A 54,709-nucleotide genomic window follows, 5' to 3' on the forward strand; every position below is an offset into this window, starting at 1 on the left:
CAGCAGCATCGCGATGGTCGCGACCGGGCCGATACCCGGGAGCACGCCGATCAGCGTGCCCAGGATGCAGCCGATCAGGCAGTACAGCAGGTTGGTGAAGGTAAAGGCAACGCCAAAACCCATCGAGAGGTGTTCAACCAATTCCATGATGTGAGCAGCTTTCTTCTCAGCCGGTGATGAAGGTCGGCCAGACCTGGATCTGGAGCTTCAGCGCCCAGATGAATGCGACATAGCTGCCAATGGCCAGCACGGTGGCCAGGATCAGCACGCTGGGCAGCTTGAACTCATGGCCCGCAAGGCTGGAGATGATCACCAGCGCGTAGATGGCGATGATCATGCCCATGGCGGGGACGCCGATGCTCGGCAGGCCGCCGAGCAGGATGCCGAAGGCGAGGTTGGCGCCCAGGATGAACACCACCTGCTTCCAGGCCCACTTGCCGATCTTCTCGCCGTCGGTGGTTTCAACGGTGAGCCCGCTGAACATGATCCCGAGGCCGATGAGGGCCATCAGGATGCCGAGCATCAACGGGAAATAACCCGGACCCATGCGGGCTCCGCTGCCCACGGTGTAGGTGGTGGCGCCCCATGCGAACGCCACACCCACCACCGTGAACATCAGGCCCGAGAAAAAGTCTTTCTGACTCTTGATCTTCACGAACAGTCTCCTCGAACAAATTTCGATGCGGGATTGTCGAGTCAGCTTCCGGTCAGCCTGATGTGGATTCCACTAACAAAAGGCCTAGGGATAACCCGAAAGGACTCAGGGTCCTGGGGCGGAAGACTATTCCAGTGGCGGCGTGGCGCTCAGCACTTCCTCGATGGTGGTCACGCCCTCGGCCACGCGCAGCGCGCCGGCCAGCCGCAGCGGGCGCATGCCGTCGATCACGGCCTGGCGGCGCAGCCCGGCGAGGTTGGGCTCCTTGGTCACGTTGCCCTTGAACGCCTCGCTGATGCTCAGCAGTTCGTAGAGGCCCATGCGCCCCATGTAGCCGGTCATGCGGCAGTCGACGCAGCCCACGGGCTTGTACGCGCGCACCGAGCCCGTGATCTGCCACGGCTTGACGATGGTTTCGAGCTTCTCGCGCGTGACGGTGTCGTCGGGCTGCTTGCAGTTGAGGCACAGCGTGCGCACCAGCCGCTGCGCGAGCACGCCCAGCATCACCGCGTTGATGAGGTAGGAGGGCACGCCCAGCTCCATCAGCCGCGTGATGGCGCTCGGTGCATCGTTGGTGTGCAGCGTGCTGAACACGAGGTGGCCGGTGAGCGCGGCCTGCACCGCCATCTCGGCGGTGGCGAGGTCGCGGATTTCGCCGACCATGATGATGTCCGGGTCCTGCCGCATCAGCGCGCGCAGGCCTTCGGTGAAGCCGAAGTCGAGCTGCGGCTGCACCTGCGTCTGGTTGAACGAGGGCTCGATCATTTCGATCGGGTCTTCCACCGTGCTCACGTTGACCTCTTCGGTCGCCACGCGCTTGAGCGTGGAATACAGCGTGGTGGTCTTGCCCGAGCCCGTGGGCCCGGTCACCAGGATGATGCCGTTGGGCCGCGTGACGAGCTGCTCCCAGCGCTGGGCGTCGTGCTGCGCGAAGCCCAGTGCGTCGAGGTCCTTCACGGCGGTGTCGGGGTCGAAGATCCGCATCACCATCTTCTCGCCAAAGGCCGTCGGCAGGGTCGACAGGCGCATTTCGATTTCGTCGCCGCGCATGTTGCGGGTCTTGATGCGGCCATCGAGCGGGCGGCGCTTTTCCACCACGTCCATGCGGCCCAGCAGCTTGATGCGCGCGACCATCGCGTTCATCACGCCCATCGGCATCTGGTAGGCGGGGTGCAGGATGCCGTCGATGCGAAAGCGGATCACGCCCTGCTCGCGGCGCGGCTCCAGGTGGATGTCGCTCGCGCGCTGGTCGAAGGCGTACTGCCACAGCCAGTCGACCACCTGCACCACGCTCTGGTCGTTGGCGTCGAGCTGCTTGTTGCTCTTGCCGAGCTCCACCAGCTGCTCGAAGCTCGCGCCGCCGGTGTTGCCGCCGGCCTTCTGCGCGGCGCGCACCGACTTCGCGAGCGCGAAGAACTCGGCCGTGTAGCGCTGGATGTCGGCCGGGTTGGCGACCACGCGGCGCACCGCGCGGCGCGACTGGCGCTCGACCTCGGCGATCCAGTCGGTGAGAAAGGGCTCGGCCGTGGCCACCACCACCTCGTTGGGCAGCACCTGCACCGGCAGCACCTTGTGGCGCTCGGCATACGCAGCGCTCATGGTGTCGGCCACCTTGCCCACGTCGACCTTGAGCGGATCGATGCGCAGGTACGTGAGCCCGGCGCGGCCCGCGAGCCATTGCGTGAGCATTTCTAGATCGAGCGGCTTGCCGTCGCCCTCGCGCGTCATGGCCACGTTGGCCAGCCGCACCAGCGGCGCCTGCCGGCTTTCGGCCTGGGCGCAGCGCGCGATGGTGCGCTTGGCCTCCATGGGCGAGATCACGCCGTCGGTAGCCAGCCATTCGATCAGGCGGCGCAGGTCGAGCGGGCCTTCGTGGCGGGCGGCCAGTGGGGCGGGAGCAGAAACAGCGGGAACAACGCTCATGAGCCGGCAGGTCGGGTAAGTGAAATATTCAGGGGCTTGAAGACCCGCAGCCATTTCGGCGCGGGCAGGCTCCAGCGAGTCTGGATCGTTTGGGCGCGCTCGGCAAGCGCCTCGCGCTTCGGTCGGCTCGGCGTGCGCTGCGCGAGCACCACCGTGTTGCCTTCGCGCGTCGGCCTGAACGCCCAGACGGCATCGGCACCGAAGGCACCGGCGATTTTTTCGAGGCTGCGCTCATAGCTCGACGAGCGGCCGAAGAGGTTGACCGTCATGCAGCCGTCCTCGGTGAGCAGCGCGCGGCAGTCGGCATAGAAGTCTTCGCTGTCGAGCACGGGTGCAGCGGCCTCGTGGTCGTACAGGTCGACCTGCAGCGCATCGACCGTGCCGTGCCATTCGGGCTTGCGGATCTCGGCGGCCGCATCGGCGATCACCACGCGCAGCTTCGGGTCGTCCGGCGGCAGCTTGAACCAGCCGCGGCAGGCCGACACCACCTGCGGATTGAGCTCGATCGCGGTGGTGCGCATGCGCAGGATCTTGCGGCTGAACTTGGTGAGCGTGGCCGCGCCCAGGCCGAGCTGCATCGCGTGGCGGCTGGCCACGGTCTTGCTGTCGGCGAACAGCAGCCAGGCCATCATGCGCTGCACGTATTCGAGCTCGATCTCGAAGGGCGCGTCCAGCTTCATCGAGCCCTGGACCCATTCGGTGCCCAGGTGCAGGTAGCGGACGTCGCCCCAGTCGGAGAAATTGACTTCGGGAAGAACGGCGGGAATTTTGCTGGATGCCATCAGACGAGTTGGTGGGCGGCGAAGACCTCGCGCCAGGCCGCGAGCTTGCGCTCGAAGCTCCACGACGCGTTGGCGGGACTGGTGGAAGGCAGCGGATAGACCGGCACGCCAAGGGTGCGCGTGTGCCGTGCGTGCTTGAAGCTCTCGCCGCCGTTGTGCGCGATGGCCGCGAGCTTTGGCAGGTGCAGCCCGGCGATGTCGTTCGCCACGGGCGCGCGGATGGCCGAATCGAGGCTGCCCTCGCGCTCGCAGGCGCCGTACACGTCCCACACGCCCAGGCCGCGGTCGAGCAGCCACCGGCAGCGCTGCGCGTAGCTGTCTATGCCCGACGGCAAAGGGACTTCGGGCCAGACGGCTTGCAAGATCTTCCAGAACTGGTTTTGGGGGTGTGCATAGTACTGCTGCCGCTCGAGCGACTTGACCCCGGGGAAGCTGCCGAGGATCAGCACCACGGTGGCCGGCGACACGATGGGCGCGAGTCCCGTGAGCAACGTGCTCGCGGCGGTAGCGGATGCGGCGGGTGGATTCATGGGCGGCAATCGTGCCACCGTCCCGCGCGCACTTGCACCGCCCATGAAAAAACCCGCCGAAGCGGGTTTTTTCGCGAAGGCCGAAGCAGGCTTACTTCTTGGCGGCTTCGTTCTCTGCCGTGCCGGGGATCTTCTCGCCGATGGCCTTGCCGGTGCTGCGCATGCCGTCGGCCGCCTTGTGGCCGGCGTTCTCGACGGCTTCGCCGGTCTTGGCGGCTGCCTTCTTGGTGGCGTTGGTGGCCTTCTTGGTCGTGCGCTTGGTGGCCTTCCAGGCCTTCTTGGTGCCGCTCTCGGTGGCCGCGACAGCCTTCTTGGTCGTGCGCTTGGTGGCGTCGACGGCTTCCTTGCCGGTCTCTTTCATCTTCTCGGTGGTGGTGGGCTCGGCCGGGGCCACAGCGGGGGCCGGTGCGGCTGCAGGCGCGGTGGTCTGGGCCACGGCCGACACGCCGATGGAGGCGAGTGCCAGTGCGAGGACGACGGGCATGGTGCGAACGAAAGACGTGCTCATGTAAAGCTCCTTGTTGGATGAAGTTTTGAGTGACTGACTTGCCACTGAACCAGCAACGAACTGGTGGCGCTCGAGGATGACAGCAAATCCGCGGCATCTGCCTTCATGCAGGCAGGACGGGGCATTGGCCTACGCGGGGCGCGGTGGACGCGCCGACATGGCCATGAGATTTTCCAGACGCGGCAGCGCTTCGAGCGCATTCCGGGTGGTGGCTGCGGCCAGCTCGTCGAGGCCGATGCCGCGCAGGCCGGCCACCACTTCGGCGATGCGCGGCAGCTCGGCCGGCTCGTTGCGGCCCTGCGGCTCGCCGGCATCGCGCTGGGCCTGCGTGCGGTACAGCCAGTGCGGCTGGATGTCGGGCGCATCGGTCTCCATCACGATCGATCCAAGCGGCAAAGTGGCGGCCAGCCGCCGCAGCTGCAGCGCGCGTTCGAAGGTCACCGCGCCGCCGAAGCCGAGCTTCAACCCGAGCTCGATGCACGCTTGCGCCTGCTGCTCGCTGCCGTTGAAGGCATGCGCAATGCCCTGCCACGGCTTGCCGGCTGCCGTCTGCCGCAGGTGCTTGAGCACCTTGTCGACCGAGCGCCGCACATGGATCAGCACGGGTAACCCGTGCCTGCGTGCCAGTTGCAACTGAGTGTGAAAAAACCGCTCCTGCTTCTCGCCGTCGAGCCCCTCGACGAAGTAGTCGAGCCCGACCTCGCCGACCGCCACCAGCCGCGGGTCGCCGCGCTGCGCGGCCAGCTCGGCATCGAGGGTTTCGAGGTCTTCATCCTTCGCCTCGCCGGTGCACAGCGGGTGAATGCCCAGCGCGTAGGCATCGCCCTGCGCATGGGCCAGTTCACGCACAGCTGCGAAGTTGAAGGCGGCCACCGCCGGGATCACGCACATCGCCACGCCCCGCGCGGAGGCGCGGGCGCGCAGGACGGGCATCTCGGCACCGAATTCAGGCGCATCCAGGTGGCAGTGGGTATCGACGAAGGTAGCCATCGCGCGATGATGCCCGATGGGATGCGCAGGCGTGGAAAGCGTGCTACTGTGAACTCCTTCACGCGATTTTTTGCCGGAGGTGCTCCGATGCGCAGGCCAGGTGTCTACAGCCATTCGCCCCGCACGCTGCCACCGGCCGCAGACGAGGCGGCCGAACGGGCAGGGGCGCCAGCCTCGCCCGAAGCGGTCGGCGCGGGCCCTGCGCTGCAAGCCGCCCCCGCAAAGAAGACCGGCTGGCAACCCGGCCGCCGCAGCTTCGCGATGCTGGTCGTGCTGTCGGCCGCGCTGGTCACCGGCGCTGCGCTGTGGGTCCCGCGCCCGGGCGCCAAGGCCCTCACGCAGAAAGACATCGACGCGGCCGTGCTGCGCACGCTGCAGACCACCACCCTGCCCTCGCCCGCCGCCAAGGCCGCGGACATCATCCGGCCCTCGGTGGTGCGGGTCGTGAGCTACGGTGAAGAAAAGAACACGCCCGAAGCCAAGATCCAGAAGCGCGGACGCAACCTCGCCAAGGGCAAGCCGCCCGAAGCCCCCAGCGATGGCGGCACGCCCGGCGAGGTCGAGCGCGGTGTGGGCACGGGCGTGGTGATCGTCGACAAGGGCGTGATCCTGACCAACCTGCACGTGGTCGCGGGCGCCGACAAGATCAAGGTCACCTTCTTCGACGGCCTGGAGGCTGTGGCCACCATCACCGGCGTGCAGCCCGAGAACGACCTTGCCGTGCTGCAGGCGCAGAAGATTCCCGACGACCTGATCCCCGCCACCATGCGCTCGACCGCCGACCTGCGGCCCGGCGACCAGGTGGCGGCCGTGGGCTTTCCGTTCGGCATCGGGCCTTCCGTGTCGGCCGGCGTGGTGTCGGGCCTGAAGCGCTCGTTCCGCTCGCCCGAGGGCAAGCAGGAGCTGGGCAACCTGATCCAGTTCGACGCGGCCGCCAACCCCGGCAATTCGGGCGGGCCGCTGATCAACATGGACGGCGAGGTGCTCGGCATCGTCACCGCCATCCTCAACCCGACACAGCAGCGCACCTTCATCGGCATCGGCTTCGCGGTGCCCATCGAGAACGCCGCGTCCGCCGCGGGTTCGCCGCCGTTCTGACGATTCTTTTTCGAAAGTCCTTCGCATGAGCACAGAGACCGTCAATCCCACGCCCGCCGGCACCGCCGAACTGATGGAGCAGATCCTCTACGAGGTGAAGCGCGTGGTCGTGGGCCAGGACCGCTTTCTCGAGCGCGTGATGGTCGCCATGCTCGCGGGCGGGCACCTGCTGGTCGAGGGCGTGCCGGGCCTGGCGAAGACACTCACCGTCAAGACGCTGGCCGACACCGTGCGCGGCCAGTTCAAGCGCATCCAGTTCACGCCCGACCTCGTGCCCGCCGACCTCGTGGGCACGCGCATCTACAACCAGAAGACGGGCGAGTTCAGCACCTCGCTGGGCCCGGTGTTCGCCAACCTGCTGCTGGCCGACGAAATCAACCGCGCGCCGGCCAAGGTGCAGAGCGCGCTGCTCGAGGTGATGCAGGAGCGCCAGGTCACCATCGCCGGCGAGACGCACAAGGTGCCGCGCCCCTTCCTCGTGATGGCCACGCAGAACCCCATCGAGACCGAGGGCACCTACCCGCTGCCCGAGGCGCAGGTCGACCGCTTCATGATGAAGGTGCTGGTCGACTACCCGAGCGACGAGGAAGAATTCGTCATCGTCCAGCGCGTGATCGGCCCGGCGGTCAACGCCACGCCCGTGGCCACCACCGAGCAGCTCGCGGCGCTGCAGGCCGAGGCCCGGCGCGTGTATGTCGACCCCTCGCTGATCCAGTACGCAGTGAAGCTGGTGTCGGCCACGCGCACGCCCGAGAAGCATGGCCTGAAGGACCTGCGCCGCTTCATCACCTTCGGTGCCAGCCCGCGCGCCAGCATCAGCCTGACCGAGGGCGCGCGCGCCCTGGCGCTGCTGCGCGGCCGCAGCTATGCGCTGCCGGAAGACATGACGGCGCTGGTGCCCGACGTGCTGCGCCACCGCGTGACGCTTTCCTACGAAGGCCTGTCCGAGGGCCTGACGCCCGACGGCTTGGTCGAGAAGATCATGCGCGCAGTCCCCGCTCCTCCCAAGCCGCTCGAACATGAAAAGCTGGTGGCGTAAGGCCCCCGCGGCCGCGAACGACGAACGGCTCGCCGCAGAAGCCGGTGGGGCCGAGCGCGCGCTGCGCCGGCTCGAATGGACTGTCATTCGCCGCCTCGACGGCCTGCTGCAGGGCGACTACCGCACGCTGATGCGCGGCACCGGCCTCGACCTGGCCGACCTGCGCGAGTACCAGCACCACGACGACGTGCGCCACATCGACTGGAACGTCACGGCGCGGCTGCAGACGCCGCATGTGCGCGTGTTCACCGAAGACCGCGAGATGGCTGCGTGGTTCGTGCTCGACCTGAGCCGCTCGGTCGATTTCGGCTCGGGCCTGAAGGCCAAGCGCGAGGTCTCGGCGGGTTTCGTCGGCGTACTGGCGCGGCTGCTCACGCGGCACGGCAACCGGGTGGGCGCGCTGGTCTACGGCAGCGATCTCGAAGCGGTGATTCCGCCGCGCACCGGACGGCGCCACGTGCTGCACCTGCTGCACGCGATGGAGAAGCGCGCTGAAAAAGCCGAGGCCGCGCCCATGCAGAAAGGCATGACGCGCCTGGCCGACCTGCTCAAGTCGGCCGCCACGCTGATGCCGCGCCGCTCCACCGTGTTCGTGGTGTCCGACTTCCTGAGCGAGCCCGGCTGGGAGCGCCCGCTCGGCCAGCTGGTGCAGCGCCACGAGGTGATCGCAGTGCGCCTGTTCGACCCGCTCGAACTCGAACTGCCCGACCTCGGCCTGGTGCCGCTGCGCGACGCCGAGACCGGCGAGCAGCTGTGGGTCGACACCCACGATGCGGGCTTTCGCAAACGCTTCGCGCGCCTGGCGTCGGAACGTGAAACCGCACTGCGCGAGGCACTGGCCAGGGCCGGCGTCGACGCACTCGAACTCTCGACCAATGACGACCTGGTGGAAGCCATCGTTCGTTTCGCCGATCTGCGCAAGCGCCGCGCGCGCATCGGCCCGGCAGGCATGAAGGCGGTGGCAGCATGACTTTTCTCTGGCCTCAATTCCTCTGGCTGCTGGCGGCCCTGCCGCTGCTGATCCTGCTCTACCTCTGGCTGCTGCGCCGCAAGAAGAAGCTGGCGGTGCGCTATGCGAGCCTGTCGATCGTGCGCGAGGCCATAGGTGCCGGGCAGAGCATGCGGCGGCATCTGCCGCCCGCGCTTTTCCTGCTGGCCATGGCCGCGATGCTGGTGGCCGCGGCGCGTCCCATGGCCGTGGTGGTGCTGCCGTCGAACCAGCAGACCATCATCCTGGCGATGGACGTGTCGGGCAGCATGCGCGCGGCCGACGTGCAGCCCAACCGGCTCGTGGCGGCGCAGGAGGCGGCCAAGAGCTTCATCAAGGACCTGCCGCGCAGCGTGAAGGTGGGCATCGTCGCCTTCGCGGGCAGCGCGCAGGTGGCACAGCTGCCCACCACCAACCACGAGGACCTGGTGACCGCCATCGACAGCTTCCAGCTGCAGCGCGCCACCGCCACGGGCAATGCCATCGTGGTGTCGCTGGCCACGCTGTTCCCCGACGCGGGCATCGACGTCGAGCAGTTCAGCTCGCCGAGCCGCCAGCGCGGTGCTGCGATCGACCAGAACGAGAAGAAACTCAAGGAATTCACGCCCGTGGCGCCGGGCTCCTTCACCTCGGCCGCGATCATCATGCTGACCGACGGCCAGCGCACCACCGGCGTCGATCCGCTCGACGCGGCCAAGGCAGCGGCCGACCGCGGCGTGCGCATCTACACGGTGGGCGTGGGCACGGTCGACGGCGAGACCATCGGCTTCGAGGGCTGGTCGATGCGCGTGCGGCTCGACGAGGAGACGCTCAAGGCCATCGCCAACAAGACGAACGCCGAGTACTTCTACGCCGGCACGGCGAACGACCTGAAGAAGGTCTACGAGACGCTGAGCTCCAAGCTCACCGTGGAGAAGAAGGAAACCGAGATCTCGGCACTTTTCGCGCTGGGCGCCGCGGTGCTCACGCTGCTGTCTGCGGGGCTGTCGCTGCTCTGGTTCAACCGGATTCTCTAGGCCCGCGCGGCATGGCCGCCGGCGCATCGGGCGACTTGACCGCGCCGATACCTCCCAGGAACAGGTCGGCCACGATCGGCGCGATGGCCGCGTGGTCGAGCCGGCCATCGGGTTTCATCCAGGTGAACATCCAGTTGATCATGCCGAACAGCAGCATGGTCAGCGGCTTGGCGAGGTCGTCGCTCGGTGCGCCGGGGCGCAGCGCAGACACGGCGCGCGCAAAGCCCGCGACCACCTCGCGCTCCTTGTCGAGCACGCGCTCGCGGTCGGCCTCTTCGAGAAAGCGCACGTCGTCGGTCAGCACGCGGTGCGCGTCCTGCGCGCCGGCGTATTCCTCGACGATGCGGTAGATGAAGCGGCGCAGGCGCTGCTCGTCGGTGTGCGTCGACGCCTCTTCCTCGGCCACCAGCGCCGCGAGCTTGGAGACGTGCGTCTCCGCGATGCTGATCAGCAGGCTGCTCTTGTCCTTGTAGTAGTGATAGAGCGTCGCCTTCGAGAGCCCGCAGGCCTCGGCCACCTGGTTCATCGAGGTGGCGGGATAGCCGCTGCGTGCGAACAGCTGGGCGGCCTGCGCGAGGATCAGTTCACGCTGGTCGTCGTAGGTGGCGGATCTTCCACGCGGCATCGGTTCTTGTTCCTGGGTTGGACTGTTGTGTTGAGGGCAACGGGCGATCTTGCACGAAGCGCGAACCGGATCAGCCCCGCTTCGTGGCGATGAGCGAGCGCACCTCGGTGGCCGGCAGGCGCGGGCGGTGCGGCTCCACCTGCGCGAGCGGCGCCACTTCATGCAGGCTCGCGAGGCTGCGCACCGTGAGCGCCTGGTAGGTCTGCGTGCCCTCGAGTTTCCAGGCGATCTCGTCTTCGCTCAATTCGCGCTTCACCTTCGCCGGAATGCCCGCGACCAGCGAGCGTGCCGGCACCTTCATGCCGGCCGGCACGAAGGCGCAGGCCGCGACGATGGCCTTCTCGCCGATCTCGGCCTCGTCCATCACCACCGCGTTCATCCCCACCAGCGCGTCGCGCCGCACGATGCAGCTGTGCAGGATCGCGCCGTGGCCGATGTGACCATTGACCTCGATCACCGTGTCGTTGCCGGGAAAGCCGTGCACGCAGCAGTGGTCCTGCACGTTCGAGCCCTCTTCCAGCACGATGCGGCCGAAGTCGCCGCGCAGGCTGGCGCAGGGACCCACGTAGCAGTTCGGGCCGACGATCACATCGCCGATCAGCACCGCCGTGGGGTGCACGTACGCGCTCGGGTCGACGACGGGAATCACGCCGTCGATGGAATAGCTGGGCATTGGGTCGGACTCCTTTTTCCGTGACTCAGGGTTTGCCCTGAACCACCCCCGCTTGTGCCGGGATGGAGGTCGATCCTAAAATCAACCGAACGGTCGGTCAATAGTGTTTGCACGCCGATCCACCCCCACAGAGGATGAAAGAGACACGCCATGCCCGAGCCTTTGGTACTCACCGGCAACGCCGGCACCGTTCGCACGTTGAGCCTCAACCGCCCTGCGGCGCTCAACAGCTTCACGACCGAACTGCATGCGGAGTTGATGGCGGCGCTGGAGGCCGCAGCGCAGGACGAGAGCGTGCGCTGCGTGGTGCTCACGGGCGCCGGCCGTGCCTTCTGTGCCGGCCAGGACCTTGCCGATCCCTCGGTCGCGCCCGACCCGACTCCGGGCGCCGCGCCCAAGGACCTGGGCCACGTCATCTCCACTTATTACGCCCCGCTCGTCGCGCGCCTGCGCTCGATGCCGGTGCCGGTGATCGCCGCGGTGAACGGCGTGGCGGCCGGTGCGGGTGCCAACCTCGCGCTGTGCTGCGACCTCGTGGTGGCGGGACGCTCGGCCAGCTTCATCCAGGCCTTCACCAAGATCGGCCTCGTGCCCGACACCGGCGGCACATGGCTGCTGCCGCGCCTCGTCGGTTCGGCCCGCGCGCTGGGCATCGCGATGCTGGGCGACAAGCTGCCGGCCGAAGAGGCGGCGCGCATCGGCCTCATCTGGCAGTGCGTGGACGACGCGGCGCTGGCCGAAACCGCGGCAGCCCTCGCATCGAAGCTGGCGGCCATGCCGACCCGCGCCCTCGTCGCTACGCGCCAGGCCATGGCCGATGCGCAAGGCATGGACCTGCGGACGGCGCTCGACGAAGAAGCCCGACTGCAGCGCGTCATGGGCAATGCCGACGACTACCGCGAAGGCGTCGAAGCCTTCCGCGCGAAGCGTGCGCCGATGTTCAAGGATCGCTGAGATGAAGCATTGCTTCTTGATCTTTCGCGTTGTGCGTGAGACGGGTGCTTCGGGGCGCGCTCACGCCGACGGGGTGGCCCGTGCACGCACCCCGAACCCGAACACGCAGCTTCGAGCCAGCTGAAAAAAGATGACCGAACCCACCCGCACTCCTCAACAAACAGCCGAGTACGTCCGCGACGGCATGCTCGCGAACGACAACGCCACGCAGGGCCTCGGCATGCGCATCGTCGAGGTCGGCCCCGGCCAAGCCACCATAGAGATGAAGGTGCGCCCCGACATGCTCAATGGCCACGCCACCTGCCACGGTGGCTTCATGGCCGTGCTGGCCGACTCGACCTTCGCCTTTGCCTGCAACTCGTACAACGAACTGACCGTGGCCTCGGGCTTCTCGATCGACTTCATCGCCCCGGCGCGCGAGGGCGACGTGCTCACCGCGCGCTGCCACGAAGTCTCGAAGGCCGGCCGCACCGGCGTGTACGACACCGAGATCACCAACCAGCGCGGCGAGCGCATCGCGATGTTCCGCGGCCGCTCCTACACCGCCAAGGGCCGCCCCGCCGTTGCCGCCTGAGGAGACAAGACACATGACAGTCAAACGCCCCACCCCCGGCGACCTCGAGCCGATCGAAACCACGAGCCGCGACGAAATCACCGCGCTGCAGATCCAGCGCCTGCGCACCACGCTGCAGCGCGCCTACGACAACGTGCCTCACTACCGCAAGGCCTTCGACGCCAAGGGCGTGCACCCCGACGACCTGAAGTCGCTCGCCGACCTGTCGAAGTTCCCGTTCACGGTGAAGGGCGACCTGCGCGACAACTACCCCTTCGGCATGTTCGCCGTACCGCGCGAGAAGGTGGCGCGCATCCACGCCTCGTCGGGCACCACCGGCAAGCCGACCGTGGTCGGCTACACGCTGAAGGACATCGACACCTGGGCCGACCTCGTCGCCCGCTCCATCCGAGCCGCGGGCGGGCGGCCCGGCGACATGGTGCACGTGTCGTACGGCTACGGCCTGTTCACCGGCGGCCTGGGCGCGCACTACGGCGCCGAGCGCGCGGGCTGCACCGTCATCCCGATGTCGGGCGGCCAGACCGAGAAGCAGGTGCAGCTGATCCAGGACTTCAAGCCGGACATCATCATGGTCACGCCCAGCTACATGCAGGTGATCATCGAGCAGTTCGAGCGCCAGGGCCTCGACGCGAAAGACAGCTCGCTCAAGGTCGGCATCTTCGGCGCCGAGCCGTGGACCGAGGCCATGCGCCGCGACATCGAGGCCAAGGCAGGCATCGACGCCGTCGACATCTACGGCCTGAGCGAAGTGATGGGCCCCGGCGTAGCCAGCGAATGCGTCGAGAGCAAGGACGGCCCCGTCATCTGGGAAGACCACTTCTACCCCGAGATCATCGATCCCGACACCGGCGAGCTGAAGGCCGACGGCGAGGAAGGCGAACTGGTCTTCACCTCGCTGAGCAAGGAGGCCATGCCCATCGTGCGCTACCGCACGCGCGACCTCACGCGCCTGCTGGCGCCCACCTCGCGTTCGTTCCGCCGCATGGGCAAGATCGTCGGGCGCAGCGACGACATGATGATCATCCGCGGCGTCAACGTCTTCCCCACGCAGGTCGAAGAAATCGTGCTCGCGCACAAGGCGCTGTCGGGCCTCTACCAAGTGCACGTGAGCCGCGCCGACAAGCTCGACCAGGTCGAGGTGCACTGCGAACTCAACCAAGCCGACGCAGCATCGGCGGACCGCACCGCCATCGGCGAATGGGTGCAGCACCGCGTGAAGACGCTCATCGGCATCTCCACGCGCGTGGTGGTCCATGCGCCCAACGAGATGGAACGCACCCAGACCGGCAAGGCACGCCGCGTGATCGACACGCGCCCGCGCTGAAGCCATTCCACATCCATTCACCGAAAGGACACGCACATGTACACCCAGGCAATGGACACCATGGGCAAGGGCGCAGGCGACGGCAAACAGAAGGCCGTGCGCTCCGCCGAGGAAATGCGGCTCGAGGAACGCTTCGACGCGCACATCGACGCCGGCGACTTCATCGAGGCGAAGGACTGGATGCCCGAGCACTACCGCAAGACGCTGGTGCGCCAGATCAGCCAGCACGCGCACTCGGAAATCGTCGGCATGCTGCCCGAAGGCAACTGGATCAGCCGCGCGCCCACGCTCAAGCGCAAGGCCATCCTGCTGGCCAAGGTGCAGGACGAAGGCGGCCACGGCCTCTACCTGTATGCCGCGGCCGAAACGCTGGGCACCTCGCGCGACCAGATGTTCGAGGCGCTGCACAGCGGCAAGGCAAAGTACAGCTCGATCTTCAACTACCCCACGCTGACCTGGGCCGACATGGGCACCATCGGCTGGCTGGTGGACGGCGCGGCCATCATGAACCAGGTGCCGATCTGCCGCTGCTCGTACGCGCCGTATGCGCGCGCCATGATCCGCATCTGCCGCGAGGAAAGCTTCCACCAGCGCCAGGGCTACGAAGCCCTGCTGACCATGATGACCCACGGCACCGAGGCGCAGAAGGCCATGGTGCAGGACGCGGTCAACCGCTGGTGGTGGCCGTCGATCATGATGTTCGGCCCGCCCGACGACCAGTCGCCCAACAGCGCGCAGTCGATGCGCTGGGGCATCAAGCGCTTCAGCAACGACGAGCTGCGCCAGAAGTTCGTCGACGCCACCGTGGAGCAGGCGCGCATCCTCGGCGTGACCCTGCCCGACCCCGACCTGAAGTGGAACGAAGAGCGCCAGGCGCACGACTTCGGCGCGATCGACTGGAGCGAGTTCTGGCGCGTGATCGGCGGCGACGGCCCCTGCAACCGCGAGCGCCTTCAGGCCCGTGTCGACGCCTGGGAAGAAGGCGCGTGGGTGCGTGAAGCCGCCATGGCCCACGCCAACAAGCAACCGATGAAGGAAGCAGCATGAGCACCGATACCAGCAAGCAAGAGTGGCCCCTGTGGGAAGTGTTCGTGCGCAGCAAGGCCGGGCTCGATCACAAGCACTGCGGCAGCCTGCACGCGGCCGATCCGAAGATGGCGATCCAGATGGCGCGCGACGTGTACACGCGCCGCCAGGAAGGCAGCAGCATCTGGGTGGTGCGCTCCGACCAGATCGTGGCGAGCGACCCGGGCGACAAGGACATGTTCTTCGACCCGGCGGAAGACAAGGTGTATCGCCACCCGACCTTCTACGCGCTGCCCAAGTCGGTCGACCACATGTGAGCAAGGCCAGGACCATGCAAGCATCGATCGAACTGAACCGCACGCCCGCCGTGCAATACCTGCTGCGCATCGGCGACACCTGCCTCGTGCTCGCGCAGCGCCTGGGCGAATGGTGCGGCCACGCACCCGTGCTGGAGGAAGACATCGCGATGGCCAACATTGCGCTCGACCTCGTCGGCCAGGCGCGCGCGCTGCTGACACACGCAGGCCGCATCGAAGGCTGCGAGCACGACGAAGACCAACTCGCCTACCTGCGCGACGAGCGCGACTACTTCAACCTCACCATCGCCGAACTGCCGCGCGGCGACTTCGCCTTCGCCGTGGTGCGCAACACCATGGTGTCGACACTGCTCAAGCTGCTGTGGCAGCGCCTGGCCGCATCGAACGACCCCGAAGTGGCTGCCATCGCCGGCAAGGCCGTGAAGGAAGCGCGCTACCACCAGCAGCATTCGGGCGACTGGGTGGTGCGGCTGGGCGACGGCACCGACGAATCGCGCCGCCGCACCGAAAAGGCGCTCAAGCAGCTATGGCTCTACATGCCCGAGCTCTTCTTCAGCGACGCGGTCGATGCCGAAGCCAGCGCCAGCGGCCTCGGTCCGGCGTGGAGCGAACTGCGCGACCCTTGGCTCGCCGAAATGCAACAGGTGCTCGACGCCGCCGGCCTCGCCATGCCGAAGGAAGCCGCCTTCCGCAGCACCGGCAAGCACGGCGTGCACAGCGAGCACATGGGCTACATCCTCGCGGAGATGCAGCACCTGCAACGCAGCTTTCCCGGGGGGGTGTGGTGAACGCCCTCGCCTCGCGCGTCGACGCGGCATGGGCCGTGCTGCACACGGTGCCCGACCCCGAGGTGCCGGCCGTGTCGGTGTGCGACCTCGGCATCGTGCGCGACGTGATCGAGCATGACGACGGGTTGGAGATCGTGCTCACGCCGACCTACTCCGGCTGCCCCGCCACCGAGGCCATCGAGCACGACGTGCTGGCCGCCATCGAGCAGGCCGGCCTGGGCCGCGCGCGCGCAACCCTGCGCCGTGCACCCGCCTGGACCAGCGACTGGATCAGCGACGAGGGTCGCGCCAAGCTCAAGGCCTACGGCATCGCGCCGCCCGCGCACCTGAACGCCGAGCAGGCCGCCAGCACCGCCATGCCCATCAAGCTCTTCGGCCGCATCGCCGGCGAGCGCATCGCCTGCCCGCGCTGCGCGAGCGAGCGCACCGAGCGGCTTTCCGCATTCGGCTCCACCGCCTGCAAGGCCCTGTACCGCTGCATGGCGTGCAAGGAGCCTTTCGAACACTTCAAACCCTTCTGAGACTCCCCCGCGATGAGCACCCTCTTCCATCCCCTGCGCGTGAAGGCCATCGAGCCCGACACGGCCGAGGCCGTCGTCGTCTCGTTCGAAGTGCCCATCGACCTGCAGCAGGTCTTCGGCTTCACGCAGGGCCAGTACCTCACGCTGCGCCACGACATCGACGGCCAGGACCTGCGCCGCTCCTATTCGATCTGCGCCGGCCTCGACGATGGCGAGCTGCGCGTCGGCGTGCGCAAGGTGCGCGGCGGCGTGTTCTCCAACTGGATCAACGCCCATCTGCAGCCGGGCGACACCCTGCAGGTGATGGCGCCGCAGGGCCGCTTCTTCGTGCCCATCGAGCCGGCTTCGGCACGCCATCACGTCGGCATCGCGGGCGGCAGCGGCATCACGCCGATCCTGTCGATCATGAAGACGGTGCTGGCGCGCGAGCCGCGAAGCCGCTTCACGCTGATCTACGGCAACCGCCAGCTGCAGTCCACGATGTTCAAGGAAGAAATCGAGGACCTGAAGAACCGCTACATGACGCGGCTTGTGCTGCAGCACGTGTTCTCCGACGAGCACACCGATTCGCCGCTGGGCTTCGGCGTGATGAACCGCGAGAAGATCGGCGAGTTCCTGGCGTCGGTGGTGCCTGCGAAGACGATCGACCATGTCTATGTCTGCGGCCCGTTCCAGATGAACGACGAAGCCGAGGCCGCGCTGCTGGCCGCCGGCGTGCCCGAGGAACGCATCCACATCGAACGCTTCGGCGTGGCGCTGCCTTCGGCCACGCAGGTCGGCGCGGTGGTGCACGAGGCGCAGCCCGGCGACGCCAGGCAGGCGCGCATCGTCATCGTGCGCGACGGGCTGCAGCGCGAGATCACCTACACCGAAGGCCAGCCCAGCATCCTCGATGCGGCTTCGGCCGCGGGGCTCGAAGTCCCGTTCTCGTGCACCTCCGGCGTGTGCGGCACCTGCCGCGCCAAATGCGTGGACGGGGAAGTCCGCATGGAAAGAAACTTTGCGCTCGACAAGAATGAAGTGGCAGCAGGTTTCGTGCTGACCTGCCAGGCACACCCCCTGACCGAACGCGTCACGCTCTCATTCGACGAGCGCTAGAACTTCAAATATTTTTCAACCGGAGACAAGACCAATGAAACTCTTCTTCAAGCCCCTGCTGATCGCCGCGCTGTGCGCCACCGCCGCCGCGGCGTGGGCCGACGTCAATGTCGGCGTGACGCTCTCGGCCACCGGCCCGGCCGCCTCGCTCGGCATTCCGGAGAAGAACACCATCGCGCTGATGCCCAAGACCATCGGCGGCCAGAAGATCAACTACATCGTGCTCGACGACGCTTCGGACACCACCGCGGCCGTGGCCAACACGCGCAAGCTCATCGCAGAGAACAAGGTCGACGTCGTGCTGGGCTCCACCACCACGCCCAACTCGCTGGCCATGATCGACGTGGTGAGCGAAGCCAAGGTGCCGATGATTTCCATCGCCGCTTCGGCCCGCATCATCGAACCGATGGACGCCAAGAAGAAGTGGGTGTTCAAGACGCCGCAGAACGACATCATGATGTCGCTCGCCATCGCCGAGCACATGGCCGCCAACGGCGTGAAGACCGTGGCCTTCATCGGCTTCTCCGACGCATACGGCGAAGGCTGGTCGGAAGAATTCGCCAAGGCCGCTGCGCTGAAGAAGATCACTATCGTGGCCAACGAGCGCTACTCCCGCACCGACACCTCGGTGACGGGCCAGGCGCTGAAGATCATGGCCAGCAAGGCCGACGCGGTGCTGGTCGCGGGCTCGGGCACACCGGCCGCGCTGCCGCAGAAGACGCTCAAGGAACGCGGCTACGCCGGCAAGATGTACCAGACGCACGGCGTGGCGAACGCCGACTTCCTGCGCGTGGGCGGCAAGGACGTGGAAGGCACCTTCCTGCCCGCCGGCCCCGTGCTGGTGGCCGAGCAGCTGCCCGCCAGCAACCCGGTGAAGAAATCTGCACTGGCTTACGTCGGCGCCTACGAAGCCGCCTACGGCAAGGGCACCGTGTCGACCTTCGGTGCACACGCCTGGGACGCCGGCCTGCTGATGACCTCGGCCGTGCCCGTCGCACTGAAGAAGGCGCAGCCCGGCACGCCGGAATTCCGCGCCGCGCTGCGCGATGCGCTGGAGCAGGTCAAGGAAGTGTCGGGCGCGCACGGCGTGTTCAGCATGACCGAGAAGGACCACCTGGGTCTCGACCAACGCGCCCGCGTGATGGTGAAGATCGAGAACGGCGCCTGGAAATACCAGCCCTGATGTCTTCGCTCCCTCCCCCAAAGGGGGATGGAGCAACACAAGGCAGCGCAACTGACGGCGCTTGTGCCTGACCCTGATTCGATACACGGGCCAAGCCCGAAGGTTTCTTTTATGGATTTGCAGATCGCCCTGCTCTTGGGGCAGGACGGCATCGTCAACGGTGCCGTCTACGGTTTGATGGCGCTCGCACTGGTGCTGGTGTTTTCAGTCACGCGCGTCATCTTCATTCCCCAAGGTGAGTTCGTCGCCTTCGGGGCGCTCTCTATGGCGATGCTGCAGGCTGGCCGTGTGCCGGCCACGCTGTGGCTGCTGCTGGTGCTGGCAGTCGCGGTGCTGCTGGTGGAAATCTGGCGCTGGAAGCGCGGCGCAGTGGTCGACTGGGCCTCCGCGCTCGCATGGTGCGTGGTGTTGCCGGCGGCGGCCACCGCGCTGGTGCTGCTGCTCAAACCCACGTCGATGACGGGCCAGACGCTCACCACGCTGCTTCTCATCATGCCGCTCGGCCCCCTGCTCTACCGCCTGGCCTACCGGCCGCTGGCGGACGCCAACGTGCTGATGCTGCTGATCGTCTCGGTCGCGCTGCACGGCGTGCTGGTCGGGCTGGGCCTGCTGTTCTTCGGTGCCGAAGGCTCGCGCACCGCGGCGTTCTCCGAAGCGCGCCTCGACATCGGCGGCATTCCAGTCGGCGGACAGTCGCTGGTGGTGGTCGGCGTCACGCTGCTGCTGGTGATTGCCATGTTCCTGTTCTTCGGCCGCTCGATGGTCGGCAAGGCGCTGCGTGCCACCGCCATCAACCGGGTGGGCGCGCGGCTGTCGGGCATTCCGACCGAGCTCTCGGGCGACCTGAGCTTCGCGCTCGCAGCGCTCATCGGCGCCGTCTCGGGGCTGCTGATCGCACCGATCACCACGGTGTATTACGACACCGGCTTTCTCATCGGCCTGAAGGGCTTCGTCGCCGCCATCGTCGGCGGGCTTGCGAGCTATCCGCTGGCGCTGGCCGGCGCGCTGCTGGTGGGACAGCTCGAAGCATTCGCCTCGTTCTGGGCCAGCCCGTTCAAGGAGGTGCTGGTCTTCACGCTGATCATTCCAGTGCTGTGGTGGCGTTCGCTCCACAGCCGCCACGTGGAGGACGAAGAATGAGCGCGTCTTCGAATCCCGCGACACTGAACACCCCGCCCGAAGGCAAGCCGCTGGTCACGCCGCGCCAGCTCACGCTGGCGTGCGTGGTGCTGCTGGCGCTGGCCTGGGGCTTCCTGCCCGAATTCACGGTCTCGGTGCTCAGCAACATCGGCCTGTATGCGCTGGTCGCGGCCGGGCTGGTCATGCTCACCGGCGTGGGTGGCATGACCTCTTTCGGGCAGGCCGCGTTCGTCGGCATGGGCGCCTACGCCACCGCATGGATCTGCACGTCGCCCACTGCTGCCGCCTGGCTGGGTGGCGCGGTCGGCCCTGCGCTGCTGCCGTGGGCCGGCCTGCTGCTGGGCCTGGCGTTCACCTTCGCGCTGGCCTGGATGCTCGGCGCGGTCACGCTCAAGCTGTCGGGCCACTACCTGCCGCTGTGCACCATCGCCTGGGGCCTGAGCCTGTACTACCTGCTGGGCAACATGGACTTCCTCGGCGGGCAGACCGGCATCACGGGCGTGCCGCCGCTGGTGGTGGCGGGGCTATCGCTGGCCACGCCGCGCGCGCTCGGCGTCGTGATCTGGGCGGTGCTGCTGCTGGCGCTCTGGGCGCTGCACAACCTGCTCGATTCCCGCGAAGGCCGCGCCATCCGCGCACTCAAGGGCGGGCGGCTGATGGCCGAGTCGATGGGCGTCGACACGGCGCGCCACCGCATCAAGCTGTTCGTGCTGGCCGCGCTGCTCGCGGCGGTGTCGGGCTGGCTCTATGCGCACCTGCAGCGATTCGTGAACCCAACGCCCTTCAACCTGAACATCGGCATCGAGCTGCTGTTCATGGCGGTGGTCGGCGGCGCGGGCCACCTGTGGGGTGCGGTGCTGGGTGCGGCGCTGATCACGCTGCTGAAGGAAAAGCTGCAGGACGTGCTGCCCTCGCTGCTCGGCAGCAGCGGCAACTTCGAGGTGATCGTGTTCGGGCTGCTGATGCTCTTCGTGCTGCAGCGTTTTTCCGACGGCCTGTGGCCCACGCTGGCGCGCATCACGCGCCGCTGGGTGCGCAACGATGCGGCGCGCAAGGCGCCGGCTCTCGCATCGAAGGCGCCGACCGTGCAGCTCGCGCAGCGCACGCTGCCCGCGAGTGGCGAACTGCTGCTGCAAGCCAGCGACGTGAGCAAGCGATTCGGCGGGCTCGTGGCCAACAACGCGATTTCGATGACACTGAAGGCCGGCGAGATCCATGCGCTGATCGGCCCGAACGGCGCCGGCAAGAGCACCTTCTTCAACATGATCTCGGGCGTGGACGACCCGACCTCGGGCGAGGTGAAGCTCGCCGGCCAGCCGATGGCGGCCAAGCCTTCGCGCGCCTTCGCCGCGCTGGGCCTGGGCCGCACCTTCCAGCACGTGCGCCTGCTCGGACAGCGCAGCGTGGCTGAGAACGTCGCGCTCGGCGCGCACCTGCGTGCGAAGCGTGGCTGGCTCGCCGCGATGCTGCGGCTGGACCGTGCCGAAGAAGCCGCGCTGATGGCCGAGGCCCGCAGGCAGATCGAACGCTGCGGCCTCGGCGCGCATGCTGACACGCCCGCGGCATCGCTCTCGCTCGGCCAGCAGCGCGTGGTCGAAATCGCCCGCGCGCTCGCCGGCCAGCCCTCGGTGCTGCTGCTCGACGAACCGGCGGCCGGCCTGCGCCATCTTGAAAAGCGCGCGCTCTCGGTGCTGCTGAGCCAGTTGCGCGCCGAGGGCCTCGGCATCCTCGTGGTGGAGCACGACATGGAGTTCGTAATGAACCTCGCCGACCGCATCACGGTGCTCGAATTCGGCACCGTCATCGCCACCGGCACGCCGGCCGAAGTGCAGGCCAACCCGCGCGTGCTTGAAGCCTACCTCGGCGGCGCGGACGACGAACTGCTGGAAGACGCCCGATGAGCCATCCTTTGCTTCAACTCGACGGCTTCTGCGTCGCCTACCGCACCGTGGAAGCGGTGCACAGCGTGCGCCTGCAGGTGAACGAGGGCGAGATCGTCACCGTGATCGGCCCCAATGGCGCCGGCAAAACCACGCTGCTGTGCGCCGCCATGGGCCTGCTGCCTTCCACCGGCCAGCTGATGCTGGACGGCGGGCGCGTCGCGCGCCCCAGCGTCGAGACCATGGTGGCGCGCGGCGTCGCACTGGTGCCCGAGCGGCGCGAGCTGTTCGGCGAGATGTCGGTGGAAGACAACCTGCTGCTCGGCGGCTTCTACCAGTGGCGCAAAGGCGAGCGCGACCAGCGCGCGCGCATGGACGAGATCTTCGGGATCTTCCCGCGCCTGCGCGAGCGCCGCCCACAGCTGGCTTCCACGCTTTCGGGCGGCGAACGCCAGATGCTGGCCATTGGCCGCGCGCTGATGGCGCGGCCGCGTTTGCTGATGCTCGACGAACCCTCGCTGGGCCTCGCCCCGCTGGTGGTGCGCGAGGTGCTGCGCGTGGTGTCGCAGCTGCGCAGCCATGGCGTGTCGGTGCTGCTCGTGGAGCAGAACGCACGCGCCGCGCTGCAGGTGGCCGACCGCGCCTACGTGCTGGAGATGGGCGCCGTGGCGCTCGAAGGCAAGGCGCGCGACCTGCTGCACGACCAGCGGATCATCGACACGTACCTCGGTATAGGAAAGAAGGAATGACCGACGTGCCTCCCTTTCTTGCTCACTCCCCTTCCGGGGGAGGGTTGGGGTGGGGGCACGACGGCCTCGAACGAAGAGCAACGCTCGTTGGGCGCTGCCCCCATCCCAGCCTTCCCCCAAAGGGGGAAGGAGCCATACAAGGACACCCTTCATGACCACCACCCTCCAAAGCTACATCGCCGGCCGCTGGATCGGCCAGCAGGCCGCCCAGCAACTGCGCAGCGCCGTCAACGGCCAGCCCGTGGCAGCCACGCACGCCGAGGCCATCGACTTCGCCGAAGCGCTGCAATACGCGCGCCGCACCGGCATTCCCGCGCTGATGGCGCTCGACTTCCAGCAGCGCGCCGAGCGCCTGAAGGCGCTGGCCAAGTACATCGCCGCGAACAAGGAAACGCTCTACGCCATCTCGGCCCACACGGGCGCCACGCGCGCCGACAGCTGGATCGACATCGAAGGCGGCGCCGGCACGCTGAGCGCCTATGCCGGCATCGGCACCAACGAGCTGCCCTCCGGCAACCTCGTGCACGAGGGCCCGGCCTTCCCGCTCGGCAAGAAGGGCGGCTTCGCGGGCACGCACATCCTGGTGCCGCGCGGCGGCGTGGCGGTGCATATCGATGCGTTCAATTTCCCGGTGTGGGGCCTGCTCGAGAAGTTCGCGCCCAGCTTCCTCGCGGGCATGCCCTGCATCGGCAAGCCGGCCACGGCCACCAGCTACCTCACCGAGGCGCTGGTGCGGCTCATCGTGCAGTCGGGCATCCTGCCGGCGGGCGCGCTGCAGCTCGTCATCGGCGGCACGGGCGACCTGCTCGACCGGCTCGAAGGGCCCGACGTGGTCACCTTCACCGGTTCGGCCGACACCGCCGCCAAGCTGCGCGTGCACCCGAACATCGTGCGCCAGTCGATCCCGTTCAATGCCGAGGCCGACTCGCTCAACTGCGCGATCCTCGCGCCCGACGTGACGCCGGACGACGAGGAGTTCGATCTCTTCGTGAAGGAAGTGGCGCGCGAGATGACGACCAAGGCCGGCCAGAAGTGCACGGCCATCCGCCGCGCGATCGTGCCGCGCCGGCACCTCGATGCGGTGGCCGAGCGGCTGCGCGCGCGGCTCGCGAAGACGGTGGTCGGCGATCCGTCGCGCGAAGAGGTGCGCATGGGCGCGCTCGCCTCGCGCGACCAGCAGGCCGACGTGGCCGCGCGTGTCGCCACGCTGCTGCAAGGCGCCGAGCTGGTCTACGGCGAGCGCGACGGCTTCTCGCCGATTGGCGAGGGCGTGGCCGATGGCGCGTTTTTCGCGCCTACGCTGCTGCTGAGCCGCAAGCCGCTCGAGCACGACGCTGCACACGATGTGGAGGCCTTCGGCCCCGTCAGCACGCTGATGCCCTACGAGGGCATCGACGAAGCACTGGCGCTGGCTGCGCGCGGCCGCGGCAGCCTCGTCGGCACGCTGGTCACGCGCGACCCCGCCATCGCGGCCAAGGCCATTCCGGTGGCTGCCGCGTGGCATGGCCGCCTGCTGGTGCTCGACCGCGAGGCCGCCGCCGAATCGACCGGCCACGGCTCGCCGCTGCCACAGCTCAAGCACGGCGGCCCGGGCCGCGCGGGCGGCGGCGAAGAACTCGGCGGCCTGCGCGCGGTGAAGCACTACCTGCAGCGCGCCGCGGTGCAAGGCTCGCCCACCATGCTCGCCGCCATCACCGGCGAACACGTGCGCGGCGCGGCCGTACGCGAGAGCGAGGTGCACCCCTTCCGCCGCTACTTCGAGGACCTGCGCATCGGCGACTCGCTGCTCACCCACCGCCGCACCGTGGGCGAGGCCGACATCGTCGCCTTCGGCGGCATCTCGGGCGACTACTTCTACATGCACTTCGACGAGGTGGCGGCCAAGGAATCGCCCTTCGGCAAGCGCATCGCGCACGGCTACTTCGTGCTGTCGGCCGCGGCAGGCCTGTTCGTGTCGCCGTCGCCGGGCCCGGTGCTCGCCAACTACGGCCTGGACACGCTGCGCTTCACCAAGCCCGTGGGCATCGGCGACACCATCCAGGCGCGCCTGACCTGCAAGCGCAAGATCGACCGCAACAGGAAAGACGCGAGCGGCCAGGGCCAGGGCGTGGTCGCATGGGACGTGGAGGTGACGAACCAGGACGGCGAGCTGGTCGCCAGCTACGACATCCTGACGCTGGTTTCCAAGAAACCCGAAGCGGCGGCCTCCTGATTCACCGGAAAGCGCCCAAGGCCGTGTAAATTCGCCCGCCATGCTCTTCTGGCTCCAGCTCTTCCTTCTCGTCGCCGGCACCGCGGCGCTGCTGTACGTGTCGCGCGGCCCGCTGAGCCGGCCCGGCTCGCACGGCTTCTACCGCTTCTTCGCGTGGGAATGCATGCTGGTGCTGGTCGTGGTGAACCTGCCCGTGTGGCATGACGATCCGTTTTCGGCGAGGCAGATCGTCTCTTCGCTCTTCTTCGTGCTGTCGATCTGGTTGCCGATCCACGCGGTGCGGCTGCTGAAGGCGCAGGGCAAGCCGACCGAGGCGCGCAGCGACGACCCCGCGCTGTACGGTTTCGAAAAAACCTCGTCCATCGTCACCACCGGCGCCTTCCGGTACATACGACATCCGATGTACACGGCACTGATGCTGCTGGCCTGGGGCGCCTTCCTCAAGCAGTTCACCTGGCTCACGCTGGCACTGGTGCTCGCGGCCACGGTGCTGCTGTTCCTGACTGCCCTGCGCGACGAGAAGGAATGCATCGCGCATTTCGGCGACGCCTACCGCGCTTACATGCGCGGCACGCGGCGCTTCATTCCGTTCGTGCTCTAGGGTCCGTTCACACGCGCGTCATGCACTACCTTGCGGGATGCTGACCCGCGTGCTCAGGTTCCGTTCACAAGAGCGGCCTAGCATTCGCGCATGCTGTTCGCACGCATCCGCCGTTTCGCCGAAACGCACCACAGGGCGTGGTGCGTCGCAGGCGTTCTGCTGATCTTCCTGCAGCCCTTCATCGCGGTCCATTTCCGCTGCGACGGCCTGGAAGACGAGCCGATGCTGCGGGTGCGCAGCGCCAGCGACACCACCCAGTTCGAAGCCGACGACCGCGCGGACCATCCGTCCGACCGCGAGACCACCGTGTTCGCCCAGGCGCCGGCAAGCATCGACCACCCCGACGCCTTCGGCTCCGCGCTGGACACGCTGATGGCGATGGTGCTGGCGCTGCTGCCGCTTGCCATTGCAGTCGCGCGGCTGGCAGTGCCCATCGTGCGCAAAGCGATCGAATACGTGCCGCCGCACGGCGGTGCGCCACCCCCCGCGCAACCCTGGCGGCGCCTGCCGCCCACTGCCGCACCACCTTCCGGGATCTGAGACACGACGCCTCACGCGTCGGACCGTCCGCTGCGTCGCGCAGCGGGCTCTCTCGTCCCGTCGAAAGGTTTGACCATGTCCGGTTCTCGCTGTTGCGCACCCCCCATCGGCTGCTGCGGCACGCCCATTTTTTTCTCCCGTCCATCGAAGGTGGCGCCATGAACGCGCTCAACCTCACGCTCTTCCAATGGCTCGCAGCCGGCAGCCAGCCGACGCCGTGGGTGCTGTCCGTGGCCTCGGCCCTCGCGCTCTGGGGCAGCTGGCTGAGTGCCGGTGTGGTCGCCGTGGCGCTGTGGCGGCATCGCGCCGACCGGCCCTACCTGTGCATCGTCGCGGCGCTCGCGGGCCTCGCCTCCATGGCCTCGCACGCGATCTCGCTGTCGCTCAACATGCCGCGCCCCTTCGTGCTGGGGGTGGCGCCGTCGTACATCGAGCATGCGAGCCGCGGGTCTCTGCCCAGCACGCACGCAACGGTGATGTTCCTGGTGGCGCTGGCCTTCCTGCTGCGTCCCAGCCTGCGCAGGCTTGGGGCACCGCTGCTGGCGCTGGCGGCCCTCACCGGGTGGGCGCGCGTGTACGTGGGCGTTCATTTCCCGCTCGACATCGCCGCAGGCCTGCTGCTCGCGTGCGCGATCGTGGGAGTGCTCGCCGCCGCGCAATGGTTCGTGCGCCATTTCCTCTCTTTTCAGGCGTCGCACGCCGGCCGCACGCGCGACGACAAGACGACGGCCGCTTCTTTCTGGAGGCATCCATGATCTCCTCGACCCACACCGCCAGGCATTCACGCGCACCGGCCGATCTCCCCCAGGCCGAGGCTCCCGCGCCGCACACGGCCACGCCGCTCGCAACAGAGGCCGGCGCGCGCAGCATTTCCTGCGTGATCCCGTGCTTCAACGAAGCGGCCAACCTGCGCCACCTGCTGCCGCTGCTCGAAGACATCCTCTGGGCCACGCACATGCGCTGGGAGATCATCGTGGTGGACGACGGCAGCACCGACGACACCGCCGCCGTGGCTGAAGCGTGGTGCGAGCTCTCCGGCTTTCGCTGCATCTCGCTGTCGCGCAATTTCGGCAAGGAGGCCGCGCTCACCGCAGGCCTCGCCGCGGCCACCGGCGACGCGGTGGTGCTGCTCGACGGCGACCTGCAGCACTCGCCCGAGCTCATCCACACGATGGTCGCGCAATGGGTGGCCGGCGCGGAAGTGGTGTACGCGGTGCGCGAGCAACGCAGCGACGAAAGCCGCTTCAAGCAGATCGGCAGCAAGCTCTTCTACAGCCTCGTCAATTCCTCGGACCGCTTCGACGTGCCCCGAGACGCGGGCGACTTCCGCCTGATGGACCGCAAGGTGGTCGATGCGCTCATGAACCTGCCGGAACGCAGCCGCTTCATGAAGGGCCTGTACGCCTGGGTGGGCTTTCGCGCCGTGGCGCTGCCCTATACGCCCGCGCCGCGCGCGGCGGGCAGCAGCTCCTTCAACGCCCGGCGGCTGGTACGCCTGGCCATCGACGGGCTGACGGCCTTCACCACCTGGCCGCTGCGCATCGTCAGCGTGGCGGGGCTGCTGCTGGCGCTGCCGGCCTTTGCCTATGGCACCTTCGTGGCGATCGATTACCTGATGTTCGGCAACGCGGTCTCGGGCTGGACCACCATCGTCGTGAGCCTGATGTTCTTCATCGGCATCCAGATGATCTCCACCGGCATCGTGGGCGAGTACATCGCGCGCATCTACGAGGAGGTCAAGGGCCGCCCGCTGTATGTGGTGCGCCGCGAGAGCGGCACGGGGCTCGAGGCCGAAAAACCATGAAGCGACCTGCCCCTGCATGGTGGACTGCGCCGCAGCCACTGTGGCTCATTGCCGCCCTCTTCGCATGGCTGCTGGCCACGGCCTGGGTGCGCCCGCTGATGGCGCCCGACGAGGGCCGCTACGGCGGCGTCGCGCTTGCGATGCTGCGCTCGGGCGACTGGCTGGTGCCGCGGCTCGACGGCCTGCCCTTCTTCCACAAGCCGCCGCTGTTCTACTGGATCGGCGCGGCCGCGATGGCGGTGACGGGGCCGGTGGAATGGGCGGCGCGGCTGCCCTCCGTGCTGGGCGCGGGCACCGCGGCGGCGGCGCTGTTCCTGTTCCTGCGCCGGTGGTCGACGGTGCGGCTGGCGCTGCTGTCGACCGTGGTGCTGGTGACCACGCCCTTCTTCTTCCTGGGCGCCCAGTTCGCGAACCTCGACATGCTGGTGGCCGGCTGCATCTCGGCCACGATCCTGCTGGCGGCCGGCGCCGCATTGGCGAAGGAGCGCGAGGAACCCTGGCGGGCGCTGCTCGCGGGCGCCTACCTGTTCGCGGCAGCCGGGCTGCTGGCCAAGGGGCTGATCGGCCTCGTGCTGCCCGTGGCGGTGATCGCGATCTGGTGCGCGGCGACGCGCAGGTTCGCGGCGCTGCGGCTCGCGCTGTGGCTGCCCGGCTGGGCGGTGCTGCTGGCCGTGGCCGGCCCGTGGTTCGTCGCAATGCAGCTGAAGTACCCGGAGTTCTTCGACTACTTCGTCGTCACGCAGCACTTCCGGCGCTTTGCGTCCTCGGGCTTCAACAACGAGCACGGCTTCTGGTTCTACCTGCCGGTACTGGCGGGGCTCACGCTGCCGTGGTTCGCATGGGTGTTCGTGCCGCGGGGCAAAGACGACGCCGCACGGCCCGGGCGCTCGGATGTCGACTGGCTGATGTGGATCTGGCTCGCGGTCATCGTGGTGTTCTTCTCGCTGCCGCGCTCCAAGCTCGTCGGCTACGTGCTGCCGGCGCTGCCGCCGCTGGCCTTCCTGATCGCGCAGCGCGTGCTCGCGGGCCGTGTGCCGGAAACGCTGCTGCCGAAGGTGCGCACGATGACGCTGGCCGCCGCCGCCGTGTGCATTGCCTGCGTGGGCGCCGTCACGGTCCTGGCGTCACCGCCGGGCGCGCGGCTGCGGCTGCCCGCCGGGCAGGCGGTGGCGCCCGGCGACCAGGTGCTGATGCTCGACAGCTACTACTACGAGATTCCCTTCTACTGGAACCTGCGCGAGCCCGTGCTGATTTCGGACGACTGGCAGGCCGCGGCCCGGGACACCCGCGACAACTGGCGCAAGGAGATCTCGGACGCCGGCCGCTTCGAGCCCGCGCGCGCCGCAGCCACGCTGCTCGACCGCACGCAGCTCGCGGCCACGCTGTGCGCGCCGCGCGTCACCTGGCTCGTCGGCTCGAACACGGCACAGCTCGCCAATCCGTGGCTCTTTCGCGCGCAGCTGGTGGCGGTGAACGAGAGCGCCGCAGCCTGGCGCTTCGCGGGCAGCGCCACGCGCGATCCGCACTGCCTGGACGTTGCGCCCGCCCCGGCTTCCGGAACGAACGGCGATGACTGAGGCAACGCGCCGCCTCTGCATCTGCGCCGACGATTTCGGCATGAGCGCGGGCATCAACTCCGCCGTGTTCGACCTGGCCGAACAGGGAAAGATCACCGCCACCAGCGGGATGGTGCATCGCGACGCCTGGGAGGAAGGCGCGAAGGTGCTGAAGCTCATCGACCCGGCACGGCTCGACGTCGGCCTGCACCTCGACCTCACGCGGCCCGCGCTCGCCGGCGGCCCCGAGCCCGGCCTGCTTGGGCTGCTCGCCCGGACGTACACACGCACGGTGTTCGCGCCGGGGCTGCAGGCCGACATCCGCGAACAGCTGACGCGCTTCGAGGACGCCATGGGCCGCGCGCCCGCCTTCGTCGACGGGCACCGGCACGTGCACCAGTTCCCGGTGGTGCGCGAACTGCTGGTGGAGGAGATCGCGCGGCGCTATGCGGCGTCGCCGCCCTGGATCCGCAACACGGCGCCGGGCGCGCAGCATGGCCCCGACCGGTTGAAGGCCCGGGTCATCCACGCACTGGGCGGCGCGCAGTTGGCCGCGCTGGCCGCGCAACGCGGCATTCCCATGAGCAGCCGCCTGCTCGGCGTCTACGATTTCTCGGGCGACATGCAGCGCCACGAACAGCGCCTGTCCGAATGGTTGGCGGCCTGCCGCACCGGCGACGTGCTCATGTGCCACCCGTCCGCCGGCATCCTGCCCGGCGACCCGCACGGCGGCGCCCGGTTGCGCGAGTACGCCGTGCTGCGCGGGCTGGTGCTTGCGGCGAGCGGCGGGATTGCGCTCGCGCCGCTCTCGCGGTGCCTGCCCCGGCCATCCTGACGGCAACGTCGCGCGCGCCACCGTTGCTCCGCGCCCCTTCATACGTAGTTCCCCTCACGCACGCGTCAGATTCCGATCAGCCAGGCCCGAAGAGCATCGGGGGCGTCCGGAATCACATCCGGATGGAGACAGGCCCGGGCCGGTTCGAGCGGAGCCGGGCGCATTCAATCCCACTACATCGTGAGCGTATGAAAAATAGAAACCTTGTCAGGGGACTCTTCCTCATGGCAATCGCGCTGGCCTTCGGCCTGACCGCGCTTCGCTACCCCATCGGAGACTTAAGCCGCGCCGGGCCTGGCCTGTTCCCCGCCATGATCAGCGGCATGCTGCTGGTGATCGGCGTGGCGACCGTGGTCCGGTCGTTCCTCGTGGAGGGCGTGCCGCTGGAGTTCAACTTCAGGAACATCGGGCTGATCCTGGCCAGCCTCTGCGGCTTCGCGGTGATCTCGATGTACCTGAACATGATCGCGGGCATCATCTTCATGGTCTTCTGCTCCGGCTTTGCCGCCTCGTCCTACTCGTGGGTACGCAACGCCAAGGTCTCCGCCGGCCTGATCGTCATGGCGCTGGCGCTGCAGAAACTGCTCGGCCTGAACCTGCCGCTCTACTGAGAAGAAGAAAAAGACCATGGAAGTCCTCAACAACCTGGCGTTCGGCTTCTCGCACGCCCTGACCATGCAGAACCTCCTGTTCTGCGCCATCGGCTGTACCGTGGGCACGCTGGTCGGGCTGCTGCCCGGCCTCGGCCCGCTGGCCACCATCAGCCTGCTGCTGCCGCTGACCTACTCCATTCCGACGACCGGCGCGCTCATCATGCTGGCCGGCATCTACTACGGCGCGCAGTACGGCGACAGCGTCAGCGCCATCACGATGAAGATCCCGCATGCGAGCAGCATCGTGGCCTGCATCGACGGCTATGCAATGACGCTCAAGGGCCAGACCGGGCTGGCGCTGTTCACGGCCGGCTTCTCGAGCTTCATCGGCGGCACGGTGGCGATCCTCGTGCTGTCGTTCCTGGCGCCCGTGCTCGGCGAGGTGGCATTCCTCTTCGGCCCCGCGGACTACGTGGCCATGATGCTGGTGGGCTTCGTGTGCGTGAGCTTCGTGACCACCGGCAGCCTGCTCAATGGGCTGGCCATGTGCATGATCGGCGTGCTGCTCGGCACCATCGGCACCGACGTGAACAGCGGCGCGCAGCGCTTCACGCTCGACCTGCCCTTCCTCGTGGACGGCGTGGGCATCGTGAGCATCGCGCTGGGCTGCTTCGGCATCGCCGAGATCACCAAGAACCTCGACTCGCGCGAGGAGCGCTCGCCCTTCAACGGCAAGATCAACCTGATCCCGACCTGGGCGGAGTTCAAGCGGATCATTCCGAGCGCCCTGCGCGGCAGCGTGGTCGGCTCCTTCCTGGGCATCCTTCCCGGCGGCGGCCCGACCATCGCCCAGTTTGCGGCATACGCGATCGACAAGAAGGTCAGCAAGTACAAGCACGAGATCGGCACCGGCTGCATCGAGGGCGTGGCCGGCCAGGCCGCGGCCGACGAAGCGGCGGCGCGCACGAGCTTCATTCCGCTGATGAGCATCGGCATTCCGGAAAACGCCGTCATGGCGCTGATGCTGGCAGCCTTCATCATCAAGGGCATCCAGCCCGGCCCGAACATGATCGGCAGCCATCCCGAGCTGTTCTGGGGCCTGGTGGCCAGCATGTGGATCGGCAACGTGTTCCTGCTGGTGCTGAACGTGCCGCTGGTGCGCTACTGGCTGTCGGTGTTCAAGATCCCGTACGCCGTGCTGTTCCCGTCGATCCTGTTCTTCTGCTGCATCGGCACCTACAGCGTCAACAACAACCTGGAAGACGTCTTCATCACGGCGGCCTTCGGCTTCATGGGCTACATGTTCATGCGGCTGGAGCTGGATGCCGCACCGCTCATGCTCGGCTTCATCCTCGGCCCGATGCTGGAGGAGAACTTCCGCCGGGCGATGCTGCTGAGCCGCGGGAGCTTCGGCACCTTCGTCTCGCGGCCGATCAGCGGCACGCTGCTGGGCCTGATCGGGATCTTTGTGGTGTGGCAGGTGGTTTCGTTCGCGCTCCAGGCCCGGAAGAAGAACGGGATCCAGCCGCCGGTTGCGTTGGAGCCGCAGGAGTAATAGCGGTCGCGGCTGCTGGCGGGAAGGCGGCGGGCCGTGCTCGCCAGCCCTGCCACACCTATATGTGAAACGCCGCCAGCCCACCCACCACAAGCCCCGCCGCCGCCACCCCGAACATCGCGCGCTCGAGCCATTTCTTCTTCGTCAGCAAGGCAATCGCAGCCAGCGCGATCGACACCTGCAGCACCGTGGTCGCCTGGGCCCAGCGATGGTGCTGGTGCATCTGCTCTTCAGACTGCGCGTCCCATTGGCTGGCCTCGGCCTCCAGCTTCTTCGCTGCCGTCTGGATGTCTGTCTTCTCCTGTTCGTAGCGCGCCACCTTGACCTGCCAGCCCTGCTTTCGGGCGTCGTCCGCCGCGGTGTCGCGTGCGAATTCGGCCAGCGCCTGCTTGGTGCTCTTCGACTGGAAGTAATTCCACTGGTTCGACGCCTCGGTCTTCTTGATCGCGGCGTTGTTCTTGTAGAGGCCGGCGTTGGCCTGCGTGGCACCCCCCATGTACGAGAAGATCGCGCCGAAGGTGGCGATCACGGCGGTGCACACCGCGATCTTGCTCGTCATGTTCATGCCGCCTGAATGAGCCGCGGCGCCGTCTTCGGGGCCGTGGCCATGGCCGCCGGTTGCGGCGTGTTCGAGTTCGTGATCGTGCGGGCCGTGCACGTGAAAGCCGTGTCCTGACATGGGGTCCTTGCTGTGAAGTGTTGGAATGTGGAGCGCGCGCGAGTATGCCCGGTCGCGCGGCACCCCAGGCGCCCCGCCGTCAGGTTCCGGTCCGCCACCCGTTGCCAGCATGGGGGCGGCCACAGCACACTTGCCCATGACCGAGGAAACGCCCCCAACCCCGATGCCCACGCCCACCCCTCGCCGCCCCGGCCTGGCCGACATCGTGGCGGGCGTCTCCATCGCAGGCCTGCTGCTGCCCGAGGCCGTGGCCTATTCGGGCATCGCGGGGCTGCCGCCGCAGGCCGGCGTGATCGCGCTGTTCGCGGGCCTTCTCGTCTACGGCCTCTTCGGCAGCAGCCGCTTCGCGATCGTCTCGGCCACCTCGTCTTCCGCCGCGGTGCTGTTCGCGGCCACCATGTCGGTGACGGGTGTCGATGCGGCCACGCGGCTCGCGATGGGCGCGGGCATCGTGCTGCTGGCCGGGGTGTTCTTCGTCATCGCCGGCATTGCCAGGCTCGGTGCGGTGTCCAGCCTGATCGCCAAGCCGGTGCTGCGTGGCTTCGCGCTGGGGCTTGCGCTGACCATCGTGGTCAAGCAGCTGCCCAAGGTGCTGGCGGTGCAGCCGGCGCACAGCGATTTCTTCCGGCTCGCCGCAGGGCTCGCGGTCCAATGGCGGCACTGGAGCCTTGCGGGGGCGGCCATGGCGCTGGTAGCGCTCGTGCTGCTGCGCGGCCTCGCGCGATGGCGCGCGGTGCCGGCGGCGCTGCTCGTGATCGTGGCCGGCATCGCGCTCGACGTGAGCGGGCTGTGCCATGCTTGGGGCGTGGCGTCGGTGGGGCCGATCTCGCTCGACTTCTCGCACCCGGGCGTTTCTCAGCTCGACCGCTCGCAATGGCAGAGCCTCGGCGGGCTGGCCTTTGCGATGGCGCTGATCCTCTATGCCGAGTCGTACGGCTCGATCCGCACCTTCGCGATGCGCCACGGCGACAACGTGTCGGCCAACCGCGACCTGCTGGCGCTCGGTGGCGCGAACCTGCTGTCGGCGCTGTTCCAGGGCATGCCGGTGGGCGCGGGCTACTCGGCCACGTCGGCCAACGAATCGGCCGGTGCGCAGAGCCGCGCGGCCGGCATCGTGGCGGGGCTGGTGGTGCTGGTGGCTGTGCTGACGCTGCTGCCGTGGATCGCGCACACACCGGAGCCGCTGCTGGCGGCCATCGTGATCCACGCGGTGAGTCACACGCTGAACCCGGCAGCACTGCGGCCGTACTTCCAGTGGCGGCGCGACCGGCTCGTGGCATTGGTGGCGGTGGCCGCGGTGCTGCTGCTGGGTGTGCTCGACGGCTTGCTGGTTGCCATTGGCGTGAGCCTGCTGCTGCTGCTGCGCGGCTTCTCGCGCACCACCGTCAGCTGGCTCGGGCGGCTGGGCGGGAGCCATGACTTTGTCGACACGGCACGCCACCCCGAGGCCGTGGTGCCGCCGGGCGTGCTCATCGCGCGACCCGAGGTGCCGCTGTTCTTCGGCAATGCGGATGCGGTATTTGCGTCGATCCGCGCGCGCATCGACGCGACGCCGGGCCTGCAACGCATGGTGCTGAGCCTGGAGGAGTCGCCGGACCTCGACGCGACCAGCATCGAGGCGCTGTGCGACTTTGCGGCCTATGTGCGCGTGCGTGGCGCGCGCCTGTCGCTGGCGCGCGTGAAGGACGGCGTGCGCGACCTGCTGGCCAAGGTGGATTCGCCCGACCTGAAGGCGCAGGTGTATGCGCCGTGGAGCGTGGACGACGCGGTGCAGTAGCCTTGGCGGGGCGGTACCCCAAAAGCATGCCGACTACTGAACATGGCGCTTCATGACAGTCAGATGTCCGCGGCGATCTCCCGCGTGATGCGCAGGAATTTCTCCACATCCGCGATGGAGTTGCAGTGCAGCGGCGACACCCGCACCGTGCCCGCGAGCCCGAAGGATTCGAGCATGCGCTTCGAGTAGATGCTGGTCGCCACGCGCTCGTAGACTGTCACGCCGCGCAAGCCGTACTCGACCACGGCTTGCGTGCAGTCGATGCGGTCGAAGCCGATGCCCAGGATCAGGTCGCGCTTGCTCAGGTCCTGGTAGTCGAGGAACACATTGACGCCCTCGAGCTTGCGCATGCCGGTGGTGTTTTCGTTGCCGTCCAGAAGCACTGCCAGCAGCGCGCGCTCGTGCAGTTCGATGTGCGTGATGCCTGCCGAGAACAACGCGCGCCGGTCTGTGGCGTCGACGAAGTGCCCGCCGAGCCAGCACACGTAGTCGACGATTTCCGTGAGCACCGCGAACTGCCACGGCGCGGCGCTGCCCAGGTCCCAGTAGCCAGGCTTCTTGCCTGCGAGCTTGTGGTGCGGCAGCACGGCCGCGCGCTCGGACATCCATGACAGCCCCGAGCCCCGGCAGCCGAAGAACTTGTAGGGCGCGAGGTTGATGCCGTCCACCGGCGTCTTCTGCAGGTCGATGAGGCCGTGCGGCGCATGCTGCACGGCGTCCACCAGGATGTACAGGTCGGGCTTGATCTCGCGCGCGCGGCGCACGATCTCGGCCATGTCGAGCTTGGCGCCCGAGATGTTCGACGCGTAGATCACGTTGAGCAGGCAGGTGTTCTCATCGACCAGCCGCACGATCTCGTCCACGTCGACGCCGCCGGTCACCGGGTTGCTCTTCGCCACGCGCAGCTCGCGGCCGAGGCGCTCGGCATACAGGCTCATCGCGTCGAAGGCCGAGGGGTGCTCGAGCACGGTGGTGACCATGTTCGTACCCGGCACGTTCTCGGCCACCGCGCGCACCATGTCGAACATGGCGCCCGATGCGGTGAGCGAGGCGTACACACTGCCGCCGGTGGCGTTGAGGATGGTGCGCAGGTCGGCGCTTCCCTTGGCCTGGATGTCCTGCAGCTCGACGGCCGTGGCGTGGATGCGCTCGGCGTTGTCGGGAATGGCGTCGACCTGCGCGAAGCGCTCGGCCGCGGCCTTGAGGCGGAAGGAGCCGCCCGCGTTGTCGAAGTACAGGCGTTCGCGGCCGTGGTGGTCGTGGTCGACCTGCAGGAAGCGGCTCTTCACCTCGCGCATGAGCGCGTCGGAGAAGGCCAGTCCGTGGGGGTGGTTCGAAGACAGCTTGGAATCCATCGCTCAGACGCCCTTGTTGTTGGGGTTCTTGTAGATCTCGCGCACCGCGTCCGACATCGGGAAGTTCAGGTTCGCGTTCTTCGGTGGAATCGGCGAGAGGAACCACTTGGTGTAGAGCTGCTCGATGGCGCCCGACTTCATCAGGCCGGTGACGGTCTCGTCGACCAGCGCCTTGAACTGCGGATCGTCCTTGCGCAGCATGATCCCGTAGGGCTCCTGGCGCAGCGACTCCTTCAGCAGCTTGTAGTCGCCGGGGTTGGTCGCGCTGGCGACCATGCCGGCGAGCTGCACGTCGTCGAGCACGTAGGCATCGGCGCGGCCGGTGGACAGCAGCAGGAAGCCGTCGGAGGTGTCCTTGCCGGCGATCTCGTTGACTTCGATGGCGCCGCTCTTGCGCGCGCCGCGCAGCAGCTGGATCGAGGTGCTGCCCGAGACAGTGGCCACGTTCTTGCCGTTGAGGTCGGCCAGCGCGTTGATGCCCGAGGACTTCTTCACGGCGGCGGTGATGTTGGTCACGAAGTGGCTGGGCGCGAAGTCGACCTGCTGCTGGCGCTGCGTGGTGTTGGTGGTGGTGGCGCAGTCGAGGTCGACGGTGCCGTTCTGCAGCAGCGGGATGCGGTTGGTCGAATTCAGCATGGTGTAGCGCACCTCGATCTTCGCGAGACCAAGCTTGGCCTTCACCGCGTCGACGATCTTCAGGCAGATGTCGTTGGTGAAGCCGATGGGTGCGCTGTCGGCGCTGAGCTTGTACGAGAACGGGATCTGGCTGTCGCGCGCGCCGATCTGGATCGTGCCGCTCTCCTTGATCTTCTGCAGGGTGCCGCCGTCCTGTGCGCTGGCGGCGCCGCAGGCGAAAGCGAGGATGAGGCCGAGTGCGAGAGGCAGTTTCCTGAGGTCCATGGTGGTTCCTTGAAGAGTCGATGACGTTGGCTCGGGCGAATCTTCGGCTTCCCGATGAATTTCTAAAAGCGATTTTTTGTGATCGAATCGCATGAATAAAAGCGTTCTATCAATCACATATCGATGGAGCCGCGATCGTGATGACCTTCAAGCAACTCGAAGCCCTGTACTGGATCGCCCGCCTCGGCGGCTTTGCGCAGGCGGCCAACCAGCTCAACACCTCGCAGTCGGCCATTTCCAAGCGGGTGCACGAGCTGGAGCAGCTGTTCGACACCGAGCTGTTCGACCGCAGCCAGCGCACCGCGCGGCTCACCGAGAAGGGCGAGGAGATGTACGTGCTCGCACAGAAGCTGCTGGCGCAGCGCGACGCGGCCATCGAGCAGTTCGGCAAGCCCGGCGTGGTGGAGCGGCGCATCCGCATCGGGGTGACCGAGCTGACCGCCATGACGTGGCTGCCGCGGCTGGTCGGCCTGATCCAGCAGCACTACCCCAAGGTGATCCTCGAGCCCGACGTGGACGACAGCCTGCAGCTGCGCGACAAGCTGCTGGCCGACGAACTCGACCTCGTCATCGTGCCTGACACCTTCGCCGACTCGCGGCTGCAGCACAAGGCCATCGGCCAGGTGACGAGCGCATGGATGTGCAAGCCCGGCGTGGTGCCAGCCGGCGGCACCGTGCGGCTGCACGAGCTCGCGCGGCATCGCATGCTGGTGCAGGGCAACAACTCGGGCACCGGCCGCGCCTATGACGCCTGGATGAAGGAGCAGGGCGTGCAGCCCGCCAACGTGATCGTGGTGAGCAACCTGGTGGCGCTGACCGGGCTCACTGTGTCGGGACTGGGCGTGAGCTACCTGCCGCGCCAATGCCTGCAGCCGCTGGTGGCGGCCGGCATGCTGACGGTGATCGATGTGGCGCCAGCCCTGCCCGTGGTGCGCTACGTGGCGATGCACAAGGGCGAGCACCGCAGCGCGCTCACCTCGTCCATCGTGATGCTGGCGCAGGCGTGCTGCGATTTCACTCGCATGTTCCAGGCACAGGCGGAAGAGGAGCCGGCGCGGGACTGAGCTTGCCGATCTTGTGCGGCGCCTCAGCAGTCGTGGTCGACGGGGGAGAGGTCCGGATGCAGTTGCTGAAGTGCCAACGACAACCGGACCACCCGCTCTCGCGCGCCCGGCTCGCCCCGGGCCAGGGCGCCCAACGCGGCTTCGTAGTCGTCCGTGAGCTGCTGCCACAGCTCGAAATCAGCACCAAGGCCTTCAGCGTCCTTGTCCATCTTTGCTCCTGTCGGAATTCGACGGCCAATAAGATGTACAAGTTTGACTGATTTTTGCCGAGAGTGTTAGAACTTTAGAGGTCTTGAGGTTATTCCCGGCCAGATATGGCGCCCCGCCCCGCTCTTCAGGCCCCCCGCGCCAGCATCCGGCCCGCCCGCGCAAGCACCCGGGCTTCGGCCTCGCCGCCCCGATAGGCCAGCACGCCGTTCACGAACACCCGTTCCACGCCCAGGCTCACACCGTGCGGCTGCTCATAGGTGGCGGTGTCGGCGATGGTCTCGGGGTCGAATACCACCACGTCGGCCATGGCGCCCGGGCGCAGCAGGCCGCGCTCGGCAATGCGCAGGTTGCGCGCCGTCATGCCGGTCATCTTGTGCACTGCCTGTTCAAGTGTGAAAAGGCGGCGTTGGCGCCAATAGCGTGCAAAAACGCGCGGAAAGGCGCCCCAGAGGCGAGGATGCGGATGGCGGTCGTGCGGCAGGCCGTCGCTGCCGATCATGGTGAGCGGGTGCGCGATGACGCGCTCCACGTCTTCCTCCTGCATCTGGAAATAGCAGGCGCCGCCCGGTTTCAGGCGCAGGCAGGCCTCCTGCTCGGTGGTGCCCCATTCGCGCGCGATGTCGGAAATGAGCCGGCCCATCATCTCGGGATGCGGGTCGGACCAGGTGAGCAGCACGTCGATCACGCCGTCGACCAGGTCCTCGCGCAGCACGGTCGAGCCGGCCACATAGGGGTAGACGTCCATCGCGATCTTCTGGCGCTGCGCCAGCGACTCGATCAGCGGCAGGGTTTCCCTGGTGCGGCCCCAGTTGGCCGGCCCGGCGCACTTGTGGTGCGAGATGACGAGCGGCACGCCGGCGCTGAAGGCCGAGTCGCCGGCCTCGTGCAGCGCCTCGATGATCTGCTGCATCTCGCTGCGCAGGTGCGTGGCGTAGACGCCGCCGTGGCGGGCCACGACGCGCGCCAACGCCGTCACCTCCTCGGCGGGCGCGGCAAAGGCTTCTTCGTAGAACAGGCCCGACGACATGCCGTGCGCTCCGTCGGCCATGCAACTGTCGAGCAGCGCTTCCATGCGCGCCAGTTCGTCGGCGCTGGCGGGACGGTCCAGCGCCTGCATGGTCGCGAAACGCAGCGTGGTGTGGCCGACCAGTGCGGCCACGTTGAGCGCGGGCTGCGTCGCATCGACGGCCGCGCGGTATTCCGCCATGGTCGCGTGCTTGAACGAATCGGCGCCCAGCAGCGTAAGAGGCGGCTTCGATTGCGGCGTGCGGTACGGCGCGAGCGAAATGCCGCAGTTGCCCGTCACCACCGTGGTGATGCCCTGCGACACCTTGGGCAGGCACAGCGGGTCGCGCAGCACGATGGCGTCGTCGTGCGTGTGCGCGTCGATGAAGCCGGGCGCGATGACCTTGGCGCGGCAGTCGACGATCTCGACGTCGGCCAGCGCGAGGCCGTCGGGCAGCCGCCCGCGCAGGCCTTCGCCGAGCGCGACGATGCGGTCGCCCTGCAGCAGCACGTCGCCGGGCCACGAGGGGCCGCCCGAGCCGTCGACCACGAGGCCGGCCTCGAGCAGGATGGCTTTGGAGTCCTGGCTCACGATGCTCGCCCTCCGCCGCTGATGCCGCCGCCATCCCAGCTCTGCAGCGGATGCGTGGTGGCGTCGATGCCATGGCGCTGGAAGGCCTCGCGCGCGCGCTGCAGGCGCTGCACTGCGGGCTCGCCGCGGCGCTGGGCCACGAGCACGGTGAGGATCTCGATGGCCGTGAGGTGCGTCAGGTAGGCGTCGATGCCCACGTGCATCACCGCGTCGTCTGGCACCGAGAGTCCGAGCAGAAAGTCGGCCTTGGCCGCCAGCGCCGTGCCGGGCCGGGTGATCGCGACCACCTTGGCACCCTGCCCGCGCGCGATGTCCACCGCGTCGAGCAGCGAGGGCATGCCGCCCACGTGCGAGATGGCGATGACCACGCCGCCCGGGCGCTGCGCCGCGCCGGCCACCTGCTGCAGGTGATAGTCGGCCCAGGCGTTGGCCGACAGGCCGAGGCGGAAGAGCCGGGCCTGCAGGTCGTTGGCCATGAACCACGAGGTTGCGCCCGCGCCGTACAGGTCGACGTGCGGCGCGGCCGCGATGGCAGCCACCGCGCCGTCGAGCACCTGCATGTCGAGCTGGCCGCGCACGCCCGAGACCGAGGCCGCCGCGCTGCGCGCGATCTTGCCCACCACTTCGTCGGCCGCATCCTCGATGTTGACGCGGCGGTGCAGCGGCGAGCCGCCCAGCGCCAGCTCCTGCGCGAGCGCAAGTTTGAACTCGCGCAGCCCGGCAAAGCCGAGGTCGCGGCAGGTGCGCATGATGGTCGGCACCGAGCTGCGCGAGCGTTCGGCCAGCTGCTCGAAGCTTTCCTCGAGCACGCGGTCGGGGTCTTCGAGGATCAGGTCGAGAATCGCACGCCGCGTCGCCGGGGCGTCGCTGCGGATCTCGCCGATTTTCTGAAGCAGGGAAGGAGTCATCGGTGCGTGTTCAGAAGTGCATGGCGACAGCGTCGCTCACACGGTAGTCCTGTTCGACAACAGGCATCCAGTGCCATTTGTCGAAGGTCGTGCAGGGGTGCGAAATGCCGAGGCCGACGCGGTCGCCGACCTTGGGCGCCTCGGCGTCCTCGCCCGCGTCCCAGCGCAGGTAGGCATGCTGGTCGTTGAGTGCGGTGATCTTCCAGCCGGCGGGCACGGCCTGCGGCTGCAGCACGCCGCGCGCGGCACGCGCGATGGGCACGGGTAGCGACAGGTCGAAGGAGATGTCGCGCTTGCCCACGGCAAGGATCGCGAGGCCGGGCTCGGGGCGCGACTGCACCGTGGCCCAGACCTCCATCGCCGGCACCAGGCTTTCGCCGCAGCCGCAGCCCAGGCGCTCGTCCACCGCGCTGACCATGCGCTTGTAGAAGCCGTGGTCGTGCGTGACGTAGCAGCCCGAGCGCAGCAGGCCGCGCACCGGCGCGCCGAGCGCGGGCTTGAGACGCCCGGCCACGAGGTCGAAGATGGCCGAGCCGCCTGCGGACACCAGCACCTCGTCGGTCTCGAAAAGTTTTTCGGTGTCGCAATGACGGGCGACGGCTTCCACGCGGTCCATCAACGTTTTGGCGTAGGCCGTGTCGGGCTCGCTGGCACCGGTCGCGCCCTGCCCTTCGTAGGTCTCGATGCCGACGAGCTTCGCGGCGCTGCTGGCGCGCAGCCGCGTGGCCAGCGTGACGGCTTCTTCATGCGTGCGGCAGCCGGTGCGTGCACCGTCGACGCCGATCTCGATCATCACCTCGAAAGGCTCGCTCGCGGGATGGCGCGATGACCAGTCCTCGATCAGCGCGAGCTGCGCCAGCGAATCGACCAGGAACACGATGCGCAGGTCGGCATGGTTGGCCAGCAGCAGCTGGATGCCCGCGAGGTCTTCGTCGCTCACCACCTGGTTGGCGATGAGCGTGCGGCGCGCGCCGGCCGCCACGCCCACGGCAAGCTGCGTGACGGTCGCGAAGGTCAGGCCCCAGGCGCCGGCGTCGAGCTGGCGCTGGAACAGCTGCGGCGACATGGTGGTCTTGCCGTGCGGTGCGAGGTCGATGCCCCATTCGCGCACGCGCGACTGCATCCACGCGAGGTTGTGCTCGAGCGCCTCGCGCTTGAGCACGGCCAGCGGCAGCGGCAGGTCGCCTGCCAGCACGTTCCAGCCGGCGGCGCCGATCTCGCTGCGGCGGCGCGGCGGCTGCGTGCGCGGGTAGCCCTTGAAACTGCTGCTCAGCAGCGGATCGTTGAAATCGGTGGTGGCGGTATCGGTCATGGTCGTGCGGCAATGTTGGAGAGCAATTCCTTGCGGATGCAGGCGCTGTAGTGTCCGGCGGAAATCTCGTCGAGCGGCGGCACCGTTTGCGCGCAGGCCTCGATGGCGTGCGGACAGCGCGTGCGGAACACGCAGCCCGAGGGCGGCGAGATGGGGCTGGGAATGTCGCCCTTCAGCGCGATGCGCCCGGTCGCGACCTCCGGGTCGGGCTTCGGGCTCGCGGCCAGCAGCGCCTGGGTGTAGGGGTGCGAGGGTCGGGCGAACAGCTCGTCGGTGGTGGCGACTTCCATCACCTTGCCGAGGTACAGCACCACCACGCGGTCGCACAGGTACTCGACCACGTCGAGGTCGTGCGAGATGAAGAGCATCGTCAGGCCCAGCCGCTCGCGCAGGTCGGCCAGCAGGTTGATGACCTGCGACTGGATCGACACGTCGAGCGCCGACAGCGGCTCGTCGGCCACGATGAATTCGGGCTCCACCGCGAGAGCGCGCGCCACGCCGATGCGCTGGCGCTGCCCACCCGAGAACTCGTGCGGAAAGCGGCTCGCATGCTCGGCGCGCAGGCCCACGGTTTCGAGCAGTTCGGCAATGCGCTTGTCGCGTGCGGCCGCACCCTTGTGCAGGCCGTGCGTGGACAGCGCCTCGCCGAGGATGGCGCTGATGCGCATCTTGGGGTTCAAGCTGGCATACGGGTCCTGGAAGATGATCTGCAGCTTGCTGCGCAGCTTGCGCATGCGTTCGCCCGTCAGCGTGCCGATGTCGTCGCCGCGGTACAGCACCTGGCCGCTCGTGCGTTCGAGCAGGCGCAGCACGGTGCGGCCGATGGTGCTCTTGCCCGAGCCCGATTCGCCGACGAGGCCCAGCGTCTCGCCGGGCCGGATCGCGAACGACACGTCGTCGACCGCGCGCACGGGGCGATCGCTGCTGCCGAAGTACTTCTTGAGTCCGCGGACTTCGATGAGGGGGACGGCGGTGGTCATGGGGATGTTGTATTGGCTCCCTCCCCTTCCGGGGGAGGGTTGGGGTGGGGGCACGACGGCACTGGATGAAGCACTGCGCCGAACGAACGCCGCTTGCCCCCATCCCAGCCTTCCCCCGGAAAGGGAAGGAGCAACACGCCGGGCAGTGCGCTTCTCATGCGACCCTCTTCAGGGGTTGCGCTGGCTGCACGCGGATGCAGCGGGCCTGGCGGCCGTGGTGTGTTTCGCTCAGAGGCGGCATTGCGCTGCGGCATTCGGGCAGCGCGAGGTCGCAGCGCGGCTCGAAGGCGCAGCCGGGCGGCGGCGCGAGTGGGCTCGACACCTGCCCGCGAATCGCGAACAGCCGCTTCGGCTTGGCCTGCCCCGGCAGCCGCGCCTTGCCCGGCAGGCAGGCCAGCAGGCCCTGCGTATACGGATGCTCGGGCTGCGCGAACAGCGGCCGCACGGGCGCGCTCTCGACCACGCGGCCCGCATACAGCACCACCACGTCGTCGGCATGGTGCGCGACCACGCCAAGGTTGTGCGTGATGAACAGGATGCTCATGCCCGTTTCGGCTTGCAGCCGGCGCATGAGTTCGAGGATCTGCGCCTGGATGGTCACGTCGAGCGCGGTGGTGGGCTCGTCGGCGATCAGCAGCGTCGGGTCGCAGGCCATGGCCAGCGCGATCATCACGCGCTGGCGCATGCCGCCCGAAAGCTGGTGCGGGTACTCGTGGATGCGCTGCGCTGCGGCCGGGATCTCGACCAATTCGAGCATGCGCAGCGCATGCGCCAAAGCAGCCTTGCGATCGAGGCCCTTGTGCAGGCGCACGCTCTCGGCGATCTGTTCGCCGATGGTGAACACCGGGTTCAGGCTGGTCATCGGCTCCTGGAAGATCATCGACAGCTGGTTGCCGCGCAGCGACCGCATCTCGCGTTCGCCGATCTGCAGCAGGTCGAGCGTCTTGCCTTCGCGCGTCACGAACGCGGCGCTGCCGCTGACCTGCGCGTTCGCGGTCTTGGGCAGAAGGCGCATCAGCGTGAGGCTGGTCACCGACTTGCCCGAGCCCGATTCGCCGACCAGCGCGGTGGTCTTGCCGGGCTGGATGGAGAAGCTCACGTCGGCCACCGAACGCACGAGGCCGTCTTCGGTGGGGAAGCTGGTGCTCAGGTTGCTGACCGTGAGACGTGGTGTTTGATTGGCGTTCGTCATCACGATGTCTTCTTGAGCTTCGGGTCGAGCAGGTCGCGCACACCGTCGCCCAGCAGTTGCAGCGACAGCGCCGTGAAGATGATCGCAAGCCCCGGGAACAGCACCACCCAGAAGGCCTGGTGCGCGTACTGCTGGCTGCCCGCGACCATCGTGCCCCAGGTCGGAATCTCGGGCGGCACGCCGACGCCGAGGAACGAGAGGCCCGCTTCGGCCAGGATGGCGTAGGCGAAGATGAACGACACCTGCACCAGGATCGGCGACATCAGGTTCGGCAAGATGTGCCGCCACAGGATGCGCGAGGTGCGCACACCCAGCGCACGCACCGCTTCGACAAACAGCAGTTCGCGCACCACCAGCGTCGAGGCCCGCACCACCCGCGCCACACGCGGCGTGTAGACCAGCACCAGCGCAAGCACCGTGTTGATGAGCGACGGCCCGAGGATCGCCACCAGCGCAATGGCCAGCAGGATGTCGGGGAAGGACATCATCGCGTCGACCACGCGCATCAGCGGCGCGTCGAGCCGGCGGAAGAAGCCGGCCATCAGGCCCAGCACCGTGCCGGCGATAACGGCACCCAGCGCCGTGAGCGCAGCGATGGCCAGCGAGTAGCGCGCGCCGTGCACGATGCGCGAATACAGGTCGCGGCCCAGTTCGTCGGTGCCGAGCAGGTGCTCGGCGCTCGGCGCCTTCAGGCGCTGCAGCACCGCCGTGTCGTTGGGATCGATGGAGGCGAACAGCGGAGCGCCGATCGCCAGGATGGCGATCACCAGCAGCACCAGGGCGGAAACCATCACGATGCGGCGATGCATCAGCTGGCGGAGCATTCGAGGCATGCGCATCGCTCAGACCTTCACGCGCGGATCGACCACTGCGTACAGCAGGTCGATCGAGAAATTGATGAGCACATAGATCGCGGCGATCACGAGCAATGCACCTTGAATGACCGGGTAGTCGCGCCGCAGCACGGCGCTGACCACCAGGTTGCCCACGCCGGGCAGGCCGAACACGGTCTCGGTGATGACGGCGCCGCCGATCATCAGCGCGACCGTGAGGCCGATCACCGTGACGATGGGCACCAGCGCATTGCGCAGCGCATGCTTGAGCACCACCGTGCTTTCGCTCAGGCCCTTGGAGCGCGCCGTGCGCACATAGTCTTCGCCGAGCACGTCGAGCATCGAGGCGCGCGTGAAGCGGATGATGAGCGCCGAGTTCAAGAGGCCCAGCACCGTGGCCGGCAGCACCAGCGCCTGCAGCCGCTCGGCCAGCGCCGCATCGGGCGCGCCGTAGCCCGATACCGGGAACCAGCCGAACGACACCGCGAAGATCTGGATCAGCACGATGCCCAGCCAGAAACTCGGAATGCTCGCGCCCAGCATCGCGATGCCGGTGAACAGCTGGTCGACCACGCGCCCGCGGAACACGGCCGAGACGATGCCGCACGGCACGCCGATCAGCGCGGCGATGGCCACGGCCATCAGCGCGAGCAGCGTGGTGGGTTCGGAGCGCTCCCACAGCGCCTGCGTCACGGGACGCTGCAGGAAGATCGAGGTGCCGAGATTGCCCTGCAGCACCTCGCGCAGCCAGTAGCCGAACTGCACGGGCAGCGGCTTGTCGAGGCCGTACTCCTTCTGCACGCGGGCGATGTCGGCCGCGGTGGCCTGGTCGCCCAGCAGCACCGAGACCGGGTCGCCCGATGCGGCGCGCGTGAGCACGAAGACGAGCACGGCCACGATGGCGAGCACGACGAGCATGCCTGCGGCGCGGGAAGCGATGTAGCGGATCATGGGGCGGTTATTGCTTCAACGGCCTCGTTACTTACTTGATTCGGGCATTCCAGAAGAACGGCCAGGTCGCGGGCTGGTAGTTGTCCAGCGCCGGGCTCTTTGCCGACAGGCCGTTGAACTTGCCAACATTGATGTACGGCACCTCGTCGTAGACCACCTGCTGCACCTTGCCCCACAGTGCGCCGCGCTTGGCAGGGTCGCTCTCGACGTTGAAGGCCTGCAGTGCCGTCTTCTTGGCGGGCGTGTCCCACCAGCCGGGTGCGCCGTCGCCGAGCTGCGGCGGCGAGAGCATCGGCTCGGGGAACTGGCCCGAATGTGTGACGTAGATGTCCCACAGCTTGGGGTCGTTGCGGCGCTGCACCAGCGTGGCCCAGTCGACCACGTTCAGGTCGACCTTGAAGCCGGCACGCTTGAGCTGCTCGGCCATCAGCAGCGCCATGTTGTAGTGGAAGTCGTACTGGCGGCTGGTGAGTACGCGGATCGGCTCGCCCTTGTAGCCGGCCTTGGCCGCGGCCTCCTTCGCCTTGGCGGCGTTGCGCTGGTTGTACTGGTCGGTACCGGCCGCCGAATAGAACGGCGAGCCCTTCGGGAAATGGTTGCCTTCGGCCACGAAGAAGCGCGTGTCGCCGAAGCCGGCCGCGAGCATCTCGCCTTCGCCGAGCGCGGTCTGGATCGCCTGGCGCACCGGCTGGCTGGCGGCCACGCCTTCCTTGGTGTTGAGCACGAGATACGGGAAGCCGAACGACGGCGTCATGATCGGCACCGTCTTGCCGCCCGACTTCTCCAGGCGCGGCAGCGCTTCCACCGGCAGCAGGTCGGCAAAGTCGTACTGGCCGGCCAGCGCGCCTTCGACACGCGTGCTGGCGTTGGGCACGGGCACGAAGCGCAGTTCCTCGATCGCCGCTTCGCGCTTGCCGCCATAGCCACTCGCCGGTTCCTTGCGCGCGCTGTACTTGTCGAAGCGCGTGAGCAGCACGAACTGGTCGGGGCGGCGTTCCTTGAACTTGTAGGGGCCGGTGCCGACGAAGTCCTTCAGCGGCGAGGCGATGGAATCCTTGGCCATGATCGCGGCCATGCCGCTGGGCAGCGCGAGCTGCGACAGCAGCGGTGCATAAGGCTCCTTCAGCACGACTTCGACCGCCAGCGGGCCCTTGGCCTTGAGGCTGGCGACCTCCTTGCCCACGGCCTTGCCGCGCGGCGACTGGTCCATCCAGCGCTGCAGGCTGGCCACCACGTCGTCGGCGTTGAGTTCGCGCCCGTTGTGCAGCATCACGCCCTTGCGCAGGGTGATGGCGTAGGTCTTGCCGTCGGCCGAGATCTTCGGCATGCCTTCGGCCAGCATCGGAACCACGTTCCACTTGGCGTCGAAGGTGTAGAGCGTCTCGTACACGTGCTGCATGATGGTTCCGACCAGGTCGGCCGTGGAGGCCATCGGGTCGAGCGTCTGCGGCTCGGCCACCATCGCCAGCGTGGCGAAGTTGCGCGGGCCCTGGGCGTGGACCTGCTGATGGGGCAGCGCGGCGCACAGCATCGCGAGCAGGGAAGCTCCCAGCAGGCTGCGCTTCGACAGCTTGGGCAGGCGCTGGACAACAGGACCGACGTGGGGCATGGGGAACTCCTTCATGGGGCGTGCGAGTTTGTGAAAGAAAATTTCTCTTCGGCCTGGACTTTGAAGCAGTATTCATGCCAAATCATCCGTGTTAACCCTCGATCAAGGGTTATTCTGAAAGAGATTTTCAGATTGAGCGCGATACTCGCGGCTCTCCTTCCTTCACTACTCTTCACCTTTCAGGAGTCTCCATGCCCCTCGAATACCTCGGCGCCCCGCCCGTCGCGTCCGACCGCCAGGCCCGCCCCTTCTCCCCGGCCGTGCGCGCCGGCGACTTCATCTACGTGTCGGGCCAGGTGCCGGCGAACAAGGATGGCGAGATCGTGGTGGGCGGCATCGAGGCGCAGACGCGCCAGGTGATGGAAAACCTCAAGACCGTGCTCGCGCTGGCCGGCGCCACGCTCGACGATGTGTGCAAGAGCACTGTCTGGCTGCAGGACGCGCGCGACTTTGGTGCCTTCAACCGCATCTACATGGGCTACTTCGGCGAGAACAAGCCGGCGCGCTCGACCACCGAGGCGCGGCTGATGGTCGACGCCAAGGTCGAGATCGACGTGGTGGCCTACAAGCCGAAGGCCTGAGGACGCGGAATAGGACTTCAGCCCTTCAACTCGGTCTTGCGCTGGATGATGCGCGAGACCAGGCCGTACTCCACGGCCTCCGCGGCCGACAGCCAGCGGTCGCGCTCGATGTCGGCCAGCACCACGTCGATGGGCTTGCCGGTTTCGCGCGCGATCTCGTGCGCGATGCGCTGGCGGGCCTTGATGATTTCCTGCGCCTGGATCGCGATGTCCGTTGCCTGCCCGCCTGCGCCGCCGCTGGGCTGGTGGATCAGGAAGCGCGTGTTGGGCAGGCACACGCGCCGCTCGCGCGGCGCGGCCAGGAACAGGTGCGTGGCCGCGCTGCCGACCCAGCCGGTGCCGATCATGTTCACCGGCGCGCTGATGAAACGCACGATGTCGTGGATGGCATCGCCCGACTCCAGGTGCCCGCCGGGCGAACTCACGAGGATGTCGATGGGCTTGTCGGCGCTGTCGGCATCGAGCGCAATGAGCCGGCGCGTCACGTCGGCGGCCACCGAGTCTGTGACGGTGCCGAAGATCAGCAGCGTGCGCGACTTGAAGGCCTTCTCCTCCAGGTAGGAGTTGCGCGGCTCGGCGGTGGCCGCGGGCTTGGTGTCGTCTTCGGATTCCATTGAGAACATGGGCAGCATGAAACAGGCTCCTGTGGTTTTGGACTTCGGCCCGTCCTGACGGACAGGCGCCCCCCCAGTTTCGCGAGATTGAGCCGGTCGTGCCAGGCCGGCCCGAATCACCCCGCCAGCCGCCCCGCCACCAACTGCAGCACCCGATCGCAGCGCTTCGCCAGGTCCTGGTCGTGCGTGACCATCACGAACGCCGTGCGATGCCGGTGCGCGAGGTCGAGCATCAGCGCGAACACCGTGTCCGCCGTGCTGCGGTCGAGGTTGCCGGTGGGCTCGTCGGCCAGCACGCAGGCCGGCTGCGTGACCAGCGCACGCGCGATCGCCACGCGCTGGCGCTCTCCGCCCGACAGCTCGGCTGGACGGTGATGCAAACGCTGGCCCAGGCCCACGCTTTCGAGAATCTTCGCCGCCGACTGCGCGGCCGCATGCGGCTCCACGCGGCGGATCTTCAGCGGCATGGCCACGTTGTCGAGCGCGCTGAACTCGGGCAGCAGGTGATGGAACTGGTAGACGAAGCCCAGGTGCTGGTTGCGCAGCCGCCCCTGCTCGGCCGCGTCGGCGTGCGCGATGTCCTTGCCGAGCAGCTCGACCTTGCCCGTCGTGGGCGCATCGAGCCCGCCCATCAGGTGCAGCAGCGTGCTCTTGCCGGAGCCCGATGCGCCGACGATGGCCAGTGTTTCGCCGGCGTGCACGTCGAGGTCCACGCCGTGCAGCACGGTCAGGTCCAGCCTGCCCTCGTGGAACCGCTTGGTGAGGCCGCGGGCCTTCAGAACGACACTGTTGGCGCCGGACCGCCCCAAGCCAATAGCGGCCCCCTCGGAGGGCAGCGAGGTCACGACAGTGCCGAGCGTGGGGGTCAGTTCACTCATAGCGCAGCGCCTCGGCCGGGTTCACGCGGCTGGCGCGCCAGCTCGGGTACAGCGTGGCGACGAAGGCCAGCACCAGGGAAATGATCGCGATCGGCACGATGTCGCTTTGCTGCGGATCGCTCGGCATCTTGCTGATCAGGTAGATGTCCTTCGGCAGGAAGCTCGCATGGAACAGCTGCTCCAGGAAGGGCACGATCACGTCGATGTTGTAGGCGATGCCCAGGCCCAGCAGCAGGCCGGCCACGGTGCCGATCACGCCCACCATCGCGCCCTGCACCACGAAGATGCCCATGATGCTGCGCGGCGAGCTGCCCAGCGTGCGCAGGATGGCGATGTCGGCGCGCTTGTCGGTCACGGTCATCACCAGCGTGGACACCAGGTTGAAGGCCGCCACCGCCACGATCAGCGTGAGGATGATGAACATCATGCGTTTTTCGACCTGCACGGCCGCGAACCAGGTCTTGTTCTGGCGCGTCCAGTCGCGGATGAGGAACTCGCCCGGCAGCGTCACGGCCAGCTGGTCGGCCACGTCGCGCGCCTCGTTGAGGTTCTTGAGCTTCAGTCGGATGCCCGTGGGCCCTTCTAGGCGGAACACCTTGGCAGCGTCCTGCTCGTGGACCATGGCGAGCGCCGAGTCGTATTCGTAGTGGCCCGAGTCGAAGGTGCCGACCACGGTGAACTGCTTCAGGCGCGGCACCACGCCCGCCGGCGTGACCTGCCCGCCCGGCGCCACCAGCGTGACCTGGTCGCCCGGCTGCACGAAGAGCGAACGCGCCAGCTCCGCGCCGAGCACGATGCCGAATTCGCCCGGCACCAGCTTGTCGAAGGTGCCCTTGGAGGCGATGCCGTTGATGTCGGTGACTTCGGGCTCGAGCTTGGGATCGATGCCGCGCACGATGGTGCCCTTCATGTCCTCGCCGCGCGCAATGAGCGCCTGCGTGTTGATGAAGGGCGCTGCGCCGACCACCTCGGGGTTCTTGCGGGCAGCGGCCGTGATCGTGTCGAGGCCCTGCAGCGCCTGGCCGTCGCGCGAGAAGATCTCGATGTGCGACACCACGCCGAGCATGCGGTCGCGCACTTCCTTCTGGAAGCCGTTCATCACACTGAGCACAATGATCAGCGCCGCCACGCCCAGCGCGATGCCGAGCATCGAGACACCGGAGATGAAGGAGATGAAGCCGTTGCGTCGCGTCGCCCGGCCTGCGCGCGTGTAGCGCCAGCCGAGCTGCAGTTCATAGGGAAGTCGCATCAAATTCCCCGCCGAGCCGCCTCAAGGGGAATTTGCCCACCCTCGGGGGGCAGCGAATACACGAAGTGAGGAGCGAGGGGGTAGGTCATCGGCGGAATTGTGGCATCCCGGATTCCCTTGGGGCTTCCCGGACAATAGGGAGATGGCCGAAACCCTCCCACGTCACCTGTTGATTCCCTTTGCCGGCCGCGGTTCCCCTGCATGCCGCGCTGCGCTGCCCACCTTGCGGCTCCCCAATCTCGAAACCTTGCTGGCGCGGCTCACGCTTACCGATACCGACACGCAGGACGAAAGCACTCGCTCGCCTCCGCACGAACGCGCGCTGGCCCGGGCAGCAGGCATCGCCGCGGCCGACGGCTGCATTCCCTGGGCTGCGCTCGAAGCGCGGCAACTGGGCATCGCCGCGCCCAACGGCCCTGAAGGCTGGGGCCTCGTCACGCTGTGCAACTGGCAGGTCGGCATCGACGACGTGGTGCTGGGCGATCCGTCCGCCATCGAGATCGACGCCGCCGAATCGGCCGCGCTGCTGCAAGCCGCGCGCCCCTTCTTCGAGGAAGACGGCATCGCGCTGCACCCCTCCCCCGTACCCGGCCGATGGCTGGCGCGCGCCCCCATCTTCGACGGCCTGGCCACTGCCTCCCTCGACCGCGCAGTAGGCTACCCGATCTCGCAGTGGTCGCCGCTCGGCGACTCGGCACGGCCGCTGCGCCGGCTGCAGAACGAAATGCAGATGCTGCTGTACACCCAGCGCGTGAACGACGACCGCGCCGCGCGCGGCGTGCCGCCGATCAACTCCTTCTGGCTCAGCGGCACCGGCGCACTGAAGCACGAGGTTGCGCCCGCAGCCGTGCCGGCAGTGAGCGATGCACTGCGCGAAACCGCCCTGCGCGACGACGGCATGGGCTGGGCTGCCGCCTGGCATGCGCTGGACGCAGGCCCGGTCGCCTCGCTGCTGGCCGGCTACACGGGTGGCGCCGAGGTGTCCCTCACGCTGTGCGGCGACCGCGCGGCGCAGCGCTACACCGTGCAGCCGCGCGGCCTGGCTGGCTGGGCCAGGAGCCTGTTCGACCGCAAGCGCGCATCGGTCGTGCTGGAGTCGCTATGAAAATCATCGCCAGGGAGATCCCGCCACGCACCGTCTGGGCGCTGGAGCAAGCCGGCGTGCACCCGCTGCTCGCGCGGCTGTTCGCCGCCCGCGGCGTGCGTGCCAAGGAAGAACTCGATGACGGCCTCGCGCGCCTGCTGGCGCCCGACACGCTGCGCGGCACGCACGAGGCCGCGGTGCTGCTGGCAGACGCCATCGCGCAGGACAAGCGCCTGTGCATCGTCGCCGACTACGACTGCGACGGCGCCACCGCCTGCGCGGTCGGCGTGCGCGGCCTGCGCCTGCTGGGCGCGAAGCACGTGAGCTACCTCGTGCCCGACCGCGTGGTCGACGGCTACGGGCTCACGCCGCCCATCGCCGAGCGCGTGGCCGACAGCGGCGCCGACATGCTGATCACCGTCGACAACGGCATCGCCAGCGTCGAAGGCGTGGCCGCCGCCAAGGTGCGCGGCCTGCAGGTGCTGGTGACCGACCACCACCTGCCCGGCCCCGAGCTGCCGTCGGCCGACGTGCTGGTGAATCCGAACCAGCCCGGCTGCGAATTCGAGAGCAAGAGCATTGCTGGTGTCGGCGTGATGTTCTATGTGCTGCTCGCGCTGCGCTCGGAGCTGCGCAAGCGCCGCGTGTTTGACACGGCCAGCCAGCCGAAGCTCGACGCGCTGCTGCCGCTGGTCGCACTCGGCACCGTGGCCGACGTGGTGAAGCTCGACGCCAACAACCGCCGCCTCGTGGCACAGGGCCTGCGCCGCATCCGCGCCGGTGCGATGCCTGCGGGCGTTGCCGCCTTGTTCAAGGCCGCGGGCCGCAATGCCTGCGTCGCCACCACCTTCGACTTCGGCTTCGCACTCGGCCCGCGCATCAATGCCGCCGGCCGGCTGGCCGACATGACGCTGGGCATCGAATGCCTGCTGACCGACGACGCGGGCCGCGCCGAGGAACTCGCGCGCATGCTCGACGGCATCAACCGCGAGCGGCGCGACATCGAGGGCGGCATGCGCGACCAGGCGCTGCTGCTGGCAGAGTCGCTGTTCGCCACCGATGGCGAGGGCATCGAAGCGCCGCCGCCGGCCATCAGCGTGTTCGACGCGGGCTTCCACGAAGGCGTGGTGGGCATCGTGGCCTCGCGCATCAAGGACCGCTTCCACCGCCCGACCTTCGTCTTCGCCGCCAGCGGCGCGCCCGGCAAGGAGCAGGAGCTGAAAGGCTCGGGCCGATCGATTCCGGGCTTCCACCTGCGCGATGCGCTCGACCTCGTGGCCAAGCGCCATCCGGGCGTGCTGCTGCGCTTCGGCGGCCATGCGATGGCGGCCGGCTGCACGGTCGCGCGCGAGCACTTCGAGACCTTCGAGAAAGGCTTCGCGCAGGTCGCCGGCGAATGGCTGGCCGAAGCCGCGCTCACGCGGCAGATCGAGACCGACGGACCGATCTCGCGCGAGTACATGCGCATCGACCTCGTCGACACGCTGCACCGCGAGGTGTGGGGCCAGGGCTTCGCGCCGCCGACCTTCAGCGAAGAGGTGGAGGTGGTGTCGCAGCGGCTGGTGGGCGAGAAGCACCTGTCGCTGAAACTCAGGCACCAGGGCCAGCCGATCGACGCGATCTGGTTCAGCCACACCGAGCCGCTGCCGCCGCGCGTGAAGCTGGCGTTCCGGCTCGATGCGGACGAATGGCAGGGCGTGCGGCGACTGCGGTTCCTGGTCGAAGGGGCGGAGTTCTAGCGGCTGTCCCTGGAAAAGCCTGCAATCGCATGCCATGGCGGGCGGGCAGTCGGGACGGATTCCTACGCGTGCGGCAAGCCGGCGTTCCTAGGGTGGTCCAAGAAGGTTCATTCACTTCATCAGGAGACCGACATGCAACCCAACGACATCCGCCCCCTTGCCGTGGTGACCGGCGCCTCGTCCGGCATCGGCTTCCAGCTCGCGCTGCTGGCCGCGCGCCGCGGCCACGACCTGTTGATCGGTGCCGACGAGCCGCTGGAACAGGCCGAGACCGAACTGCGCGTGCTCGGCGCCAATGTGGCCGCGGTGCGCGCCGACTTCGCCACCCGCGACGGCGTGGACACACTGCTCGCCGCCACCGAAGGCCGGCCGATCGCGGCACTGTTCGCCAACGCCGGGCACGGGCTGGGCCACGGCTTCCTCGATCAGGACTTCCACGACGTGCAGCACGTCATCAACACCAACATCACCGGCACCATCTACCTCGTGCAGTGCGTGGGCCGCGGCATGCGCGAGGCCGGGCAGGGGCGCATCTTGATCACCGGGTCGATCGCGGGGTTCCAGCCGGGCAGCTTCCAGGCCGTCTACAACGGCAGCAAGGCCTTCATCGACTCGTTCGCCATGGCCCTGCGCAACGAGCTCAAGGGCACCGGCGTCTCGGTCACCTGCCTGATGCCGGGCGTGACCGACACCCACTTCTTCGCGCGCGCCGACATGCTCGACACGCGCGTGGCCCAGCAGAGCGACAAGGCCGACCCGGCGGAGGTGGCGCGGGCCGGCTTCGAGGCGATGATGCGCGACGAAAGCGGCGTGATCGCGGGATGGCGCAACAAGATGCAGGTGGCGCTGTCGCGCGTGATGCCGGCGCCCAGGCTGGCCGAGCAGCACCGGCGCATCGCCGAGCCCGGCAGCGCGGAGCAGCAGGCCAGGCCCTTCGTCTGATCTTTTCTTCCGGAGCGCGGCGCTCCGGCGGGCGCTGCTGCGGGGCCGCCATCGGCAACCCCGAAGCAGGTGAATATTTTTTTCGTATCCACCGACGCGCGAAGCGAAATCTTCTCGTTACTCGGGGCCGAGCTTTCACGCCGGCCCCTTATCCTCTGCGGCGAACATACAGGAGGAT

General features: G+C 68.1%; 54 protein-coding genes. 31 read left to right on the forward strand and 23 right to left on the reverse strand.

From position 1 onward, the window contains the following. Nucleotides 1–166: 166 nt before the first annotated feature. The 6 genes from PMI12_RS23445 to PMI12_RS23470 all read right to left on the reverse strand — a co-directional run bounded on the left by PMI12_RS23445 (nucleotide 167) and on the right by PMI12_RS23470 (nucleotide 5,388). Nucleotides 167–655, reverse strand: coding sequence for a tripartite tricarboxylate transporter TctB family protein (locus PMI12_RS23445; RefSeq protein WP_007837406.1), 489 nt, complete (start codon nucleotides 653–655; stop codon nucleotides 167–169). A gap of 126 nt (nucleotides 656–781) precedes the next feature. Then, complete coding sequence (locus PMI12_RS23450; protein WP_007837408.1) at nucleotides 782–2,578, reverse strand: GspE/PulE family protein; 1,797 nt, start codon at nucleotides 2,576–2,578, stop codon at nucleotides 782–784. Beyond that, complete coding sequence (locus tag PMI12_RS23455) at nucleotides 2,575–3,360, reverse strand: spermidine synthase (protein WP_007837409.1); 786 nt, start codon at nucleotides 3,358–3,360, stop codon at nucleotides 2,575–2,577. Before PMI12_RS23455 ends, PMI12_RS23450 begins: the two co-directional genes overlap by 4 nt. Continuing rightward, nucleotides 3,360–3,890 carry a DNA-deoxyinosine glycosylase gene (locus PMI12_RS23460; RefSeq protein WP_042674133.1) on the reverse strand — a complete coding sequence of 177 codons (531 nt, stop codon included), beginning with the start codon at nucleotides 3,888–3,890 and terminating at the stop codon, nucleotides 3,360–3,362. The genes PMI12_RS23455 and PMI12_RS23460 overlap by 1 nt, the downstream gene beginning before the upstream one ends. Nucleotides 3,891–3,981: 91 nt before the next feature. After that, entirely contained in the window at nucleotides 3,982–4,398 is a 417-nt protein-coding gene (locus PMI12_RS23465) for a hypothetical protein (protein ID WP_007837412.1), read from the reverse strand. Between the two features lie 129 nt (nucleotides 4,399–4,527). After that, nucleotides 4,528–5,388: a TatD family hydrolase gene (locus PMI12_RS23470; RefSeq protein ID WP_007837414.1), complete on the reverse strand. Its 861-nt coding sequence runs from the start codon at nucleotides 5,386–5,388 to the stop codon at nucleotides 4,528–4,530. Between the two features lie 87 nt (nucleotides 5,389–5,475). On the opposite strand from PMI12_RS23470, the gene PMI12_RS23475 reads away from it, so the two are divergent. From PMI12_RS23475 to PMI12_RS23490, 4 genes are read left to right on the forward strand one after another with little or no spacing between them, the layout of a single operon-like run. Next, nucleotides 5,476–6,486: a S1C family serine protease gene (locus PMI12_RS23475; protein WP_007837415.1), complete on the forward strand. Its 1,011-nt coding sequence runs from the start codon at nucleotides 5,476–5,478 to the stop codon at nucleotides 6,484–6,486. Between the two features lie 25 nt (nucleotides 6,487–6,511). Continuing rightward, nucleotides 6,512–7,525 (forward strand): AAA family ATPase, encoded by a 1,014-nt coding sequence (locus PMI12_RS23480; RefSeq protein WP_007837416.1) that lies wholly within the window; start codon nucleotides 6,512–6,514, stop codon nucleotides 7,523–7,525. Continuing rightward, nucleotides 7,506–8,495 carry a DUF58 domain-containing protein gene (locus PMI12_RS23485; RefSeq protein ID WP_007837418.1) on the forward strand — a complete coding sequence of 330 codons (990 nt, stop codon included), beginning with the start codon at nucleotides 7,506–7,508 and terminating at the stop codon, nucleotides 8,493–8,495. Before PMI12_RS23480 ends, PMI12_RS23485 begins: the two co-directional genes overlap by 20 nt. After that, a complete protein-coding gene (locus tag PMI12_RS23490; protein WP_007837419.1) occupies nucleotides 8,492–9,529 on the forward strand; it encodes a VWA domain-containing protein in 1,038 nt (345 codons plus the stop codon). The genes PMI12_RS23485 and PMI12_RS23490 overlap by 4 nt, the downstream gene beginning before the upstream one ends. Here PMI12_RS23490 and PMI12_RS23495 read toward each other — a convergent pair. Further along, complete coding sequence (locus tag PMI12_RS23495) at nucleotides 9,513–10,154, reverse strand: TetR/AcrR family transcriptional regulator (protein ID WP_007837421.1); 642 nt, start codon at nucleotides 10,152–10,154, stop codon at nucleotides 9,513–9,515. The two genes, PMI12_RS23490 and PMI12_RS23495, sit on opposite strands and share 17 nt — an antisense overlap. Nucleotides 10,155–10,224: 70 nt before the next feature. After that, entirely contained in the window at nucleotides 10,225–10,827 is a 603-nt protein-coding gene (locus tag PMI12_RS23500) for a phenylacetic acid degradation protein PaaY (protein ID WP_007837423.1), read from the reverse strand. A 150-nt stretch (nucleotides 10,828–10,977) separates the two neighbouring features. Between PMI12_RS23500 and PMI12_RS23505 the strand changes: the two genes are divergently transcribed. From PMI12_RS23505 to PMI12_RS23605, 21 genes are all read left to right on the forward strand, one after another. Further along, on the forward strand, nucleotides 10,978–11,781 hold the full coding sequence (locus PMI12_RS23505) for an enoyl-CoA hydratase-related protein (protein ID WP_007837425.1): 804 nt from the start codon (nucleotides 10,978–10,980) through the stop codon (nucleotides 11,779–11,781). Between the two features lie 130 nt (nucleotides 11,782–11,911). Beyond that, a complete protein-coding gene (gene paaI / locus PMI12_RS23510; RefSeq protein ID WP_007837426.1) occupies nucleotides 11,912–12,355 on the forward strand; it encodes a hydroxyphenylacetyl-CoA thioesterase PaaI in 444 nt (147 codons plus the stop codon). A gap of 13 nt (nucleotides 12,356–12,368) precedes the next feature. Next, a complete protein-coding gene (gene paaK, locus PMI12_RS23515) occupies nucleotides 12,369–13,679 on the forward strand; it encodes a phenylacetate--CoA ligase PaaK (protein WP_007837427.1) in 1,311 nt (436 codons plus the stop codon). A 36-nt stretch (nucleotides 13,680–13,715) separates the two neighbouring features. Next, nucleotides 13,716–14,726: a 1,2-phenylacetyl-CoA epoxidase subunit PaaA gene (paaA, locus tag PMI12_RS23520; RefSeq protein WP_007837428.1), complete on the forward strand. Its 1,011-nt coding sequence runs from the start codon at nucleotides 13,716–13,718 to the stop codon at nucleotides 14,724–14,726. Beyond that, nucleotides 14,723–15,022 (forward strand): 1,2-phenylacetyl-CoA epoxidase subunit PaaB, encoded by a 300-nt coding sequence (gene paaB, locus PMI12_RS23525; protein ID WP_007837429.1) that lies wholly within the window; start codon nucleotides 14,723–14,725, stop codon nucleotides 15,020–15,022. The genes paaA and paaB overlap by 4 nt, the downstream gene beginning before the upstream one ends. Before the next feature lie 14 nt (nucleotides 15,023–15,036). Continuing rightward, a complete protein-coding gene (paaC, locus tag PMI12_RS23530) occupies nucleotides 15,037–15,810 on the forward strand; it encodes a 1,2-phenylacetyl-CoA epoxidase subunit PaaC (protein WP_007837432.1) in 774 nt (257 codons plus the stop codon). Continuing rightward, entirely contained in the window at nucleotides 15,807–16,331 is a 525-nt protein-coding gene (gene paaD / locus PMI12_RS23535; protein WP_007837434.1) for a 1,2-phenylacetyl-CoA epoxidase subunit PaaD, read from the forward strand. The genes paaC and paaD overlap by 4 nt, the downstream gene beginning before the upstream one ends. Before the next feature lie 12 nt (nucleotides 16,332–16,343). Continuing rightward, complete coding sequence (paaE, locus tag PMI12_RS23540; RefSeq protein WP_007837435.1) at nucleotides 16,344–17,429, forward strand: 1,2-phenylacetyl-CoA epoxidase subunit PaaE; 1,086 nt, start codon at nucleotides 16,344–16,346, stop codon at nucleotides 17,427–17,429. A gap of 34 nt (nucleotides 17,430–17,463) precedes the next feature. Further along, complete coding sequence (locus PMI12_RS23545) at nucleotides 17,464–18,612, forward strand: ABC transporter substrate-binding protein (protein ID WP_007837437.1); 1,149 nt, start codon at nucleotides 17,464–17,466, stop codon at nucleotides 18,610–18,612. A 111-nt stretch (nucleotides 18,613–18,723) separates the two neighbouring features. Then, nucleotides 18,724–19,752, forward strand: a complete 1,029-nt coding sequence (locus tag PMI12_RS23550; protein ID WP_007837440.1) for a branched-chain amino acid ABC transporter permease — start codon at nucleotides 18,724–18,726, stop codon at nucleotides 19,750–19,752. After that, a complete protein-coding gene (locus PMI12_RS23555; RefSeq protein ID WP_007837442.1) occupies nucleotides 19,749–21,653 on the forward strand; it encodes a branched-chain amino acid ABC transporter ATP-binding protein/permease in 1,905 nt (634 codons plus the stop codon). The genes PMI12_RS23550 and PMI12_RS23555 overlap by 4 nt, the downstream gene beginning before the upstream one ends. Next, a complete protein-coding gene (locus tag PMI12_RS23560; RefSeq protein WP_007837443.1) occupies nucleotides 21,650–22,381 on the forward strand; it encodes an ABC transporter ATP-binding protein in 732 nt (243 codons plus the stop codon). The genes PMI12_RS23555 and PMI12_RS23560 overlap by 4 nt, the downstream gene beginning before the upstream one ends. A 151-nt stretch (nucleotides 22,382–22,532) precedes the next feature. Then, a complete protein-coding gene (paaZ, locus tag PMI12_RS23565) occupies nucleotides 22,533–24,593 on the forward strand; it encodes a phenylacetic acid degradation bifunctional protein PaaZ (protein WP_007837444.1) in 2,061 nt (686 codons plus the stop codon). A 40-nt stretch (nucleotides 24,594–24,633) separates the two neighbouring features. Then, entirely contained in the window at nucleotides 24,634–25,194 is a 561-nt protein-coding gene (locus PMI12_RS23570; protein WP_007837446.1) for a methyltransferase family protein, read from the forward strand. A gap of 90 nt (nucleotides 25,195–25,284) precedes the next feature. Beyond that, a complete protein-coding gene (locus PMI12_RS23575; protein ID WP_007837447.1) occupies nucleotides 25,285–25,734 on the forward strand; it encodes a hypothetical protein in 450 nt (149 codons plus the stop codon). 158 nt (nucleotides 25,735–25,892) lie between these two features. After that, the gene (locus PMI12_RS23580; RefSeq protein ID WP_007837450.1) at nucleotides 25,893–26,489 is read left to right on the forward strand and encodes a phosphatase PAP2 family protein; all 597 of its coding nucleotides are present in this window, start codon (nucleotides 25,893–25,895) and stop codon (nucleotides 26,487–26,489) included. Beyond that, the gene (locus PMI12_RS23585) at nucleotides 26,486–27,538 is read left to right on the forward strand and encodes a glycosyltransferase family 2 protein (RefSeq protein ID WP_007837453.1); all 1,053 of its coding nucleotides are present in this window, start codon (nucleotides 26,486–26,488) and stop codon (nucleotides 27,536–27,538) included. Before PMI12_RS23580 ends, PMI12_RS23585 begins: the two co-directional genes overlap by 4 nt. Next, nucleotides 27,535–29,115 carry an ArnT family glycosyltransferase gene (locus PMI12_RS23590; RefSeq protein WP_007837454.1) on the forward strand — a complete coding sequence of 527 codons (1,581 nt, stop codon included), beginning with the start codon at nucleotides 27,535–27,537 and terminating at the stop codon, nucleotides 29,113–29,115. The genes PMI12_RS23585 and PMI12_RS23590 overlap by 4 nt, the downstream gene beginning before the upstream one ends. Continuing rightward, nucleotides 29,108–29,929, forward strand: coding sequence for a ChbG/HpnK family deacetylase (locus PMI12_RS23595; RefSeq protein ID WP_007837455.1), 822 nt, complete (start codon nucleotides 29,108–29,110; stop codon nucleotides 29,927–29,929). The genes PMI12_RS23590 and PMI12_RS23595 overlap by 8 nt, the downstream gene beginning before the upstream one ends. Nucleotides 29,930–30,117: 188 nt before the next feature. Further along, a complete protein-coding gene (locus PMI12_RS23600; RefSeq protein ID WP_337459816.1) occupies nucleotides 30,118–30,540 on the forward strand; it encodes a tripartite tricarboxylate transporter TctB family protein in 423 nt (140 codons plus the stop codon). A gap of 16 nt (nucleotides 30,541–30,556) precedes the next feature. Further along, nucleotides 30,557–32,077, forward strand: a complete 1,521-nt coding sequence (locus PMI12_RS23605) for a tripartite tricarboxylate transporter permease (RefSeq protein ID WP_007837457.1) — start codon at nucleotides 30,557–30,559, stop codon at nucleotides 32,075–32,077. Between the two features lie 58 nt (nucleotides 32,078–32,135). On the opposite strand, the gene PMI12_RS23610 is transcribed toward PMI12_RS23605, so the two are convergent. Continuing rightward, on the reverse strand, nucleotides 32,136–32,756 hold the full coding sequence (locus tag PMI12_RS23610) for a DUF4337 domain-containing protein (protein ID WP_007837458.1): 621 nt from the start codon (nucleotides 32,754–32,756) through the stop codon (nucleotides 32,136–32,138). A gap of 136 nt (nucleotides 32,757–32,892) precedes the next feature. On the opposite strand from PMI12_RS23610, the gene PMI12_RS23615 reads away from it, so the two are divergent. Continuing rightward, nucleotides 32,893–34,533 (forward strand): SulP family inorganic anion transporter, encoded by a 1,641-nt coding sequence (locus tag PMI12_RS23615; RefSeq protein WP_007837459.1) that lies wholly within the window; start codon nucleotides 32,893–32,895, stop codon nucleotides 34,531–34,533. A 59-nt stretch (nucleotides 34,534–34,592) separates the two neighbouring features. Here the strand turns inward: PMI12_RS23615 and PMI12_RS23620 are convergent, their stop codons facing one another. Both PMI12_RS23620 and PMI12_RS23625 read right to left on the reverse strand, forming a co-directional pair. Beyond that, nucleotides 34,593–35,888: an aminotransferase class V-fold PLP-dependent enzyme gene (locus PMI12_RS23620; protein WP_007837460.1), complete on the reverse strand. Its 1,296-nt coding sequence runs from the start codon at nucleotides 35,886–35,888 to the stop codon at nucleotides 34,593–34,595. 3 nt (nucleotides 35,889–35,891) lie between these two features. Further along, complete coding sequence (locus PMI12_RS23625) at nucleotides 35,892–36,788, reverse strand: transporter substrate-binding domain-containing protein (RefSeq protein ID WP_007837461.1); 897 nt, start codon at nucleotides 36,786–36,788, stop codon at nucleotides 35,892–35,894. A 140-nt stretch (nucleotides 36,789–36,928) separates the two neighbouring features. Between PMI12_RS23625 and PMI12_RS23630 the strand changes: the two genes are divergently transcribed. After that, nucleotides 36,929–37,852, forward strand: coding sequence for a LysR family transcriptional regulator (locus PMI12_RS23630; RefSeq protein ID WP_007837462.1), 924 nt, complete (start codon nucleotides 36,929–36,931; stop codon nucleotides 37,850–37,852). 23 nt (nucleotides 37,853–37,875) lie between these two features. Here the strand turns inward: PMI12_RS23630 and PMI12_RS23635 are convergent, their stop codons facing one another. From PMI12_RS23635 to PMI12_RS23675, 9 genes are all read right to left on the reverse strand, one after another. Then, nucleotides 37,876–38,061: a hypothetical protein gene (locus tag PMI12_RS23635; RefSeq protein WP_007837463.1), complete on the reverse strand. Its 186-nt coding sequence runs from the start codon at nucleotides 38,059–38,061 to the stop codon at nucleotides 37,876–37,878. Between the two features lie 125 nt (nucleotides 38,062–38,186). After that, the gene (locus PMI12_RS23640; protein WP_007837464.1) at nucleotides 38,187–39,659 is read right to left on the reverse strand and encodes an N-acyl-D-amino-acid deacylase family protein; all 1,473 of its coding nucleotides are present in this window, start codon (nucleotides 39,657–39,659) and stop codon (nucleotides 38,187–38,189) included. After that, on the reverse strand, nucleotides 39,656–40,567 hold the full coding sequence (locus PMI12_RS23645) for a MurR/RpiR family transcriptional regulator (protein ID WP_007837465.1): 912 nt from the start codon (nucleotides 40,565–40,567) through the stop codon (nucleotides 39,656–39,658). Before PMI12_RS23645 ends, PMI12_RS23640 begins: the two co-directional genes overlap by 4 nt. Before the next feature lie 10 nt (nucleotides 40,568–40,577). Next, complete coding sequence (locus tag PMI12_RS23650; RefSeq protein WP_007837466.1) at nucleotides 40,578–41,879, reverse strand: amino acid deaminase; 1,302 nt, start codon at nucleotides 41,877–41,879, stop codon at nucleotides 40,578–40,580. Next, nucleotides 41,876–42,859 carry an ABC transporter ATP-binding protein gene (locus PMI12_RS23655; RefSeq protein WP_007837467.1) on the reverse strand — a complete coding sequence of 328 codons (984 nt, stop codon included), beginning with the start codon at nucleotides 42,857–42,859 and terminating at the stop codon, nucleotides 41,876–41,878. The genes PMI12_RS23650 and PMI12_RS23655 overlap by 4 nt, the downstream gene beginning before the upstream one ends. Nucleotides 42,860–43,013: 154 nt before the next feature. Beyond that, the gene (locus PMI12_RS23660) at nucleotides 43,014–44,051 is read right to left on the reverse strand and encodes an ABC transporter ATP-binding protein (RefSeq protein ID WP_007837471.1); all 1,038 of its coding nucleotides are present in this window, start codon (nucleotides 44,049–44,051) and stop codon (nucleotides 43,014–43,016) included. Further along, on the reverse strand, nucleotides 44,051–44,890 hold the full coding sequence (locus tag PMI12_RS23665; protein WP_007837472.1) for an ABC transporter permease: 840 nt from the start codon (nucleotides 44,888–44,890) through the stop codon (nucleotides 44,051–44,053). The genes PMI12_RS23660 and PMI12_RS23665 overlap by 1 nt, the downstream gene beginning before the upstream one ends. Nucleotides 44,891–44,893: 3 nt before the next feature. After that, the gene (locus tag PMI12_RS23670) at nucleotides 44,894–45,835 is read right to left on the reverse strand and encodes an ABC transporter permease (RefSeq protein ID WP_007837473.1); all 942 of its coding nucleotides are present in this window, start codon (nucleotides 45,833–45,835) and stop codon (nucleotides 44,894–44,896) included. A gap of 31 nt (nucleotides 45,836–45,866) precedes the next feature. Beyond that, nucleotides 45,867–47,444 (reverse strand): ABC transporter substrate-binding protein, encoded by a 1,578-nt coding sequence (locus tag PMI12_RS23675; protein ID WP_007837474.1) that lies wholly within the window; start codon nucleotides 47,442–47,444, stop codon nucleotides 45,867–45,869. Between the two features lie 191 nt (nucleotides 47,445–47,635). On the opposite strand from PMI12_RS23675, the gene PMI12_RS23680 reads away from it, so the two are divergent. Then, on the forward strand, nucleotides 47,636–48,025 hold the full coding sequence (locus tag PMI12_RS23680) for a RidA family protein (protein ID WP_007837475.1): 390 nt from the start codon (nucleotides 47,636–47,638) through the stop codon (nucleotides 48,023–48,025). Between the two features lie 17 nt (nucleotides 48,026–48,042). On the opposite strand, the gene PMI12_RS23685 is transcribed toward PMI12_RS23680, so the two are convergent. The 3 genes from PMI12_RS23685 to PMI12_RS23695 all read right to left on the reverse strand — a co-directional run bounded on the left by PMI12_RS23685 (nucleotide 48,043) and on the right by PMI12_RS23695 (nucleotide 50,766). Then, a complete protein-coding gene (locus PMI12_RS23685; protein WP_007837476.1) occupies nucleotides 48,043–48,657 on the reverse strand; it encodes an ATP-dependent Clp protease proteolytic subunit in 615 nt (204 codons plus the stop codon). 98 nt (nucleotides 48,658–48,755) lie between these two features. Continuing rightward, nucleotides 48,756–49,517, reverse strand: coding sequence for a lipoprotein-releasing ABC transporter ATP-binding protein LolD (lolD, locus tag PMI12_RS23690; protein WP_007837479.1), 762 nt, complete (start codon nucleotides 49,515–49,517; stop codon nucleotides 48,756–48,758). Then, complete coding sequence (locus PMI12_RS23695; RefSeq protein ID WP_007837493.1) at nucleotides 49,510–50,766, reverse strand: lipoprotein-releasing ABC transporter permease subunit; 1,257 nt, start codon at nucleotides 50,764–50,766, stop codon at nucleotides 49,510–49,512. Before PMI12_RS23695 ends, lolD begins: the two co-directional genes overlap by 8 nt. 142 nt (nucleotides 50,767–50,908) lie before the next feature. Here PMI12_RS23695 and PMI12_RS23700 point away from each other — a divergent pair, with 142 nt between their 5' ends. The 3 genes from PMI12_RS23700 (at nucleotide 50,909) to PMI12_RS23710 (ending at nucleotide 54,531) form a co-directional block, all read left to right on the forward strand. Next, nucleotides 50,909–51,871, forward strand: a complete 963-nt coding sequence (locus PMI12_RS23700; protein ID WP_007837494.1) for a hypothetical protein — start codon at nucleotides 50,909–50,911, stop codon at nucleotides 51,869–51,871. Beyond that, nucleotides 51,868–53,589 carry a single-stranded-DNA-specific exonuclease RecJ gene (gene recJ, locus PMI12_RS23705; RefSeq protein ID WP_007837495.1) on the forward strand — a complete coding sequence of 574 codons (1,722 nt, stop codon included), beginning with the start codon at nucleotides 51,868–51,870 and terminating at the stop codon, nucleotides 53,587–53,589. Before PMI12_RS23700 ends, recJ begins: the two co-directional genes overlap by 4 nt. Before the next feature lie 132 nt (nucleotides 53,590–53,721). Then, entirely contained in the window at nucleotides 53,722–54,531 is an 810-nt protein-coding gene (locus tag PMI12_RS23710; RefSeq protein WP_007837496.1) for an SDR family NAD(P)-dependent oxidoreductase, read from the forward strand. Nucleotides 54,532–54,709 lie beyond the last annotated feature (178 nt).

The organism is Variovorax sp. CF313 (assembly GCF_000282635.1).
Lineage (GTDB): Bacteria > Pseudomonadota > Gammaproteobacteria > Burkholderiales > Burkholderiaceae_C > Variovorax.

What these genes read in the sequence shown, in the direction of transcription:
- PMI12_RS23670 (WP_007837473.1), bottom strand. Translation starts at nt 45,835, where the DNA reads ATGATCCGCTACATCGCTTCCCGCGCCGCAGGCATGCTCGTCGTGCTC.
- PMI12_RS23470 (WP_007837414.1), bottom strand. Translation starts at nt 5,388, where the DNA reads ATGGCTACCTTCGTCGATACCCACTGCCACCTGGATGCGCCTGAATTC.
- PMI12_RS23560 (WP_007837443.1), top strand. Translation starts at nt 21,650, where the DNA reads ATGAGCCATCCTTTGCTTCAACTCGACGGCTTCTGCGTCGCCTACCGC.
- PMI12_RS23630 (WP_007837462.1), top strand. Translation starts at nt 36,929, where the DNA reads ATGACCTTCAAGCAACTCGAAGCCCTGTACTGGATCGCCCGCCTCGGC.
- PMI12_RS23710 (WP_007837496.1), top strand. Translation starts at nt 53,722, where the DNA reads ATGCAACCCAACGACATCCGCCCCCTTGCCGTGGTGACCGGCGCCTCG.
- paaC (WP_007837432.1), top strand. Translation starts at nt 15,037, where the DNA reads ATGCAAGCATCGATCGAACTGAACCGCACGCCCGCCGTGCAATACCTG.
- PMI12_RS23605 (WP_007837457.1), top strand. Translation starts at nt 30,557, where the DNA reads ATGGAAGTCCTCAACAACCTGGCGTTCGGCTTCTCGCACGCCCTGACC.
- PMI12_RS23685 (WP_007837476.1), bottom strand. Translation starts at nt 48,657, where the DNA reads ATGCTGCCCATGTTCTCAATGGAATCCGAAGACGACACCAAGCCCGCG.
- PMI12_RS23480 (WP_007837416.1), top strand. Translation starts at nt 6,512, where the DNA reads ATGAGCACAGAGACCGTCAATCCCACGCCCGCCGGCACCGCCGAACTG.
- paaI (WP_007837426.1), top strand. Translation starts at nt 11,912, where the DNA reads ATGACCGAACCCACCCGCACTCCTCAACAAACAGCCGAGTACGTCCGC.
- PMI12_RS23575 (WP_007837447.1), top strand. Translation starts at nt 25,285, where the DNA reads ATGCTGTTCGCACGCATCCGCCGTTTCGCCGAAACGCACCACAGGGCG.
- recJ (WP_007837495.1), top strand. Translation starts at nt 51,868, where the DNA reads ATGAAAATCATCGCCAGGGAGATCCCGCCACGCACCGTCTGGGCGCTG.
- PMI12_RS23585 (WP_007837453.1), top strand. Translation starts at nt 26,486, where the DNA reads ATGATCTCCTCGACCCACACCGCCAGGCATTCACGCGCACCGGCCGAT.
- paaB (WP_007837429.1), top strand. Translation starts at nt 14,723, where the DNA reads ATGAGCACCGATACCAGCAAGCAAGAGTGGCCCCTGTGGGAAGTGTTC.
- PMI12_RS23505 (WP_007837425.1), top strand. Translation starts at nt 10,978, where the DNA reads ATGCCCGAGCCTTTGGTACTCACCGGCAACGCCGGCACCGTTCGCACG.
- PMI12_RS23700 (WP_007837494.1), top strand. Translation starts at nt 50,909, where the DNA reads ATGGCCGAAACCCTCCCACGTCACCTGTTGATTCCCTTTGCCGGCCGC.
- PMI12_RS23675 (WP_007837474.1), bottom strand. Translation starts at nt 47,444, where the DNA reads ATGCCCCACGTCGGTCCTGTTGTCCAGCGCCTGCCCAAGCTGTCGAAG.
- PMI12_RS23555 (WP_007837442.1), top strand. Translation starts at nt 19,749, where the DNA reads ATGAGCGCGTCTTCGAATCCCGCGACACTGAACACCCCGCCCGAAGGC.
- PMI12_RS23590 (WP_007837454.1), top strand. Translation starts at nt 27,535, where the DNA reads ATGAAGCGACCTGCCCCTGCATGGTGGACTGCGCCGCAGCCACTGTGG.
- paaA (WP_007837428.1), top strand. Translation starts at nt 13,716, where the DNA reads ATGTACACCCAGGCAATGGACACCATGGGCAAGGGCGCAGGCGACGGC.
- PMI12_RS23680 (WP_007837475.1), top strand. Translation starts at nt 47,636, where the DNA reads ATGCCCCTCGAATACCTCGGCGCCCCGCCCGTCGCGTCCGACCGCCAG.
- PMI12_RS23485 (WP_007837418.1), top strand. Translation starts at nt 7,506, where the DNA reads ATGAAAAGCTGGTGGCGTAAGGCCCCCGCGGCCGCGAACGACGAACGG.
- PMI12_RS23610 (WP_007837458.1), bottom strand. Translation starts at nt 32,756, where the DNA reads ATGTCAGGACACGGCTTTCACGTGCACGGCCCGCACGATCACGAACTC.
- PMI12_RS23550 (WP_007837440.1), top strand. Translation starts at nt 18,724, where the DNA reads ATGGATTTGCAGATCGCCCTGCTCTTGGGGCAGGACGGCATCGTCAAC.
- PMI12_RS23460 (WP_042674133.1), bottom strand. Translation starts at nt 3,890, where the DNA reads ATGAATCCACCCGCCGCATCCGCTACCGCCGCGAGCACGTTGCTCACG.
- PMI12_RS23645 (WP_007837465.1), bottom strand. Translation starts at nt 40,567, where the DNA reads ATGACTCCTTCCCTGCTTCAGAAAATCGGCGAGATCCGCAGCGACGCC.
- PMI12_RS23600 (WP_337459816.1), top strand. Translation starts at nt 30,118, where the DNA reads ATGAAAAATAGAAACCTTGTCAGGGGACTCTTCCTCATGGCAATCGCG.
- paaE (WP_007837435.1), top strand. Translation starts at nt 16,344, where the DNA reads ATGAGCACCCTCTTCCATCCCCTGCGCGTGAAGGCCATCGAGCCCGAC.
- PMI12_RS23475 (WP_007837415.1), top strand. Translation starts at nt 5,476, where the DNA reads ATGCGCAGGCCAGGTGTCTACAGCCATTCGCCCCGCACGCTGCCACCG.
- PMI12_RS23495 (WP_007837421.1), bottom strand. Translation starts at nt 10,154, where the DNA reads ATGCCGCGTGGAAGATCCGCCACCTACGACGACCAGCGTGAACTGATC.
- PMI12_RS23450 (WP_007837408.1), bottom strand. Translation starts at nt 2,578, where the DNA reads ATGAGCGTTGTTCCCGCTGTTTCTGCTCCCGCCCCACTGGCCGCCCGC.
- PMI12_RS23615 (WP_007837459.1), top strand. Translation starts at nt 32,893, where the DNA reads ATGACCGAGGAAACGCCCCCAACCCCGATGCCCACGCCCACCCCTCGC.
- lolD (WP_007837479.1), bottom strand. Translation starts at nt 49,517, where the DNA reads ATGAGTGAACTGACCCCCACGCTCGGCACTGTCGTGACCTCGCTGCCC.
- PMI12_RS23580 (WP_007837450.1), top strand. Translation starts at nt 25,893, where the DNA reads ATGAACGCGCTCAACCTCACGCTCTTCCAATGGCTCGCAGCCGGCAGC.
- PMI12_RS23500 (WP_007837423.1), bottom strand. Translation starts at nt 10,827, where the DNA reads ATGCCCAGCTATTCCATCGACGGCGTGATTCCCGTCGTCGACCCGAGC.
- PMI12_RS23660 (WP_007837471.1), bottom strand. Translation starts at nt 44,051, where the DNA reads ATGACGAACGCCAATCAAACACCACGTCTCACGGTCAGCAACCTGAGC.
- PMI12_RS23650 (WP_007837466.1), bottom strand. Translation starts at nt 41,879, where the DNA reads ATGACCGATACCGCCACCACCGATTTCAACGATCCGCTGCTGAGCAGC.
- PMI12_RS23625 (WP_007837461.1), bottom strand. Translation starts at nt 36,788, where the DNA reads ATGGACCTCAGGAAACTGCCTCTCGCACTCGGCCTCATCCTCGCTTTC.
- PMI12_RS23665 (WP_007837472.1), bottom strand. Translation starts at nt 44,890, where the DNA reads ATGCGCATGCCTCGAATGCTCCGCCAGCTGATGCATCGCCGCATCGTG.
- PMI12_RS23490 (WP_007837419.1), top strand. Translation starts at nt 8,492, where the DNA reads ATGACTTTTCTCTGGCCTCAATTCCTCTGGCTGCTGGCGGCCCTGCCG.
- PMI12_RS23620 (WP_007837460.1), bottom strand. Translation starts at nt 35,888, where the DNA reads ATGGATTCCAAGCTGTCTTCGAACCACCCCCACGGACTGGCCTTCTCC.
- PMI12_RS23465 (WP_007837412.1), bottom strand. Translation starts at nt 4,398, where the DNA reads ATGAGCACGTCTTTCGTTCGCACCATGCCCGTCGTCCTCGCACTGGCA.
- PMI12_RS23570 (WP_007837446.1), top strand. Translation starts at nt 24,634, where the DNA reads ATGCTCTTCTGGCTCCAGCTCTTCCTTCTCGTCGCCGGCACCGCGGCG.
- PMI12_RS23655 (WP_007837467.1), bottom strand. Translation starts at nt 42,859, where the DNA reads ATGACCACCGCCGTCCCCCTCATCGAAGTCCGCGGACTCAAGAAGTAC.
- paaZ (WP_007837444.1), top strand. Translation starts at nt 22,533, where the DNA reads ATGACCACCACCCTCCAAAGCTACATCGCCGGCCGCTGGATCGGCCAG.
- PMI12_RS23545 (WP_007837437.1), top strand. Translation starts at nt 17,464, where the DNA reads ATGAAACTCTTCTTCAAGCCCCTGCTGATCGCCGCGCTGTGCGCCACC.
- PMI12_RS23595 (WP_007837455.1), top strand. Translation starts at nt 29,108, where the DNA reads ATGACTGAGGCAACGCGCCGCCTCTGCATCTGCGCCGACGATTTCGGC.
- paaK (WP_007837427.1), top strand. Translation starts at nt 12,369, where the DNA reads ATGACAGTCAAACGCCCCACCCCCGGCGACCTCGAGCCGATCGAAACC.
- PMI12_RS23695 (WP_007837493.1), bottom strand. Translation starts at nt 50,766, where the DNA reads ATGCGACTTCCCTATGAACTGCAGCTCGGCTGGCGCTACACGCGCGCA.
- PMI12_RS23455 (WP_007837409.1), bottom strand. Translation starts at nt 3,360, where the DNA reads ATGGCATCCAGCAAAATTCCCGCCGTTCTTCCCGAAGTCAATTTCTCC.
- PMI12_RS23635 (WP_007837463.1), bottom strand. Translation starts at nt 38,061, where the DNA reads ATGGACAAGGACGCTGAAGGCCTTGGTGCTGATTTCGAGCTGTGGCAG.